Here is a 51,772-nt window from a genome sequence, read left to right as displayed (position 1 = left end):
TGAACTGCACCCGGTCAAGCAGACAGAGGAAATAAGTAAAATTGATTAAGCGGCTTCAGTCCTGTATTCAATGGGACTGAGGCCGTTTAGTCGTTCCTGAAGACGGTCGTGGTTATAAAAACGGATATATGCATCAACGGCGTTCTTAAGCTCATCAAACGATTGATATGTACTCAAATAATACTCTTCGCATTTTAAGGCAGCCCAAAAAGACTCCATCGGCGAATTGTCGATGCATCGGCCAACCCTGGACATGCTTTGCGTGATGCCAGCCTGATCTAGTTTGATCTTGAATTGCCTGCTGGTGTATTGGAATCCACGGTCACTGTGGAGAATCGGCTGGGCACCTGGTTCAGCCCGCAGGGCTTGATCCAATGTCTCGAATACCAATGCATTGTTGTTGGAACGGCCCAGGACATAAGAAACGATGGAACCGTCATGGAGGTCACGGATTGCACTCAGGTATGCCTTGGATTCAACACCGTACTTGAACTCCGTGACGTCCGTGACCCATTTCTGATTGGGCTTGTCCGCAAGAAATTCCCGGTTCAGAATGTTCTCCGCCACGTGTTGCGGAGTGGATAGAAAATAGCGTTTCTTTTTACGGCGGATGACCGATTGGATTCCACCAAGTCTCATCAGGCGGTATACCCGCTTGTGATTGAATTTGCGGCCATGCCTGCGTTCAAGTACCATCTTCATTCGGCGGTATCCGTAGATGCCTTTGCGCTCCTTGTGAATCTCCCGGATGTCTGTAAGGAGTTCCTGGTTCAATTGCTCTTCTTCCGTGGGAACTCGGTTCAGCCATTGATAGTAGGAAGATCGGCCAATGCCAGCGAGTTCACACAATAATTCAATGGGATGTCCTTCCGACTCATGGACCTCGCGGATAGCCAGATAACAGTTTTCCTGCCGGACCCCGCTTAGAAACGCCTCCTTTCGATTTCGTCCAACTTTTTTAGGAGTGCATTCTGAGCCCGAAGGCGCTCATTCTCCTTCTCAATCCGCTTGATCTCCAACTTCAGACGCTCCTCGCTGGTCAGCTCTTCGTCTGCCTTTTTGCGTCCGCGTCCGTCCTTCAGTGCCTCTTCCTGGCCTTCTTCGTATTTCTTCACCCACTGGTAGACCTGATTATAGGAAACCTTGTAGGTTTCGGCTGTTCCCTGATAGTCCTTGCCGGATGCGATACATTGCTGGGCAATCTCAACCCGCTCTTTTAAGGTCGTCTTCCTTCCCTTGGTCATGGGATCCCTCCGTTCCTTAAGTCCCTTGGGGACTTCTCCATGACCATTATACTTTTTCAGCCAATCCCTCAAAACAGAACGGTCGCTGATACTGTATTTGATAACAATTTCACTGGGTGTCAGTCGACCGCTTAAGTAATCCTTAATTGCCGAGAGCTTCAGTTCCTTTGAATAAGAATTCCATCTCGAACGGGGCTTAAGACCGGTTTCTCCAAACGATTTATATAGGATTAGCCACTGTTTTAATGTGCTTTCTGACAATCCAAATTGCCGGCAGAGTCGGGCTTTCGAGATTCCACTCTCATAAGCTCGGATGACCTTCATCTTTTCTTCAAGAGAATATCCTTTGTAAGCCATAGGAAAAGCTCCCTCCAAAGTAAACAGAGTTTTGTTTTTTCCTCTGTCTGCTTTGAAGGGAGCATATCACAGCAAGGTGGGTTTTGTTTTAGTTATTCTGCTGGACTTTGGCTGCAGAACAAAGGTCTGCTGCTGGGCATTGACTGCAATCCCGTAGTGGTTCGTAATGGCCTTTGTCGTGTATGGGCCTTACCAGATGAGAGGAAGGCTGATCACTTTTGGGTTTGTCGGAAGCTCCTTTCAACAAACTCACGTGATGATCTCTTCCTCGAGATTCCTCCACAGATGATGGGCTTCCCGGGCGATGTGTTCCAGCAAATCAGGCGGCGACGTAGTAACGGCGGCGCATTGTTTGACCAGATCGTCCAGTTCTAGCTTAAACTCCTCTAGGCTTTTCGCTTCCTTGATGATCATATTCTTAAATTGAGTCAGGACCGGCAGGGTTTCATTTCTTGGTGTCCGGATCATGGTCTGCAAGGCATTAGCCTGCAACAGCAGACGTTCAAACTTCTGCGTCATCTCCGTGACCTTGAAATTCAGTTCGTAATTCGAGATATCCAGATAATGGCGAATATAACCGAGGTGATCGGCCATCTGCCTCAGCCAAAAGACGCACTCATGGATGATGGCGTCTGACGGGGAGATCTGGGTGCCGCTTTCAATCAATTTATAGACCCTCTGAGATTCCTCGGATTCCCTGACCATATGGTCCAGGAGAGAAACCGGCGTGGAGATGATGACCTCACAATGAAGTGACTTATCCATCGTGTACGCAAGCAGACTATGGAACTCCTTCGTCGCATGCCGGGCCTCATCAATCAACTTGCCGACATCGCCCTGCTTCTTGACCGCCTTCTCATACACCTTCCCCAAACGTTCGATATTGTTCAGGTTCGCACGGGCCAATTCCGTTTCATAATGACTGATCTCACGGTCAAAAAACCGGCCGTGGTCATAATCATTTTGCAGCCAAAACGCGATAATCCCGTACGCATCCCGTTCGTAACGATCCGTATACCCCAACTACCCGACTCCTTCCTTACCGTTATGGCATGGCCTTATGAATTGTATTCGTTTGGTGGATGGACTATGAGGGGAATGAATACTCCGGATTCGTGAGAGTGGCTACGCCCCAGTCCCCACCTAAGGGGGAGTTGAGCTCCTACCTTTACCTATCCGAGTCCCTACCTCCGGGTATGCGAATCCCTACGAAGGGGGACCTGAGTTTTAACCAGTATAGGCAGTGGGCTCAGACTAGCGGGGGTGAGTCTAACGAGGGGGACATGAGACTTTTGCTAATTACAAGACGTTATTGAAAAACTAGACGGTGCCATGGAGAAAACCATGGCACCGTCTAGTTTGAATATCCGTTTCAGTAGAGTTGTCTTACCTCTCAAACACCGATTTAACATACTCCAGAGACTCAGCGAGTTCACGATCCAACTGCTCTTCCGAAGCATTTCCCGAAAGATCCCGCCAGACCTTGATGTCTTGTCCGACCTGTCCGCCGGTTTTGACGAACGGTTCCATGACAACATAGTCCTTGTATCCGATGTCGTGGAGGGCACTTCCGATTTCCTTCCATGGGAGCGAGCCTTTGCCGGGTACTTTCCGGTTGGCTTCGCCGATATGCAGGTGTCCGAGATGTTTGCCGGTGAGGCGAATGGCCTCTGTAATGTTGTCTTCTTCAATATTCATATGGAAGGTATCCAGCATGACTTTGACGTTCGGTTCGTTGACTTCTTTTACATAGTCAATCGCTTCCTGTGCATCGTTCAGAAGGAATTGCTCAAAGCGGTTCAGAGTTTCAATTAACAGCGTGATTTCGTATTGTCTGGCGTATTGGGCCAGTTCTCGGATGCTATTGATGCTGTTCCGACGGGCAGTTTCTTTGTCGATCGGTTCTAAGTAATCCACCGGCCAATAAGAATAGACGGTCCCGCCGATTCGGTCAATGCCGGCTTGATGCATGGCGTCCATCACTCTCTTCATAAAGGCAATCCCTTTGGTACGGACGGATTCGTCGGAAGACGAGACGTCATATTCTTTCGGGAGCCCGATGCCTGCTGTGAGAGTGATGCTATGTTGTTCTGCCACTTCTTTCAATCGAAGAAGCTTGTTGTCGGGTAGATTCACGAGACCGAGGGCAGCCACTTCCAGGACATCGAATCCCAGTTTCTTTACTTTTTCGATGTAGGGTTCAAAGTTCACATCCCATTCGTTCTCCCAGTAGGCAAAATACACACCATACTTCATCATATTCCCCTCCTCTTTTTTCTCTTACGTATCTTTGTTATGATATTGCGATGTAATAACTAAGTGATATAATAATGAAAACGATATCTTTTAGTCAAGTTTGAAAATTATATCATTTAAATTTTGAGTAATGTAGAGGTGCATCATGAACGGCAAATTAGATAAAAGTGTTCCAATTCCACTTTATTTTCAACTGAAAGAACTGATTTTGAACAACATCCAGAATGGGACTTACCAGGTCGAGGATGCGATCCCGACGGAAAAAGAGCTGAGCGAGATCTATGACATCAGCCGGACAACGGTCCGGCAGGCAATCACAGAACTGGTTCAGGAAGGGTGGCTGTACCGGGTGAAAAGTAAGGGCACGTTCGTGCGTACCCCGAAGATTTCACAGAGTTTCATCCAGGCGCTTGGTTCGTTTAACGACCAGATTCGGGCGCTCGGAATGACGCCTTCCACTGAGGTGCTTGATTTCGAGGTGATTTCTGCGCCGGAACAGGTAGCTGAACAGCTGAAGCTTCAGCAGAAAGACAAAGTCATCTATATCCACCGCCGCCGGTTTGCGGACAACGAGCCGATTGTCATGGTCAAGACGTACTTGCCGTACGACCGATGCAGTTTCGTTCTCAACCATGACCTGGTCAAGGAGTCACTCTACCCGGTGCTTGGTATGCACGAGGAAACGTCCATCAACAAAATCCGGCGGTTTATTGAAGCGGTCGAAGCGAGCCAGTATGAACAGGAGTATATGAATGTAGAAAAAGGAAGTGCCATTCAAAAGTTCCTGTCCATCGGATACAACTTAAAGGATGAGCCGATTGAGTACTCCGTTGCCCGGTATCGGGGAGATAAGAACCGTTTTGAAATCGTCATTACTGCAAAATAAACTGCAATGAGGGGGATGCCAGTTGGCACAGTATATTTTGGCACATGATCTCGGAACATCAGGAAACAAAGCTTCCTTATTTACTGCGGAGGGGAAAATGGTCGGAAGCCGGATTGCTGCATATGGAACCCGTTACTTTAACGAGAAGTGGGCGGAGCAAAATCCGGAAGACTGGTGGGAGGCGGTCTGTCGCTCCACGAAAGAATTGATCGACGAACAGGGGATTGATCCTTCGGAGATTAAAGTCGTCAGCTTCAGCGGCCAGATGATGGGGTGCCTATGTGTAGGCAAGGATGGTCAGCCGCTCCGTGATTCGATCATCTGGGCGGACCAGCGCGCGGTGAAGCAAGTGAAGGATCTCGAGAAACATCTTAGCCAGAAGGAGTTCTATCATATCGTCGGCCACCGCAACACGCCGTCCTACGGGATCCAGAAGTTAATGTGGATCCGTGACAACGAACCGGACATCTATGAACAGACCCACAAGGTGCTCAATGCAAAAGACTATATCGTCTATAAGCTGACCGGTGAGTTTGTCACCGATTATTCCGATGCGAACGGCATGGGCTGTTTTGACCTGAGCAACCTGACCTGGTCGGACCGGATTGTTGAAGCAAGCGGCATCAATCCGGAAAAGTTGCCTGCGCTTCAGCCATCCACCTACATAGCGGGCGGCGTGACGGAGCAGGCTTCCGCCGCAACAGGTATGGCGGTAGGCACGTCCGTTGTCATCGGTGCCGGAGACGGGGTGACGGCGAACATTGGTGCGGGATCGGTGGAAGAAGGAAAGACGTATTGTTCACTTGGTACATCCGCCTGGGTGACGACGACAGCAAAAGAGCCGATCTTCGACCCGGAAATGCGGACCGTTACCTGGGCGCATGCCATTCCCGGCTATTACGCCCCAAATGGAACGATGCAGTATGCCGGTGGTGCAGTTAACTGGATGAAAGAAACCGTCTGCACGGGGGAGCAGGCAGCTGCGGATACTGAAGGACGGAAAGTCTATGACCTGATCAATGAGCTGGTAGAACAGGCACCGGCCGGTTCCAACGGGCTCCTTTTCCTCCCTTATCTGCTGGGCGAACGGGCGCCTAGATGGGATGCGGCATCCAAAGGGTCATATATCGGCATTACTTCCGAAACGACTCGGGCAGAGCTCCTCCGTAGTGTAATGGAAGGAGTCACCTATAATCTCGGTATCATTCTCGACATCCTGCAGAGCCATATCGAAATTGATGAACTGATGCTGATTGGCGGCGGGGCGAAAAGTGAACAGTGGCAACAGATTATCGCGGATGTGTTCGGCCTGAAGGTAACGATTCCTACCATCCTGGATGAGGCAGGCTCCATGGGAGCGGCCATTATTGGAGGTGTCGGGGCCGGTCTGTTCGAGGATTTCCACGTGGTGGATCGTTTCCTCGATGTAAGCAAGACCGTCGAACACAACCCGGAACACCGGGAGGTCTATGACCGGGCGAAAAAACGGTTTGATGATATGTATTTCGCCCTGCGTCCGGTCTTTGAACAACATCAGTCAGAAGGGGAGATGATCGGATGACACTCGTGACAACAAATGATATTCTCCGGCATGCGAAGGAAAACGGATACGCTGTCTGTGCCTTTAATATTGAGAACATGGAAATGGTCCAGGCAGTGGTTGCTGCAGCAGAGGAAACCGGTTCTCCGGTCATCATCCAGACATCGGCCAACACGGTGAAGTATGCGGCGATGGACATGTATATGGCGATGGTATCAGCAGCCTTGAAACAAGTGAATGTGCCTGTGGCGCTTCACCTGGACCATGGTGATGGAACCGGCTTGGCGCAGAGGGCGATCCGTGCCGGCTATACGTCCGTAATGATTGATGCCTCCAAGCAGCCGTTTGAAGAAAACATGAAACAGACTGCGGCTGTCGTCCAGTTGGCCAAGCCGGTTGGTGTATCGGTTGAGGCGGAGCTCGGGAATGTCGGAGGGAAGCCGGGCGACCCGGAATATGGTTCGGACGGCTATACAAAAGTGGACGAGGCGGTGGCGTTTGTCGAACAGACCGGCGTGGATTCTTTGGCGGTGGCGATCGGGACAGCGCACGGCGTCTATCATGGCGAGCCGATGCTTGATCTGGAGCGGCTGCGTGCGCTGCGCGATGCACTTGATGTACCGCTTGTCCTGCACGGAGCATCTGGTCTGACTGAACAGGACGTGAAAAACTGCATTAATAACGGAATCAGCAAAATCAACTATGCGACAGAACTCAGGATTGCTTTTACCGAGGCAGTCAAGGAGTATTTTGGCCTGGAACAGGACTTTGTAGATCCGAAGAAGTTCACCGGCTATGCGCGTGACCGGGTGAAAGAGGTCGCAATTGAGAAAATGAGGACATGTGGCAGTCACGGTCAGGCTGCAGCATGGTGGAAGGCAGAGATCGGCAATGAAACCGCTGTTGCTCGGAATTGATATCGGGACATCGTCGTGTAAAGTCGCGATATTCGAGGAGGACGGGCGCGTAGTGGCCCAGTCCTCTTCAAATTACCCACTCTACACACCGGAAGCCGGATGGGTTGAACAGGACCCCGAAGAATGGTGGACAGCGGTATGCCGTTCGGTGAAAACTTGCCTCAGCGAAGGGCCCATCAATCCGGTCCAGATCGCTGGCATCGGTTTGGCCGGACAGGGCTGGTCTGCGATTCCGGTAGACCGGGACGGACAGGTGCTGCACCGGACTCCGATCTGGATGGACACACGGGCTTCGGAAATTGTGGACCGGCTGAAGGATAAGATTTTAGATGAGGAAGTCTTTGCGCTCTCGGGCAATTCGTGGTCACCGTCCTATTCGACGCCAAAAGCAATCTGGTTCAAGGAAGAGCGGCCTGAAGTCTTCGAGCGGACCTACCGGTTTCTGCAGAGCAACGGCTTCATCGGAATGAAGCTGACCGGCCGGATGACTTCCGACCGGAGTCAGAGCTACGGTTGGCACTTTTACAATCCGGAAACGTTCGACTATGACCCTGAAATGGCGGAGCGGCTCGGCATCCCGCTTGAAAAGCTGCCTGACATTGTCGCTTGTCATGACGTGATCGGGACCGTCACGGCTGAAGCGGCTCTCCAAACCGGACTCACGGAAGGCATTCCGGTCGTGGCGGGCGGACTGGACGCCGCCTGCGGAACATTGGGCGCTGGCGTCATCCGTCACTATGAAACCCAGCTCCAAGGAGGCCAGGCAGGCGGCGTCAGCATCTGCCTGGAAGAACCGAAAACCCATCCGAAGCTGATCTTCTCTCCGCATGTCATACCGGATCGGTATCTGCTTCAGGGCGGGACGGTCGGGGGCGGAGGGGCGCTCCGTTGGTTCAGGGATGAGTTTGGCGATGAACTCAGTTTCGATGAATTGACCCGGCTGGCTTCCACCGTACCGGAAGGATCGGACGGGGTCGTATTTTTGCCGTATCTATCGGGTGAGCGGAGCCCAATCTGGAATCCGAAAGCCAAAGGGGTCTTTTACGGCTTGAGCTATAAGGAAACAAAAGCCCATGTCACCCGGGCGGTGCTGGAAGGCGTGGTCTTTTCGGTCTACCACAATCTGCTGGCGGCAGAGGAAGCGGGTGTCCGCATTCAAGAGCTGGACATTCATGCCATGGGCGGAGCGGCGAACAGTGAACTGTGGATTCAGATGTATTCAGATGTGACCGGCTGCCCGATCAAAGTGCCGGGCTCGGATACCGCGACCACACTTGGGGCGGCTCTGCTTGCGGGTGTCGGTGTCGGCGTCTACCGTGATTTTGAGGAAGCAGTAGACCGGACAGTCACCATCCAGCGTGAGCATCATCCGGATGCGGAAAATCGGAAAAACTATGAGCCGTCAATGAAGACTTACATGAGTTTGTCCAAGTTGCTGGATGAACAAGTCTTTCAGTGATCGTCAGAAATAAGAAAGAAAGAAGGCGTGTGTATGAAAGCCGGTGTCCTGCACGGCAAAGAACAGATGGTTTATGAAGAAGTGGAAACTCCGGTTCCGGGTCCCGGTGATGTACTGGTCCGGGTCAAATACACGGGAATCTGCGGTTCCGACATTCCCCGCGTCAATGGCGAAGCGGCCCATTATTATCCGATCATCCTCGGACACGAATTTTCAGGTGAAGTGGTGCAAGTCGGGGAAGCTGTCACTTCATTGCGGGCGGGCGACCGCGTCGCAGGCGCTCCGCTCCTTCCGTGCATGGAGTGCGAATCATGCAAAGACGGGGACTATGCACTTTGCAACGAATACAGCTTTGTCGGATCAAGGCGGAACGGCAGCTTTGCCGAATATGTCGTCATCCCCGAAAAAAATGCGATCCGCTTTGATGAATCGGTCCCTTACTGGAAAGGGGCGTTTTTTGAGCCGATCACCGTGGCGCTCCACGGAATCCGCCGGCTGGCATTTGAGCCCGGTTCGTCTGTTGCAGTCCTTGGCATTGGCAATATCGGATTCTTTACGCTGCAATGGCTGAAGGCACTCGGTGCCGGTTCGGTGACCGTGTTTGACATCAATGAAGAGCGGCTCGAACTCGCCAGGCAGTTCGGAGCGGATCAATGCATCAACACGGGTGATCCGGATTTCCTTGATCGATTAAAGGACGAAAAAGGAGAGCCGCGGCGCTTTGACTTTGTTTATGAAACTGCCGGAAACACTGCAACGATCAAGCTGACATTTGAACTGGTCAAAAAGAAAGGTGCCGTCTGCCTCATCGGGACCCCGACGAAGGAGCTGACCTTCTCGGTACACGAGTGGGAAGCGCTGAACCGGAAAGAGTTCACCCTGACTGGTTCCTGGATGTCTTACAGTGCCAGCTTCCCCGGTGAGGAGTGGAAGGAAACCGCCGATGCGATCCGTTCGGGCGCCATCCGTATCGATGAGTCCCTGCTGTTTAAAGTAATTCCTCTGCAGGAGATTTCCGATGCCTTCCGGATGTTCAAGACACCGAATACGGTCAGGGGCAAAATCCTGATCGACAGCGGAGACGGAGAGGATGGACGATGATTCTCACGGTCACGCTGAATGCGGCCATCGACAAGGTATACCGGCTCAATAAAATGTTATCCGGAGAAGTGAACCGGGTGGTCAGTGTGACACCGAGCGCGGGAGGAAAAGGCCTCAACGTCTCGCGGGTGGCGCGTTTACTCGGAGCAGAGATCCTGGCAACGGGTATGATCGGAGGCCGTAACGGTCAGCGGATCCTGGACCTGATGAAAGAAGAGGGGCTCAAGTCCGACTTCCTTGAGGTGCCGATCGAGTCGAGGATCTGTCTGAACATCATTGATGACGCCGGCGCCTCAACTGAATTGCTCGAGCCGGGGGACTCGGTAGACGAAGAGATTGTAGAGGCGTTCATTACCCACTTTAAAGCTCTGGCGGAAGCGGCCAAGGTCATTACGCTCTCCGGAAGCGGTCTGAAGGGGATGCCGAAAGACATCTATGCCCGTCTGGTAGAGGTTGCCCAAGAGGCAGGAAAGCCGGTAATCCTTGATTCGAGCGGTGAATGGCTTTCTGAAGGGCTCCAAGCCATGCCGACACTGATCAAGCCCAACCGGGATGAAATGATTCAGCTTGCCGGATCGGATTTGGATGATCAGGCGCTTATTGATTTTTGCCGGTCCTACATACAGGCGGGCATCCGATATGTGGTTGTATCGCTTGGAAGCGAAGGAGCTCTGCTTGTCAGCAGGGAAGGCAGTTTCCGCGCCCGGCCGCCGAAGCTCGATGTGGTCAATACAGTCGGCTCAGGAGACGCCATGGTTGCAGGGCTTTCAATCGGACTTTTGCAAGGCTCGGATCCGGATGAGATGCTTCGCCGCTCCGTCGCGGTTTCGGCAGCCAACACATTGACCGAACAAACAGGATTTGTTGAGACAGAAGAGGTCGAACGCTTGTATCAGGCCATCCTAGTTGAACGGATTGGTGAGTAATAGAGCGGTTGGGAAACGAAGAACAAATAGGGGAGAAGACTGACATGGATATTCTGAAAACATTGTTTTCTTTGGAAGGGAAAACGATTTTAGTCACCGGGGGCGCACAAGGAATCGGGCGTGAAGTCGCCAATCATATCGCGGCAGCGGGAGCCAATGTCGTGATTTTCGACCTGCAGGAAGAAAAAGCGGAGCTTGCCGCAAAGGAGATTGCGGCTGAATATGGACGGAAGACATTCTCGCGCCAAGTGGATGTCACTGATTACGACGCGGTCCGTCAGGCATTAGATGAAGCGGTGGCAGAGATGGGACAGATTGAGCTTCTCTTCAATAATGCGGGCATCGTCATCCAGAAGCCGGTCATTGAATCGACACCGGAAGAATGGAACAAGGTGATCGACGTCAACCTGAACGGCGTTTATTATGTCGCACAGCTTTTCGGAAAGTACCTGATTGAAAACGGGATCAAGGGCTCGATCGTCAATACCGCGTCGATGTCGGGCATCATCGTCAACTACCCGCAGCTGCAGGCCTCCTATAATACATCGAAAGCAGGCGTGACCCATCTGACCAAGTCGCTTGCCTATGAGTGGGCAGAACATGGGATCCGGGTCAACTGCATCAGTCCGGGCTATATCTTTACGGAGCTGACATCATTCGTACGGGAAGACTGGCGGGTGAAATGGGCAGAGTGGACACCGATGCAGCGCCTGGGGAAACCGGAAGAACTGGCCGGTGCGGTGATTTATCTGCTGTCGGATTCGGCATCATACACGACGGGCGCTGAACTGGTAGTCGACGGCGGGTTCACAATCGTATGAGCCATGTTTGAACCTTAATCTATTATTAACGGTTTCTTAAAAAGATTTTAATAATTCTCTTGAAAACGCTAACAGTTGATTGTATATTATTAATACATTGTATTGTTACTACATTACAAAGTTACGAATGGGGGAAACAAAAATGAAAAAGCGTTTTGTTTTTGCATCGACAGTCCTGGCGACATCGATGTTCGTGGCTGCATGCGGAGATGCGGAAGGGGAATCTTCCGGAAGCGGTGGGGATGGAGAAGAAAAGTTTGAGGTGGGCTTCGCTCTAAAAACACAGGACTCTCCTTACTTTGTCTCTCTTGCTGAGAAAGTAGAAGAATACGCTGAGGAACATGGTTGGGAAGTGACGGTACTAGATGCCGGCGGAGATGTTCAGCAGGAAGCGGCCAATATGGAAACCTTCATCGCGCAAGGCAAGGACCTGATTTTCCTTGATGCGATCGAGCCGGATGCAGTTGTACCAAGCATCGACAGCGCGGCAGAAGCCGGAATCCCTGTCATCAACCTTGACAGCGGCGTAGCAGAAGAAGCGAATGACGTGACTACAGTTTACTCGGATAACAAGCAAAACGGCCGTTTGGTCGGATTGGCTTATGCAGAAAAAATCGGTGACGAAGAGATTAAAGCGATTATCCTGAGCGGTGCCAAAGGGAACGTTGCCGGGTACGAGCGCCGTACCGGACTCTTCGCAGGAATTATTGAAGGAAAACTAGGCGTTTCAGAAGATGAAGCTTGGAAGCTGGCTGAAGAATTTGAGGCCGAACTGAGCTCGAAAGGTAAAGCGGCCAACGAAGAAGCTAAGTTCTCTGTTGTCGGCCAAGGCTGGGGGAACTGGACTGAAGAGGAAGGCCTGAAGGCTGCGGAAGACCTCGTTACCGCCAACCCTGATCTTACAACGGCACTTGGTGAAAACGATCAGATGCTGTTTGGTGCCATGACCGCACTCCAGAATGCAGGCGTTGAAGGCGTGGATGTCGTGGCTGCGGCTGATGGAGCGATTGAGGCATTCGATCTCATCAAAGATGGCAGCTACTTTGCAACAGGACTGAATAGCCCGACTCTCGTTGCTGAAAAAGGAGTTGAGATCGCAAAGGAAATCCTGGTAGATGGCAAAGATCCGGAAAGTTATGATGAGGTGACGCTGACGGAGCCGGCTGCGATCACTGAAGATAATGTGGAAGAGTATTACGATTTCGGATTCTGATCTCCGGATTCCAAACGTTAGTGAAGTTGAATCCTCCCGGCTCCCGGGAGGGTTTCTTTGCGAAATGGGCGGAACTCCCGTGTTCAGTAGCCGATTCTGAGAAAGGAGAGAGGCGGAATATGGCTCCTGACTATATTGTCCAGATGAATCATATATCCAAGCACTTCGGGGGCGTCAAAGCCCTGCAGGATGTCCACTTAAACGTAGAACGCGGTGAAATTCATGCCCTAATCGGTGAAAACGGCGCCGGTAAGTCGACATTGATGAAAGTTTTGGCGGGTGCTTATCCGAAAGATGAAGGAACGATCGTGATTGATGGGGTGGAAGCGACTACGGCAACACCGCGTGCCATGATCGATATGGGCGTATCTGTCATCTATCAGGAGTTTATGCTGGCTCCGGATTTGACGGTTGCAGAAAATATCTTTATCGATCAGATGCAGCAATCCGGTATGTTCATCAACTGGAAAGACCTGAAGCGTCGTGCGAAACAGCAGCTTCAAAAAATCGGCTTCGGTCATATCGATCCGGGAAAAAGAGTCGGTGAACTCAGCGTTGCCTATCAGCAAATCGTGGAAATCTGTAAATGCCTCGCGAAGGATTCAAAAGTGCTGGTATTTGACGAACCGACAGCTGTTTTGACCCACTCGGAGACTCAAAAACTGCTGGAGCTCATCATGCAACTGAAGGCGGAAGGCGTCACCATTCTTTATATCTCCCACCGGCTGGAAGAACTGTTCGCAATCAGTGACAAAATTACAGTACTGAAAGACGGAAAGTATGTCGACACGGTTGAGACGGCATCCATTACAAAAGAGCAACTCGTTACCATGATGGTTGGACGGGAAATCGAACAGCTTTTTCCTGAAAGAAACGCGGAAATTGGAGAAGAGATTCTTCGTGTTGAAAACCTGAGGACCGGAGATCTCGTGGAGGATGTGTCCTTCTCGCTTCGGAAAGGTGAAGTGCTGGGATTTAGCGGCCTTGTCGGTTCGGGTCGTACCGAGACCATGCGTGCGATCTTTGGAGCGGACAAGAAAACTTCCGGAAAAGTTCTCTACTTTGGTGAGGAAGTCCACTTTAAAAATCCGAAGCAGGCGATCCGGAAAGGAATCGGATTGCTTCCGGAAGACCGGAAATCGCAAGGCCTCTTGCTGAAGCAGCCGATCCGGTACAATGCGACGCTCGTATCCAGGCAGGGGAACGGATTCATCAATCACAAAAAGGAACAAGAAGAAGTCCGGAAACTGCTGGCGCGGATTTCGACAAAATATGGGTCGACTGAAGATAATGCGGACAGTCTGAGCGGCGGGAATCAGCAGAAGGTGGCCCTTGCAAAGTGGCTTGCCGTTGATACGAAGGTCATCATTCTGGATGAGCCTACCCGGGGCGTTGACGTTGGCGCCAAGACGGAAATTTACCAGATCATCAACGAGTTGGCCGAGAATGGTGTCGGTGTGATCATCATCTCGTCCGAGATGGCAGAAATCATTGGAACTTGTGATCGGGCGATTGTCATGAGGGAAGGCAGGGTTACCGGGGAAGTGCCGAAGGAAAATCTGTCTGAAAATCAATTAATCAAACTGGCGATGGGGGTTTAACATCGATGGAAGCGACTGAGAGAAAGATTAAATCGATGGACGCAACTAGAAGGAAATTTGACTGGAAAGAATTCATCATCAACAACAACACTTTCATCATTCTGCTGCTGTTGATTATCGTCAGTGCCTTTTTATCTGATACGTTCCTTACGACTATGAACTTGCGCAACATCCTTCTGCAGCAAGCGGGGCCGATATTGGTGGCGATTGGGCTGCTATTTGTCATTTTGGCAGGGGGCATTGACCTGTCAGTCGGTTCGATCATGGCAGTGGGTGCTACGGTTTCAGCGATCCTCATTACGGATATGGGAATGCATTTCTCCATGTCCATCGGAGTCGCAGTAATCATTGGTCTTGCATTCGGACTGTTCTCGGGAATTCTGGTCGCCTATGCCGGGATTCAAGGCTTTGTGGCGACCCTTGCGACGATGACCATCGCCCGGGGCGTTGCATTTGTCCTGACAGAAGGACGCCCGGTAAAAGTTGAAGCGGGCACGATCAGCACACTTGTCAGCAAAGACTTTATGTATCCGATCATCTGGATCACGATTCTTCTCATCATCGTGTTCACGATCATTCACCGGTACACCGGCTATGGCCGTAAAGTCATCGCCATCGGCAGCAACGAGACTGCACTCAAGCTTGCCGGGGTCCGTACAAAGCAATATGTCATGTCCACATATGCGCTGTCCGGTGCGCTCGCCGCTCTTGCCGGTGTGTTTGTCGCAGCCCGTTCTTCTACGGGAAGCGCGACGGTCGGTATGGGACAGGAACTTGATGCGATTGCTGCGGTGGTCATTGGCGGTGCCAGCCTGATGGGCGGTCGCGGCTTCGTCCTGAATACAGTTGCCGGTGCCCTCATCCTTGGACTGATCGGTAACATCATGAACCTGATGGCCGTTCCGTCCTATCCGCAAGACATCATCAAAGGGGTTATCATCATCGCTGCGGTATTGCTCCAGATTCTAACGAGCAAGCGAGACCGCACGATTTAAGGGGGACCTTCCATGAAAGCATTGGTTGTCAATCCGGAGGGCCGTCTGCAAATCGAGGAGATGGACATGCCGAAAATCAACGAAAAACAGGCACTTGTCAAGATGCTCAGCTGCGGTATTTGCGGAACAGACGCCACCATCATCCGCCAGTCGTTCAAAGGGTTTAACCCGGATGACTATCCCCTTGTCCTAGGACATGAAGGCGTCGGGGAAGTGGTAGAGACAGGTTCGTTGGTCACCCGTTACAAAAAGGGGGACCGGGTCATTCTCCCGTTTGTTTCCGCTCCGGAACAAAATGGCCGGCCGCTTGGGTCAGGATGGAGCGCGTTCAGCGAATATGGCATTGTAGATGATGCCACTGCCTATCCCGAGGGAGAAGCACCGGAAGCTGCATCTGCCCAGAAGGTGCTTCCGGCAGCGATTAATCCACGGGAAGCGCCTGTGCTCGTGACGCTTCGGGAAGTGCTCAGCACCATCCGCTATTTCGATATTGCTCAGGATGAAACGGTGATTGTTTACGGAAGCGGACCAGTAGCTATGGCATTTGTAAAGCTGCTTCGCCTTTCCGGTGTATCTGAGGTGGTGTCCGTCGTACGGAGCCAAGAGAAAGCGGAGCTGATGCACCAATTTGGTGCCGTCCGCTGCATCAACAGCCGTGAAACGGATGTTCCTGAGGCGGTCCGGAATTTCTATCCGGAAGGCGCCAAGTATGTGCTGGATGCCGTCGGTTCAGAGGCGATCATGAATGAGGCGTTAGGTTTGCTGAAAGACCGCGGTGAAGTCTTATGCTACGGCGTTCCGAAAGTGAATGTGATGGAGCTGGACTGGTCCCGCGCACCATATAACTGGAAATTGAACTTCCAGCAGATGCCGTACAAAGAAGAAGAAGCGGAATGCCATGATCAGGTGCTTCAATGGGCGAACGATGGGAAGCTGTCCCTATCGGAATTCATCTCTGAAATTGTAGGCTTTGAACATGCATTGGATGCTTTCTCGCGGTACCTGGAAGGGAAAACGTCGAAGAAAGTCATCATTACTTTTTAACTGATGGGGTGACACCGTTGAATATGAAACAGGCAGTCATGACCGAACCGGGAAAAATCGAGTTTCGGGAAGTCAATGTCCCGGAACCCGGCGAGAACCAGGTTCAGCTGAAGATCAAGAAAATCGGCGTCTGCGGCTCGGATGTCCATGTGAATCATGGCAAGCATCCGTACACATCCTATCCAGTCGTTCAGGGACATGAAGTGTCTGCGGAGGTTACGAAGCTGGGTCCCGGAGTGAAGGAATACCAAGAAGGGGACCGGGTTACCGTCCAGCCACAGGTAGTTTGCGGCAGCTGTTTCCCTTGCCAAAATGGTATGTACCATGTATGCGAAGAACTGAAAGTCATGGGCTTTCAAACGACCGGAATGGCCAGTGATTACTTCGTCGTGGATGCAGACCGACTGACCCGCCTTCCTGAAGGACTCAGCCACGATGAGGGTGCAATGGTTGAGCCGCTTGCCGTTGCAGTGCATGCAGTCCGTCGGGTCCGAGAACTGGGGGGGAAGAACGTACTCGTCATCGGTGGCGGTCCGATCGGGAACCTCGTCGCGCAGACTGCAAAAGCTTTCGGAGCCGGTGAAGTCGCCGTTTCGGAACTGAGCGCAGTACGGCTCAATATGGCAGAAGAAGTAGGATTGAAGACCATCAATAGCAAAGAAGAAGACCTGAAAGATGGCATTACCCGCCATTTCGGAGACCGCAAAGCAGATGTGATTTTCGAATGTGTCGGCTCCAGCTACACCGTAGCACAGGCCATAGAAATGGCGAGGAAAGGCAGTACGGTGGTGGTCGTCGGTGTTGTGTCAGCACTCACGGAAGTCAACATGGGGTTTGTCCAGGATCATGAGCTGACAGTCATGGGCACTGCCATGTATCAATCCGGCGACTTTGACAACGCTGTAGAATTGATCCAAGCAGGTAAGGTACAGCTGACTCCGCTGATTACCGACCATGTGTCATTTGAAGCATACGAAGATGCGTATGCCCTGATCGACAATGAAAAAGACCGGGTTATGAAAGTCATTATTGATATGGAAACAAGCAATTAACATCATGCAGGCATGACTTAGGGGAACCTTCCCGGTTATGTCCTTCCTCCTATTGGAATGTCATGACATTATAATGTACCATTAAAGTGGAATCATCAAAACGAGGTGAACGAATGAATAAAGTGCTCATCACTCCAAAGTCGTTTCACAAGTACAAAGAGGAGCCGCTCCGCATGCTAGAAGCGGAGGGCTACGAAGTCATCCTCAATACATCCGGGAAGACGTTAACGGAAGAGGAAATCATCGAGACAGCCCGTAACGGGGTGAAAGGCATCATTGTTGGTGTCGACCCGATTAGTGCGGAAGTGCTCGATGCATGCACGGATCTGCAGGCCGTATCGAAGTACGGGGTCGGAATGGACAATATTGATCTGGAACACGCCAAGGCGCGCGATATCCGTGTTATGAACGCAGTCGGCACGAACAGCATATCCGTCGCGGAACTGGCGATCGGACTCATGTTTGAAAGTTCTCGTCTGCTGGCACGCCATATCGAGACTGTAAAAGGCTCCGGCTGGGATCGCGTAATGGGAACCGAACTGACAGGAAAGCACCTGGCGGTAATCGGCGGCGGACAAATCGGTAAAGAAGTGGCCAAACGCGCTCGCGGACTGCAGATGAAGGTCACTCTCTACGATCCGTATTTCCGGGATGCTGAGTTCCTGGGCGAATACGGTGTTGAGCGTTCGGAAGATTTCATATCACTCGCCTCCGAGGCGGATGTGATGACGCTGCACCTTCCCGCGACAGACCAAACCCGCCAGATGATGAATGCGGAAGTCTTTTCGAGTATGAAATCCTCAGCGATTCTCATCAATACAGCGCGGGGCGAACTGGTGGATGAAGAAGCCTTATACGAGGCGCTCGTCAAAGGCGAAATTGCCGTAGCTGCTCAGGACGTATACTCGAAAGAACCGCCGGAAGAAGGCGATCCGCTCGTAGCACTTCCGAACTTTATCCTGACACCGCATCTTGGCGCGTTCACACAGGAAGCCGTGGAGCGGATGGCGATCACCTCTACGAGAAACCTCCTGTCCATGCTGAAGGAGAAGGTAAATGCATGACCCAAGAAAAAGTGCTTGAGACGGTCAGGGGAGCCATCAGCCCATCGGAAATCGGGCTGTGCCATAGCCATGAACATCTGTTTATCAAGAAAGGGCAGCCGGAGAAGTTAGATCCGGCGTTACTATTGGATGACTATGAAAAGACCAAGTCTGAAGTAGAGTTGTTTAAGAGACTCGGCGGACGCACAATCGTCGATGCCCAGCCGGTCGGAAGCGGACGTGATGCGAAAAACCTGCTGAAGTTATCGGAGGAGTCCGGGGTCCATGTCCTGGCTTCAACTGGTTTCCATAAGTTCGGGTTTTATCCGGATCGGCATTGGATTCACGAGCGTCCGGTTCGGGATCTGGCAGATCTGTTCATCTCAGAGATCAATGAAGGCCTATTTGCAGACGGGGAGGAAGCGTGGCCTGAACGCAGGCTCCCGGCAAAAGCCGGGCTCATCAAGACTGCGGCTGATTCCGAAGGCCCCGTCGGCCGGTATGCCGAGCTATTCCAGGCGGCTGCCATCGCTTCGGTTGAGACCGGGGCACCGATCATGAGCCACACGGAACTTGGTGAGCATGCAATGGATCAGGTCAGGTGCTATATAAAGCATGGTGTGTCCGAGGACAGGCTGATTCTTTGTCATCTGGACAGGAGAATGGAAAATGCCGAAGACATGCTCAGGGTGGCGGATACCGGTGTTTATCTGGAATTGGATACCATCGGCCGCTTTAAGTACCACTCAGACCAAGAGGAAGCTGAACTCATTCGCTTGCTTCTCGATCATGGTCATGAGGACCGTTTGCTGCTGGGCTTGGACACGACCCGGAAGAGGATGAAGAGCTATGGCGGTGAGATCGGGCTTGACCACCTGATCGGTGCATTTTTGCCGTTGCTTCGTGAAACAGGCATAACCGAGTCGCAAATCGAGAAAATGATGACGCACAACCCTGCACGTGCCTACAGCAAAAGAATACATAGAAAGGAGCTTCACCATGACCCAAATTGAAAAAGCAACGGTCCCGACGATGTACTTTATCGGCGTCACGACCACTCAGTCTTCCATCATGAAACTATTTCCGGAATGGGCAAAGGCACTTGGATTGGACGACGCGGTACTGAAAGGGATTGATCTTGAAATACATGCGGATCCGGAAGAATACCGGCGAGTGGTCAATTTCATCAAAGAAGATGAGTTGTCCCTCGGCGCCCTTGTGACGACCCATAAAATTGATCTCTACGAGGCGGCCAAAGACCTGTTTGACTACCTGGATCCATATGCCGAGATGTTCGGAGAACTGTCTTCGATATCGAAGCAGGACGGGAAACTGTGCGGCCATGCCAAAGACCCGATTTCAAGCGCCTTGGCCCTGGAGCGGTTTGTTCCTGAAACGTATTGGGCCGATCACGGTGGTGAGCTGCTCCTGCTTGGAGCGGGAGGAAGTGCCATTGCCATTTCATCTGCGCTTCTTGATACAAAGTACGGGAACAATATCCCGTCCAAGGTGACGGTCACAGACATCAATGAACATCGGTTGACGGAAATCGAACAGATTATCCAAAAGGTCAATCCGGATGCGAGTGTGGACTATCACCTGATTTCCGGTGCAGACGAAAACGGCCGGCTGCTTGAAGCGCTAAAGCCGTATTCCCTTGTCATCAATGCGACTGGCATGGGGAAAGACCGCCCGGGCTCTCCGCTTCCCGAACAGGCACAATTCCCGGCGGACAGCCTCGTCTGGGAGCTGAATTACAGGGGAGAACGAGAATTCATGTACCATGCCTTGGCACAAAAAGAAGAGAGAAACCTTCACGTCGAGGACGGGTGGATCTATTTCCTGCACGGCTGGACACAGGTCATCTCGGAAGTGTTCCATCTGCCGATCATCGGTGACCGGTTTGACCGGATTGAGAAAATCTCGAGCGAAATGCGCTGACCAATTAATATTTTGGAGGGAACTATTATGACTATGACTAAACTTGCAAATGCCACACTGTTTGACTTGAAAACGGGCCTGTCCGAAGAAGAAACTTCGAAAAAACGATTTTTGACCGATATGGAAAAGCTGTTTAACGATACTGAAACCCTGCAGAAGGAACTGGACGCCGGGAACAACCCGATGATCTATGAATATTACGCACTTGATTTGCCGAAGACCGAAGGCGATATCCAATACGGCACAAGCATCGTTTATCCGGGCACACTTGGCGGAGAATATTACATGACGAAGGGTCATTTCCACGAAATCCTTGAGACCGGAGAAGTTTACTTCTGCATGAGCGGACAAGGTTACATGCTGATGGAAAACCCGGAAGGCGAGTGGGAGATCGAGGAACTGGTACCTGGACGTGCCGTTCAAGTGCCTCCGCGCTACGCTCACCGGAGCATCAATACGGGTAACGAGCCGCTGGTGACGTTCTTTACATTCCGTGCAGATGCCGGCCATGATTATGGATCCATTGAAACAAAGGGTTACCGCAAGCTGGTCGTCGAGAGAAACGGGAAGCCGGAAATCATCGATAATCCAAAGTGGCAGCAGTAAGGGGAGCTAAGCAGATGCGCAAGGGAGAAATCTTAACCCAAATTGAAGACAGCGGGCTCGTCGCGGTTGTCCGTGCCGAAAATGCCGACCAGGCCAAGCGAATCACGGAAGCGGCGATGAAGGGCGGCGCCGCAGCCATGGAAATCACTTATACGGTTCCTGGAGCGACCGAAGTCATCCGTGAACTTAGTGCGGAATTCGGGGAAGACCTGATTGTCGGCGCGGGGACCGTATTGGATCCGGAAACAGCCAGGATCGCCATTCTCGCGGGAGCCAAATACGTCGTCAGTCCCTATCTCGATGAAGAGACTGCACGCCTGTGCAATCGGTATCAGATCCCTTACATGCCGGGGGTCATGACCATCAAGGACGTGGTCAAGGGCATGGAATGCGGAGCTGAAGTACTCAAAGTATTCCCGGGAGAACTGATGGGACCGAAAGTGATCAAGGCGATCAAGGGCCCAATTCCGCAGGCGAACCTGATGCCGACCGGAGGCGTCAGCATTGAAAACGTAGGTGATTGGATCCGGGCCGGCGCAGTCGCTGTCGGAGCAGGCGGAAGCCTGATCGGTAAGCCGGAGATCGAAGGCTACGAGAAAATCACCGAAAGAGCACGGCAGTTCATGGAACAGATTCAGATTGCACGTAATGAATGATGGATACCAACAACCCGGATCATGCAACAATACATGATCCGGGTTGTTCTAATATGGAGGAGGCGGTTGGAATGGACAGTATCATTTTTGACCTGGACGGAACATTGTGGGATTCAAGAAAAACCGTTGCCAAGTCATGGACGCGTGTCGTGAAAGACGCAAACTGTAAGCGCAGAGAAATCACAGAGAATGACCTGAGAGGAACCATGGGCCTTCAGATCCCGGACATCGCAGATATCCTCTTTGATGATCTGAGTAAAGAAGAACGGATGGAATTGATCCTAGCGTGCTGTGAACAGGAACGCGTTGACCTTGAACAAGAAGGCGGCAAACTGTATGAAGGGCTGGAAGAAACTCTGAACGCCCTCTCCAAAAAGTATCGCCTGTTTATCGTCAGCAACTGCCAGGAAGGCTATATCGAATCATTCTACGCCTACCATGGACTCGGCCATTTCTTTGAAGACTTCGAAAATCCCGGCAGAACCGGACTCAGCAAAGGTGAAAATATCCAACTGGTCATGGAGCGGAATGGACTGAGTGAGCCCGTATACGTGGGGGACACTGAAGGAGACCGGGCTGCTGCAGTGTTTGCGGGGATTCCGTTTGTTTTTGCGGCTTATGGGTTTGGGGAGCCGGAAGGTTATGATGAGCGGATTGAGAGTGTGAGGGAGTTGGAGAAGTTATACTTATGATCTTTAAGTAGTCGCTTGGAGAGGGATGCTCTGGGTGGTTTTAATTGAGAAGAGACGGAATAAGAATCTTTAAAGAAGAGTCATCTGGAGTAAAGTCTACGTGTCTATTTATGCGAACCACTTTCGACGACCTTAACGTTATACTAAGCAAGGTAAAAGTAAGACGTTGGAAATTGGATAAGAAAATATTTAACTAAACGGTGCAGGGGAGTTAACAAGGGCACCGTTTAAATATTTCTCTTCATCAAGCATTCTTTTAGTAATCCCTGCTGAGCGCAAAAGCACAAGCTAGCGGCGAGTATCGCCGATGTCTGAGCAGAAAGGAAATGGATTGTCCGGTAATGGGGCAATCCATTTTTGTTGTTGGGATGGAAACCCTTTGGGTCTCCAAGTGATCTTCCGAGTTGCTTCTCACCAGTGTTTTACCGAGTCCTCTGATTATGAAGATAGCTTTATTCCGTTTTATCAAGACACAAAGTCCAAATTTACTATTGTAGAGTTAACAAAATGTAAAAGGAAAAAAATATGCAGAATAATTATAATTATTTTAATAGTGGGGACTTTATTATTAGAACAATTAAGTTAACTTCTTAATTGAGGGGTGTAATCTATGAATCAAACCATGGGGGTATTTCCTAGCTTGAAAGATAAGGTGGCAGTTGTTACTGGGGCAGGAAGCGGAATCGGGCGCGCAACGGCTGAATTATTGGCCAGTAACGGCGCCTCTCTTTTTCTGATGAGTCGTGATGAAGAGAAATTGTCGGAAACGCAGCGGATTTGTGAGGGGTATGGCGTGGATTGTACTTACCGGTCAACAGACGTGACTGATGCTGAGGCCATCCGTCAGTCATTCGCGGAGTGTCTGGAGCATTTCGGACGGGTGGACATTCTTTGTAATGTGGCTGGCGGCAGTACAGGTAGGAAGTCCGTGTTTGAAATGACTGAAAGTGATTTCGATGCCGTCTATGAACTCAACTTGAAAAATGTTTTCTTATGTTGCAAAGAAGTGTTGCCAGGGATGAAGGAACGGGGCGGCGGGAGCATTGTCAATGTCTCATCTCTGATTGGCAGAGCCGCAGGTGACAATACGAATGTCGCATACTCCAGCCTGAAGGCAGGAATTGATCAATTTTCACGATACCTGTCAAGGGAGTTGGGGGACTTCGGAATCCGTGTAAATTCGGTGTCGCCCGGATATATCGAGGCTAGCCAACGCATCACAGATCTTTGGAATCAGACACAAGATATGGATAGAGTGTTCAACCGCCTGTCTATTAAGCGGCCTGGGACGGCTATGGAAGTGGCGAATGCAATCGTATTTCTGGCTGCGGAAGAATCTTCCTACATTACCGGAGAAGTGCTTGATATCAACGGCGGAGCGATCATGGCGTAACGCATCGTGTTGAATTTTTACATATACAGGATAGGCGATAGAGGGGGAATGAAAGTGGCGGAATTCGATTTTGAACAGCAGATTGACATGGAGAAGATGAGGAAATTCCGGCTGGACCGGATCGATCAGCAGATGAAGGAGGATGAGCTCGACTGTATCCTGACGATGCGTGTGGATAACGTGCGCTACTTGACCAGCTTCCGGCCGAATAGCCCAAATCTCTTTTACTATTTCCGGTATGCATCGGTGAAAGCGGTTGGGGAAAGTCCGTGGGCGCTAGTGGCAAGTGGAGATTTTGACCGGGCGATGACGAAGATGCCGTGGCTGCAAGGAAAAGTGAAGCCGCTTCCAATGGATTCGATGCTAAGTGTGCAGAGGTTTAGAGAAATATTTGAAGAACTTTCCCTTCCTAAAGGATCTAGGATTGGGATTGATGAGATGGGGTTCCAACTCTTCCAAGTGTTCACCGAGCAGTTCCCGGATTACATATTCGTGGATGGGCGCAACACATTCGCAAAAGCAAAAGCGATCAAGTCTGCCGAAGAAATCGGGTTAATCAAAAAGGCGTGTGCGATAGCGGAAGCAGGGACACAAGTGGCGATCGACAATATGCGCCCAGGCCTAACCGAAATCGAAGTATCCGCGATGATTCATAATGAGATGCTGCTGAGGGGATCTGAGGGGGGGCATACCCATCCCACACAGGTCAACTCCGGAGAGAATGCGGTCACTTTGACCAGGTTCCCGACCGAACGCATCATCCGTAACGGCGATTTTGTCTTGATGGATGTGGGGTGCTGTTATAACGGCTATCACAGTGATTACTGTCGGACGATATTGGCGGGCAATCCGGTGAACAATGAACAAAAAAAGGTGTACACGGCCGTTTACGATGCGACGATGGCGGCGTTGGAAGCGTGCAGGCCGGGCGCTCCGACCACTGAAATAGACAGGGCATCCAGGGAGGTGCTGAGCAGGGCCGGATACGAGAAGTATTGGTATTTTGGCGTGACGGGCCATGCCACCGGTCTCGCTCTCCAGGAATCCCCGATTATCGGAGAGGTTTCTGCGAAGGGAGAAAAACCATGGATCATTGAGCCTGGAATGGTCTTCTGTATAGAGCCGTCCGTGCATCTTCCCGGTGTCGGCGGTGTCCGAATTGAAGATATGGTCGCGATTACCGAAGACGGCTTTGAGCTGTTGACAAAGACTGAATATGAAGAACGGCTGTTGTTGAAATAGAAAAAGGAAGGGTGAAATCATGACAGAGGCCAAAAGACTTCTCGACTATATGGAGCGTCATACTAATGAATTTTTGCGTATTTTAAGAGAGGTTGTTGAGATTGAAACTCCTACAGAGGGAGATAAAGAAGATCTGACACGCTGTCGCAACTACTTCCAAGATCTCTTTAGCAAAATCGGCTTTTCCTGCAGGATCATTCCGAGTAATGATGCCCGATATGGTGACCATCTGCTTATGGAGCTCGGCACCGGAGACGAGCAAGTCCTGTTTGTGGGTCACTACGACACTGTTTATGAAAAAGGTGCTTTTGGACCACTTTGGCGTCAAGAGGGCAATAAAGTATGGGGACCGGGAGTCCTTGACATGAAAGGAGGAGATGTTCAAGTCTACATGATTGCCAAGGCTTTAAAAGAGTTGGATCTGTTGCCGGAAAACAAGAAAATCGTGTTCTTCCTGAGCTCAGATGAAGAGGCGGGAAGTTATTCTTCCCATAAGCATTACAAAGAACAAGCAAAGAAAAGCAATGCTGCTTTTGTAATGGAAAGCGCGAGGGGCGATGACGTCGGTGGACTGAAAATCGGACGCTTTGGCAGGGGGAACTATACATTTGTCGCAGAAGGAAAGCCAGCCCATTCAGGACAAGAACCTGAAAATGCACAAAGTGGCTTAAAAGAACTCGCACGGCAAGCGGTTTATCTGGAAAGCCTGACAGACATGGACAAAGGAGTCGTTGTCGCTTGCACTTGTCTGAAAAGCGGCAATGCCGGATGGCCGACAGTTCCTGGAGATGGGGAACTGACCATTGATGCGAGGTTCGCATCAGCAGAACTCGCACAAGAATACGACCTTCTCTTTCAAAACCTAAAGCCGTTTAACGATCAAGTAAAGATTAAGACAATTGGTGGCATCGAAAAACCGCCGTTCGATCAAGAGAATCCAATCCACAAAGATCTCTATGAACGTGCAATTGAAGTTGGATCTGAGTTAGGGCTCGAAATGAATGGAATTGTCACCAGGGGCGGAAGTGACGGCAATTTCACAGCCTCCGTAGGTTGTCCGACACTAGATGGAATGGGCATGAGCGGTGACTTTGTCCACCAGCCAGGAAAGGAATATATTAACACCGACCATTTTGCTGTAAGGACTGCTTTTGCAGCACGGATGGTACTTGAAGTGTTAGGGATTAAACCCGATCAAATAGCGGAAGTCCACTCTGGGAAATATAACGAATGACGCGAGAGGGGGAGCATCATTGGGGGACGTTTATTGGATGACAGCCATCCTGATTATTCAGGCCATCGTCTCTGCGATTATTTGCGCAGTGTTGTCGGCAAGAACAGTCAGCGCGTTGGAAGATGAAAGGGAGTAGAAAACGACGTGCTGAATGGTTATTGAACTTGGCAAATCAAATAATTAAGGTTTGAAAACTGTTATCCGCTACAACGAAGGGGGAGAAAAGATGAATATTTTCGTTGTTGTATTTTTACTATATTTATTGTTTCTGATTGTACTTGGTTACTTGGCTTCGAAAAAACGTGAAGAAACTGTTGATGATTATTATGTGGCAGGCAGAAGTATGAACAAATGGGTAGTGGCAGGAACGTATGGAGCAAGTTTTATGAGTGCCGGCACGTTTATCGGGCAGATGGGTGCAAACTATTCTACGGGATGGGCGCAGATCTGGAATTTCAATGCTACGTTATTGCCGATGTTCATTTTAGCGGCATTCTTCGCTAAAAAGTTCTGGAGGATCGGATATTACTATAAAGCCCGTTCTATGCCGGACCTAATCGCGCTGCGCTATCCTTCAAAATTCACTCGTGGATTCTACTCCATCTTAATCCTATTAATTTATACGGTAGGAATGGCCGCTATGTATCTTGGGATTTTCACAGTATTAAGTCTGGTCACCGACTTGTCATATATGACATGCATCATTATCGGAGCTGTGGCGGTATTGCTTTATTCTCTCTGGGGCGGAGCGAGAGCGGTTGCATGGACAGACACAGCCTGCCTTGTCATCATGATATTTGCGATTGTAGTCTCGGTGAGCGTGGCGCTCTACAATAGTGGCGGATTCACCAATCTAGTAACAGCATACAGCCAAGCGACCGTCCCTGAGGGTAAACCGTGGGTTGGAGGATCGGAACTAGTCTCTTCAACAAACAGTTACTTGTCCCTTAGCATGGTAATTTCGTTCTTCCTTGTCTGGTCGATGGGGAATCTTTCACAACCTCATCAGATGACGAGGGTGTATCTTGCTAAAGATGAGAAGGCGGCAATTAGCGGAGTCGCACTCATTCTCATTCCTAACTGCATTATCTTGATCGGTGGCTTGATCATCGCTGCGTATGCTCGGGTAACCTATCCGAACCTTGATAAAATTGACTATGCATTCCCTTCAGTCGTCCTGGGAAGCCTTCCTTCAATTGTCGCTGCGATTGTCCTTGTAGGTATTATCGCTGCAGTTTTATCCACTGCTTCAACGATGTTGATTATCTCGGCGCAATGTACCGGTTATGATATCTACCAGAAATTAATAAACCCTAATGTTTCGGAAAAAACCGTAGTCAAAATTTCAAGGGTTACGATGGTTGTTTGTACCATTATCTCAATCCTGATTGCGTATTTCGCACAGACGGTACAAGGTATCTTCTTCTTGTGGTCTTCGGCATTTGCAATGATGGGAGCGGGCGTCTTGCCTTCCTTGATAGGAGTATTCTATTGGAAACGGGCTAACTCTAAAGCATGCCTGACCAGTATGGTGATCGGTTTCACTTCAACTGCGGCAATGTACATCTTCCCATCCTTGCTGCCAGATTGGGCGGTACACCCAATCCTCCCGGGCTTAATTCTTTCTGTCTCCGCCTTCGTCATCGTGGCCCTTTGTACGCGAAAGCCGGATGACGAAATCATTGAAATGTTCTTCGGTGAAAAAATGAAAGATCCGAAGAAGCGTAAGGAACCCGCAATTGCACAGGTCGGCACGGTAAATGAGTAAGGTTTGACTAACTTCAAAATGAACGGATAAAGAAATATAAACACCCGGGGTTTGCACAATTCCCCGGGTGAACATGTTGGGATGGTGGATTGTGAAGATGGAGGAACAGGTAGCTGTGATCACAGGCAGTACCTCTGGCATCGGGGAAGATATTGCAGTCAAGTTCGGCCAGGGTAATTACAAAGTGGTCGTCGTCGGAAGAAATATAGAACGTGGTAACCGCATCGTAGATTCTATCAAAGCCGGTGGTGGGGAAGCGATTTTCGTGCAATCTGATGTCTCCCAGGCGAGAGAGTGCGAGGCCTTATTCAGGAAAGTGCTCTCAACCTATGGAACCGTTGATATTTTAGTCAACAATGCAGGAACCATGCGCAATAGACCTATTACCGAGATGGAAGAAGAAGACTGGGATGACATCTTAGAAGTCAATCTGAAATCGTATTTTCTGTGTTGCAAGGAAGCAATCAAGATCATGAAGGAGAAAGGATATGGGAGGATTATCAATATCTCCTCAAGAGGTTGGCTAGGCGGTACAGCCCAGAGCAATTATGCCGCATCCAAAGGTGGAATTGTCAGCCTGACACGATCGCTTGCTTTAGAAACCGCAAGAATGGGTATTACTGTGAATTGTGTAGCACCAGGAATGATTGATACTCCGCTGCACCAACAGAGCACTGAAGAAGAAGTCAGCTTTCGGATGAACAGTCAACCTATGGGCAAAGTCGGAACTCCACGGCAGGTCACAAACATCGTCGAATATTTTGCAGATGAAGAGAACTGGTTCACGACAGGACAGGTTATCTATGTTTGTGGTGGGATGAGTGTCTTGGCGTCACTGTCGTCTTAACATGTATTTGTCAAAACAATGAGACGTTGGAATTGGATAAGTGATTAATTAGTATTGAAGCAGCCGGCGCGGCTGCTTTTTTCTTTTGGGGGGAGTGGATGAAATGGATTACATCGCTGGCTATACAACAATTATCGACATGACAGCGGAGGATATCCACCAGTGTAATCTGCTGGCGGCACCTGTTGAGGTGTCGTTTTTTGCTGTATGAAATACAAAATTAACCTGCAATTCTACATTGTAATATTATGCAGTCCGTTGTATAGTTATATTCATTATTGAATAGTACATCAACTATGAATAATTGGTTCTATAACCAGTTCAGACTCAACGCTAATTCAACTAGCAGGAATCATTTTAAATTATCAAATTATTAATTGCATTCGTTCTTGCCACTCTGTATAGTCTTATTCAAATACGAATACTTATCTAACAGGAGGTGCCGCATGTCCATCTTTTCCATCAATCCGGATACCCAATTTGAAATCATTGATTCGACTGATGAAGATCTGATTGTGACGAACCGGGCCGGGGTAATTGTCCAGGCGTCAAGGATCAGCGGGCGGCATTATGGGGTGACACCGGAGTCGCTGCTTGGCCGTTCGGTTTATGACTTGGAGCAGGAGAAGGTGTTTGTGCCGGCGATTACGCCGCTCGTTTTGAAAGAAAAGAAGAAAGTGGTGCTGGTGCAAGATACGCCGAATGGGACCCGTGAACTGATCATCGGGTTTCCGCTGTTTGATGAAGCGGGCGAGGTAGAGCATGTCATCAGCTACTCGTGCGAATGGTCGGAGCTAGTCGTCATCCAAGACTACCTGAACGATATGGAAGCGGAGATGGCGCGGATGAAGGAGGAGCTGAGTCTGCTTCGTCGGGAGGCGGCGGTTCCGGAAGGGCTGGTGCTCGCATCCAGGTCGACTTCAGAAGCGTTTGCGGGAGGGCTGGAAGCGGCGGAACTGGATGTGCCGATCCTCCTGTACGGGGAACACGGGACCGGAAAGGCGACTCTTGCGCGTGAAATCCATGTACACAGCCGCCGCAGCGAAGAGGCGTTCCTGACACTGGATTGCCGGACGGTTCCGGAAGCACTGTTTGAGCGGGAGCTGACGGGTGATTCGGACGGGAAGATCGGAATGCTGTCGATTGCGGAAGGCGGCACATTGTATCTTGAGGGGATCGACCGGCTGTCGCCGTATCTTCAAAACCGGCTGGCCGGCTGGTTGAAAGAGAAGAAGTACCAGACGATGGAAGGGGCAGAAGTTCCGTTTGATGTCCGGATCATGGCATCCGCGGAGGGCGATCTGTCCGGTGCAGTACAGGACGGGGCCTTTAGCCGGGAGCTGTTTTATCTGATCCATCTTGTGCCGATCGAACTGCGCCCGCTTATGGATCGGAAAGAGGACTTGTCCTCGCTCATCCCGCTTTTCCTGGATCGATTCTGCGAAAAGCACGGGGTCAGGAAGGAACTATCCCAAGGGCTGTTTGAATACCTGCTTGAGTGTCCATGGCCGGGCAATATCGATGAACTGGCGAATGTGATGGAGCGGCTGGTCATTGGCGGCAGGAATAAATTGCTGACGGCAGATGACCTGCCGATGGAATACCGCGTACCGGCGGGCGATTCCCTGTCGGAGATTGAGATGGACGGCAGGCCGTTGCCGAGCATCCTGGAGAGTGTGGAAAAGCGGGTACTGATGGCGGCCAAGCAAAAATACGGGACGACGACCGAGATGGCGAAACAACTGGGTATCAGCCAGCCGTCGGTCGTCCGGAAGCTGAAGAAGTATGAGGGAGAGTGAGGGTGAACCGGGACCGACCGGAGCAAACCCGTTTCGCTCTTCTTCCAATAAAGAACGAGGAGGACGTCATCATGACAAAACAGCTTGAGCAAGCTACACAGCCGGAGTGGACCCGGATGGTCGCGAACATCGGCAATTTCCTCGCCCCGAGCATGGCGAAGGACCATCCGAACCTTCCGGTGGTAAAGGCGGAAGGGTGCTATTACTACGGAACAGATGGCAAGAAGTACTTGGACTTTACGTCGGGGATTGCGGTGGAGAACGTGGGGCACCGGCATCCGAAGGTCGTGCAGGCGATCAAGGACAGTGCGGATCATCTCGTGCACGGGCCGTCCGGTGTGATCATCTATGAGTCCATCCTGAAGCTGGCGCATGAACTCCAGCAGGTGCTTCCTCCGAATCTGGACAACTTCTTCTTCGCGAACAGCGGGACGGAGGCGATCGAGGGGGCGCTGAAGCTTGCGAAGCATGTGACGAAGCGACCGTATGCCGTGTCGTTCACGGGCTGTTTCCATGGACGCTCGATTGGTGCATTGAGTGTCACCACGTCAAAAAGCAAATACCGAAAATACCAGCAGCCATCCTGGCTGACGTACCAGCTGCCGTATGCGTTGCCGGAAGATCTGCCGGAAGGGGCGGACCCAGAAGCATTCTTCCCGGAAAAGCTGGAGAAGGATGCCCGCCGGCTGTTCAGCCATCAGGTGGATCCGGAAGAAGTGGCATGCATGATCATTGAGCCGGTGATGGGTGAGGGCGGCTATATCATCCCTCCGAAGGCGTGGCTGCGGAAGATCCGCGAGATCTGTGACCGGCACGGGATTTTGCTGATCTTTGACGAGGTCCAGACTGGGTTCGGCCGCACGGGGAACTGGTTTGCGGCGCAAACCTTTGGTGTAACGCCCGACATCATGGCAATCGCAAAGGGAATCGCGGCGGGTCTGCCACTGAGCGCGACCGTCGCGTCGAAGGAACTGATGGACCAGTGGCCGCTCGGATCGCACGGGACAACGTTCGGCGGAAACCCGATCGCCTGCTCGGCGGCACTTGCATCATTGGAAGTCATGAAAGAAGAGAAATTGCTTGAGAACGCCCGTGAGGCCGGGGCGTATGCAATGGAGCGTCTCTTGGAGATGAAGGACAGTTATCCGGTGATCCGGGATGTCCGTGGGCTCGGGCTCATGATCGGCATCGAGCTCTGCGATCCGGAGACGGGTGAGCCGGACGGAGCGGCGGTCATGGATGTACTGGACCGCTGCCTGGAGAAGGGTGTCCTGTTTTATCTGTGCGGCAACTCCGGCGAAGTCATCCGGATGATTCCGCCGCTCACGGTGACGAAACAACAAATCAACGACGGACTCGGAGTGCTTGAAGAAGTGCTTCAGGAACGCGGAAACTGAAGGGACAGAGGGGGAAAAGCGATGACAGTCATTAAAGGAGAGCAGGCGATTTCTAAAGGAGCCGTCTGGAAGTTTCTGATTCCGTCTTTGATCGGGGTGCTCTTGTTCCTTGTGCCAATCAAGTGGAACGGGGAAATCACAATCGGAATCGGAGTCATGGCGTCCGCGCTGCTTGGATGGGGAAGTGAGTGGATTCCGGCGTTCCTGGTTTGGATGCTTGGATTCACGGCGGCGGTGACGCTGGTTGCGGTGTTGGTGAAGCCTGCGTTTGTGATGGACCGGCCGTTTTTGAAGAACCTGTTCGTCGTCGGGCCGTTCGGCATCATTACACGACTGTTCGGATTTGCCGTAGGGGTCATGGCGTACTTTGAAGTGGGTCCGGCATTTATTTCTTCCCGTGCAACGGGCGGAGTTGTGCTGTTCGACCTGGCACCGGTGTTGCTGACCTGGTTCCTGTTCGCTGGTGTCATGCTGCCACTGTTGGTGGAGTTTGGCCTGATGGAATTCTTCGGCGCACTGCTGACGCGGTTCATGCGCCCGATCTTCACGCTTCCGGGACGCTCCTCGATCGACACGCTCGCTTCGTGGATGGGAGCGGCACCGGTCGGCGTCGTCATCACGATGAAACAATACGATGAAAACAATTACACTGGGCGGGAAGCCGCGGTCATCGCAACGACGTTCTCGATTGCATCTGTCGCGTTTTCCCTCGTCGTCGCCAAAGTCATCGGACTCGGCCATCTGTTTGTCCCGTTCTATCTCACACTCAGCGTCGCGAGCATCGCCGCCGCCATCATCATGCCGAGGATTCCACCGCTCTCGCGCAAACCCGACACGTACTTTGACGGCAGCGCTCGGCAGGAAAATGATGAAGCCATCCCTGAAGGAGAAACCGCTGTAAGCTGGGGTTGGAAACTGGCACTTAAGAAAGCAGAGACGACGAAAAGCGCGAAAGGTCTTGTTAAAGACGGTGTCAGCACGGTCCTGGATATCTGGCTCGGACTGATCCCGCTCGTCATGAGCCTCGGTGCATTGGCATTAATTATCGCCGAGTTCACACCGATCTTTAACTGGATCTCCTACCCGCTCGTACCGATCCTCACATGGATGGGCCTCCCAGAAGCCGCGGCTGCTGCACCGACCATGCTCGTCGGCTTCGCCGACATGTTCCTCCCATCAGTTATCGGAAGCGGCATCGAAAGTGAACTGACAAGGTTCGTCGTCGGTACGCTGTCGCTGACACAGCTGATTTACATGTCGGAAATCGGAATCCTGATCCTGCGTTCCAACATCCCGGTCAGCTTCCTGGATCTCGTCGTGATCTTCATCCAGCGTACGATCATTACGCTGCCAATCATTGTGGTCATTGCGCATTTGTTTGTGTTTTGAATAGTGGTGAATGGAGAAAAGCAGCCGGAGCGGCTGCTTTTTTCGCTTTTGGGGCTGAATCCCTACCTGGGGGTACTTGAGTTCTTACGAAGGGGTGCCTGGGTTCTTACCTTCGGATAGTGAGTCGCTACGGCGGGTTTATGAGTTTTTACCTTTTGGGGGTGAGTGGTTACTTAAAAAATTTACCCACATGAGAAATACCTTACTAGCCGGTTACCCAATTGTCAGACACGCCGCGCAAGCGGGAAAGCCAAGTGGAAGGTTACCGGAAACGCGTGGCTAACCCGATAAATTCAAGGACGAGTGTACCTTGCAAAAGTGAGTGTTAACATAGAGCGATGCAGCAATTATTCGGTTAAAGGATCGGAAGATAGGGTTAGAACAGAATAATTAATAAATATTTCGAAAAATGTGTTGACAGCGCTTTCATGGTCGCTTATGATTTGTGTACAGAAATTGTATACAGAGTTTTCGTATTTTTTTACCTTCAAACTTTGTATACAAATATTGTGTACAGAAAGGAGGCTCTCTGATGGTAAGGTCTACAGCGCAAGAATATGCCTATCGTGAGATTAAGAAACGGATTATTGAAGGGACACTGGAACCATTGCAACCAGTGGTCGAAGAAGAAATTTCAGCAAAGTTGAAGATCAGCCGGACCCCTTTAAGGGCTGCGCTTCAAAGACTAGAAATTGAGAAACTGGTTGAACGACAAGAGAATGGGCGGCTGAGAATCTCGAATATCTCTATAAAAGAAGTCAAAGAGATTTTTAAAGTACGATCCAAGCTCGAAGAAATTGCTGTCTGTGAAGCAACAGAAAATGCAACAGAGCAGGACTTAATCGAACTAGCCCAACTCGCCGATATGATTCATGAAGCTTTGCAGTCAAAGGACCTCGAAGAGATTTTAAAGTACGGGTCTAAGTTTCACACTTACATCTACCAACTAAGTGGGAACCGTACAGTGAACAACTTTATCAGCCAACTGAACGATCACATCCATCGATACCGGAGACTGGTTCCAAATCATAAATTGGAGCGGACAATCGAAGAGGGGAAGGAACATCATCAGATTGTCAGGTGTATGGCGAATAGGGATGCAGAGGGGGCCGGATTGGCCATGAAACAACATATTGAGAACAGCCTAAATTCCGCTGTGGATGCTATTCGAATCTATGAAAGCAGCAAGCAAGCAACCTGGTGAAACGAGACAAATTCAATGAACAGGAGTGGTTTATTCATGACTAGCAATCAACGTTTCAATACAACCGCCATTCACGCGGGACAATGCCCAGATGAGAAATCCGGGGCTGTGTCACAGTCTATCATTCCGGCAGTGGCTTATTGTTTTGATGATGCAGAGTCCGCTGTTGATGTAGTTTCAGGCAAGAAAGAAGGCCGGTACTATGGAAGGTATGGAAACCCGACGACGAGAACACTTGAAAATAAGGTAGCATTTTTGGAAGGTGCTGAAGACGCCCTTGGGGTAAGTAGTGGGATGGCTGCCATCAGTATTGCTTTGTTGGCATTCTTGCGCAGCGGAGATCACGTAGTTGTGACTAAAGATGTGTATGGAGGCACTCATAAATTCCTATCTAATATTGCGACACGCTATGGAATTGAGTATGATTTTGTAGATTGCACAAACTATTCAAACATTGAAGGTGCAATTAAAGAGAATACAAGGGCGGTGTATATCGAGACTCCATCCAACCCAACGCTAACACTGATTGATATTGCAGCGGTGGCAACCATTACAGGACGCCATGGCCTAAAGCTGATTGTCGACAATACGTTTATGACACCATACCTTCAAAGGCCAATCGAATTGGGAGCAGATATCGTGGTTCACAGTGCTACGAAATACTTGAACGGTCATGGAGATGTGATTGCCGGTATCATCTGCGGTTCCAAGGCAGACATCGAGTACATGCGCAAAGACATGATGGGGGACCTTGGCCAGAATTTAAATGCTTGGGAATCTTTCTTAATCCTGAGAGGAATCAAGACCCTGGGAATCCGTATGGAACAGCATTGTAAGAATGCTCAGAAGGTGTCGGAGTATCTGGAACAGCATCCCATGGTCGAGCGGGTATTCTATCCTGGGCTGCCCTCTCACCCGCAGCACAGCCTGGCGAAAAAGCAAATGAAGAATATGGGGGGGATTGTCGCTTTTGAAGTAAAAGGGGATGTGCAGACCGGAAAGGATTTCATCAGCGCATTGAAAGTCGCAATGATTTCATTTAGCCTGGGTGATCCGGAGACGCTTGTACAACACCCTGCATCCATGACACATTCATCCATTCCTGAAAGTCAGCTCCATGAATTCGGCCTTTCAAAAGGACTTATCCGGTTGTCGGTAGGGCTCGAGGACGCAGAAGATATCATTGAGGACATAAATCAGGCACTTTTGTTAGCAAGTGCTATCCCGATTAAAAATTGAACTCGTACCGTCAAGAGAGACTATGTTGATTCAGAATCAAAATTTTTTAGAGAGAATTATCGGAATGTTCTAAATCATAAAACGAAAACTGGAGGGGACCGAATGCTGACACTCAAAAATCTACGGGTTGCTTTCGGAGATCACGAAGTGCTGAAAGGAATTGATATAACCGTCAAAAAAGGGGAAGTCGTCACGTTTATCGGGCCAAGCGGAACCGGTAAAACCACCTTACTGAGATCTATCAATTATCTTGAAAAACCAAGCGATGGGGAGGTGATGTTGTCGGATGTAGGCATTAAGTTTAAGTCTGCAAATAAAAAAGACATTTTAAGACTCCGGAGAAAAACGGCCATGGTCTTTCAGCAATTTAATCTCTTCAAGCACAAGACGGTTGTTGAAAATGTGATGGATGCCCAAATCGCGATCCAAAAGAAATCGAAAAAAGAGGCCTATGAGAAGAGTTGCGAGGAATTGGAAAAGGTAGGCCTTCTGGATAAGAAAGATATGTACCCCTCGCGCTTATCCGGAGGGCAACAGCAGAGAGTGAGCATTGCCAGGGCATTGGCATTGGAACCGGAAGTCATTCTGTTCGACGAACCGACATCCGCACTTGACCCTGAATTGGTCGGAGAAGTTCTTAAGGTCATTGAAAACGTCGCGAGATCCGGCATGACAATCTTGCTCGTCACGCACGAAATGAGATTCGCTAAAAACATTTCATCGAAAGTGGTCTTTATGGATCAGGGTCATATTGTTGAACAGGGTACCCCGGAAGAGATTTTTGAAAAGTCAACCCATATCAGAACAAGGCAGTTCTTGAAAGAGTATTACGAAGCAGAAGAAGATCTGGCAATAGCCAATGTATAAATAATATTAAATAGGAGGTCAAACATGAACAAAAAATGGAGCTTTATTACACTGGCGGGTTTACTTTTCTTGGGTGCTTGCAGCGATGGAGAAGCTTCTACAGATGAAGCTGGAGTCCGAACATTGACCGTAGCAGTTCCACCGACATCCAAGCCATTGAGCTGGGAGGAGAACGGCAAACTGACAGGCTACGAGCCTGATATTCTTCGGCTTGTGGATGAAAAACTTGAAGACTATGAGTTCGATTTAGTGGGAGTGGCCGATAGTGCTGCAGAAATCGGCTTGGATACCGGCAAGTACGACATGATTGCACAGGGTCTCTTCAAAAGTGAGGAGAGGGCTGAGAAGTACCTGATTCCCGATGAAAATAATGGTGCGAGCCTCATGCGGATCTATAAACGGAGTGACTCTGATGACATTGAGAACATGAAAGACTTGGTAGGGAAGAAAATCGTGCCGACCACCCCTACTGGTGGAGTCTTTAACTTCATTATGGGTTGGAATGAAAAGAATCCTGACCATGAGATTGAATTCCAGACTTCAGACGCAGGTCTGTCTTATGCGGACCGGCTCCGTGAAGTGGAATCCGGAAAATATGATGCTCTGATCCTCCCTTCCAACCTGGGACAAAATGAAATTATTGAAAGTCAGGATATGCAGATTGTCACCACCGAGCCGGTAGAAGTATTCCCGACGTATTTTATGATTTATAAAGATGAAGAAAATGCTGCGCTCAAAGACGATATCAGCGAAGCGCTGGCCGAATTGAAAGAGGAAGGGAAGCTATCAGAACTCTCCCTCAAATACTACGGTGAGGATGTCTTCGAATTCAGTGAATAAAAAGTTACACAAAATCAAAGGACATTCATGCACAAATGTATCAAACGATGAAAATGGGCAAGCAGGCCTGCACGCCTGCTTCCCCCATACTCTTCTGCCAGTGACATAGAGAGCTGCATTTAGTATACCCAAAAACTCACTTTGTAATCCAAGGAAAGGAGGAAGCTCCTTGCTCGATATTAAATACATGCTGGAGATCACTCCGTCGCTCCTTAGTGTTCTTCATGTAACCCTGATCATTCTGATCGCATCCTCAGCCCTTGGTTTAGGCTTGAGCATTCTGGTTACCGCAATCCGGATCAAAAAGGTGAAATACCTCAGCCAGGTCATGGATCTGTTCATCTCGTTTACGAGAAGTGTTCCAATTGTCCTGCAACTATTCCTTATGTATTACGGTTTCCCGTTCCTATTGTCCATGATTGGAATCCATGTAAGTGATTTTAGTGCAGCAGCCGCTACCGTTTTGGCGCTGACCCTTTACAATGCAGGTTACTTATCAGAGGTACTTCGTCCGGCATACCTTGCCGTAGAAAAAGGACAACATGAAGCGGCAGATGGACTCGGCTATACCCCTTTTCAGAAATTCACGCGTATTATCGCGCCTCAAGTAATTCCAATTGCACTTCCGGGATGGGGGAATGCCCTAGTCTACCTGATTCATGATACGTCCCTTATCTTTACGATCGGTGTAGCGGATATTATGGGGGTTGCTAATACTCTGATCTCGAGTTCATATGGTGCCCATCAAATTGAAATCTACCTGACAATAGCGCTTCTCTTCTGGGCAATCACCTTCTCCGCGGATACGATGGTAAGAATCTTTGAGAAGAGGGCAGCGAAATATAACTTGAGCAACGGTATTGCTCCGAAGAAAAAGGCGAAACGTAAAATGAGAATCTTGGTTCAGAAGGGGGTTTGACTATGTTCAAGTTTGATGTAATGGCTCAAGATTTTATAGGCATTCTGATGGTTGTTCCCAAAACCCTCCTTTTGGCGATTCTCATCCTCTTCCTATCCACAATACTTGGAGGAGTCATTGCGCTGATTCAGCAATATCGGATTCCCGTCGTTGTACAGGTTGTGAAAGTGTTCAAGTCCTTTTTGAGAGGTACCCCTGCGGTCGTGCTGCTGTACCTGATGTACTATGCATTGCCGCAAATCGCACATCTGTTACTGAAAATAGTGGGGGTTGAATTCAATCCCCATAATTTAAATCCCGTCGTTGTTGTCATCGTGACTTTCTCGCTCACCATGTCTGCGTTTCAGTCGGAGATTATCAGAGGGGCGTTTATGTCTGTAAGTGAAGGTCAGATTGAAGCTGCGCACTCTCTTGGATATAACTTCATGCAAACACTGTCACGTGTCATTATGCCGCAAGCTCTTATGGAAGCACTTCCGGATTTCCTGAACTCCTATATGGTTATCATCAAAGCGCTATCACTCGCTTTCCTGATCACAGTGGTCGATATCTTTGCGCAGGCGAAGATCATGGGGGCGATGAGCTTCAGGTATCTGGAAGCATTTGTTGCGGCAGCGTTGATCTATTGGCTGATTAGCGCCATTCTCACTGCTTTGATTAACCGTTACGAATTGAGACTAAGAAAGGCATATTAAAGATCATATTTTAGAAGGAGTCGATGCAAATGAATAAATTTGAGCGGATCCAAGCAGCGTTGAATCATGAGGAAGTCGACCGAGTGCCCATGAGTCTTTGGATGCACCTTTCTGCAAACGATATTAATCCGCGCGGGCTGGCCGAATCACAAGTCGCCCAAAGCCGAAAGTTCGATTTTGATTTCATCAAGCTCATGCCATTCGGCCTTTACTGTGTAGAAGACTGGGGCGCAACTGTGGAGTACTACAGCACACCGAACCGCCCTCCAGTAGTCGTGAAGCCCGGCATTGAAACTGTTGAAGATTGGGGCAGGCTTGAAGTCCTTCCTGCGATCTATGGAACATACGGGAAACAGCTGCAGTATGCAAAGTACGTGAGCAAAGAGGTGAAAGGTGAAATTCCTTTTGTCCAGACCATTTTCAGTCCGCTGACTGTGGCCAGAAAGTTGGCAGGAGACCGGCTGATTCTCGATATGAAAATGAACCCGCAACTGGTCATGCAGGCACTTGACGTCATCACCGAAACCACCATCAACTTTGTGAAAGCAAATATTGAAGCAGGGGTGGATGGCTTCTTCTTTGCAACACAATGTGCAACCGAAGAACTGATGACGGAAGAAGAGTACCGGACATTCGGCGTCCCTTATGACCTGAAGGTGATCAACAGTTATCAGCAAGAGACATTCTTGAACATTGCACACATGCACGGAGATAAGGTGATGTTTAATCTCATAGCCGATTATCCGGTAAATTGCCTGAATTGGCATGACCGGTGGGTATCCCCTTCCTTGGCGGAAGCCCGCAAGAGAACGGATAAATGCCTGCTAGGCGGCATTCGAGAGGCTCCGTATTATGATGAAAACAATAAATTCGTCAGAAATAGCCTTTTGATTGATGGAACGGTAAAAGAAATCGAAGATCACGTGCGGGAATCCATTGATGCCGTCGATGGAAAGGGACTCATTCTCGGACCGGGTTGTGTGATTGACCAGGAAACCCCTGAGAGGAGCCTTTACGCAGCCCGTAGAGCCGTTTATCCTTCAGTCCAAACGGTCATTGCCTAATTACCTTTTAATGAGCTTCGGTTTGAGACGAAGCTCATTATTTTTGATGTAAAGGGGTCTGCCATGAAAACATGGAGTAATTTCATTGTCCTATTCATGATTGTGCTGTTCCTCGTCAGTCAAATCCTCACCCTCACATTTCTCGATTGGACATTGTCCGGGCTTTCTCTGATTGTGATGTTGATCAGTTTGATCTACAGCAGGCAACTCCCGAAATGGTTCAGTACAGTGATGATTGCCATAGGATCTTTGATTCTCTTGAATCAGCAGGCTGGCTGGGATGTCTGGGAAGAAGCGCTCACTAAAAATATGCCCATCGTTTGTCTGATCATTGTGGCTCCGATCCTTTCGATCCCGATCAGACAGGGAAAGTACGATGAAGCGATCTTTTCACTGGTGGCCACATTCAAGGGAAGTATAACGCTCTTTTTCTCATTTCTTCTGATGCTCTTTAATTTTATTGGGCCGATAACCAACTTGGGTTCCATCCATATCATTCATTCCATGATGAACCAATTAAAACTGTCTAAGGAGTTCTTGGCCAAAGTCTATACACGTGGTTTTTCTTCAATTAATACATGGTCTCCTTATTTCGCTTCTGTTCTGTTGGTCATCTATTATTTAGACATTCCGATAACCCGTTTTTTGCCGTATGGACTGTTATTGAGTTTCTTTCAAATTCTCTTATCCACTGTACTGTTCTCACTAAGAGAGGCGCCATCTATGACGGTGTGTCTTCCTGATGCTTCAACTGCAGTCAGAGGCAGAAAGCTCACAGAATTGAGTTTAGTGTTCGCTGGCCTGATCGGAGTGATTATCACACTAGAGCCTGTTGTTCGTGTAGGTGTCAGTGTCTTGGTCACTATTACGCTGATGGTTTTCTCTGTTCTTTGGAGTGTTCTTCAGAAACGCTTTAAAGGATTCCTTAAAGATATGGACGAATTCCGGTCGAACATCCTTCCGAGACAATCAAATGAAATCTCCTTGTTTTTTTCTGCGGGTTTTTTCAGTGTGGTTCTGTCGGGGACCGCTGTGGCGGATCATCTGAACTTGATCTGGGAGCAGCTAGCCGACGTCTCGGTATTTTTGTTAATCCTCTTTACGATTGTCCTCATTTCGGCTTTTGCGTTTATAGGAATCCACCAGATTGTAGTTGTGAGCTCTATCCTCGCCAGTGTTTCACCAGTGATGATCAGTATCGATGACATAACATTTGCCATGATTTTACTGAGTGCTTGGGCTATCGGAAGTGTGGTTTCACCCGTTGCACCTATGAATGTGATTTCCTCAAATTTATTAAAGGTCAATGTGTATCGGGTGATTCTGAAATGGAACTTGCGTTATGCCATTCTATTGATCGGAATCCATACGATGCTGATTTATGTGGTGCATCTCCTGCTTGCGGTATGAACTTCGATTGCACGGAAAAGAGAGGCGACTTTAGACAATGGCTACTGAAATCTATTCAAATCTGAAAAAGGGAGAACGTGGTGCATGGCTTAGCATAACCATCTATCTAGTGCTCAGCGCAGTCAAATTCCTCACTGGAATAGCGGGGGCATCAGAAGCACTAAAGGCAGATGCACTGAACAATACGACGGATGTCATTGCCTCGATTGCCGTCCTGATTGGTTTGAGGATATCCCAAAAACCACCCGACCGAAATCACCGATACGGCCATCTCCGTGCCGAAACCATCGCCTCGCTCATCGCTTCATTTATTATGGCGGTGGTCGGCCTTCAGATTCTGATCGGAGCGGTCATCTCAATTTATGCTGGTAGCGCAGGTCATCCCTCTCCATTAACTGGGATTGTCGCACTCGCCAGCGGTATGGTGATGTACACGGTTTACTTATACAATGTTCGACTCTCAAAGGAAATAGGAAGCTCGGCTCTCCACGCAGCAGCACAGGACAACCGGGCAGACGCACTGGTCAGCTTCGGAGCAGCGGCTGGGATTGGCGGTGCCATATTTGGATTTCCGATTATTGACACTATCACGGCGCTCATCATCGCAATCATTGTCATACTTGCAGCCGGCACAATCTTTAAAGAAGCCGTCTATGCGCTGACCGACGGATTTGATGAAGAGGAAGGAGAAATGCTCAAACGACTGACGGAATCCGTACAAGGTGTCGATCAAATCCGCGATCTCAAGGGCCGGATGCACGGCAACATGACATTATTGGACATGACCATAACGGTGGATCCCCACCTTAATGTCGTTGAAAGCCATAAAATCACCGAAGAGATTGACAGCAAGATGCGAAAAGCAAAGCCGTATACAAAAGTATTCATCCATATTGAGCCAGGAGGGGAGAGAAGGAGAGTAAACTTAGATGGTGGATGTGGGGAAGGTTAGTGATCGGGATGATTAGTGCGTGCGGGGGAAGAAACGGGAACCTAGTATATCGATACCTAACTCCCCGCCTTATGAATGCTTTCCGAAAACGAGTGATGAACAATCCTAGGTTAGGGGGTACCTTCAGTACTTCTGGAGAAGCTATTAAGAACGTGATCAAACATTAAAAAGACGATCCATCCTCCGGAATACCGGAAGTGTTTTGTCTTCGTTACTCTGTAAGGTGATCATTTTTACGTTTCCGCTCTTTTGTTCGGTTTCCTTCAGGTGCAGAAGAGCAGTGGATTCCGGTAGGGCTTGTAAATACGATCCTGTGGCCGTTTTTGCCGTAGACGTCCCTGACGGAAGGGATGTTCAACTTCTGGATATCATAAAATGGAATCGAGTACATGCTGCCCCACTATGGAATGGGTTGGGCTGAAGGAGCCGGTGGCTGTATGTAGGACAACGAAGGGGATCGGGTATTAGCAGAGCTTGCGAGAATTGTTAAATAGGACTGATGTCTAAAGAAGTTTAACTAATGCCGACTTCCGTTGACCCATCTACTTTAACGTGCTAAACTACAAAATAGTTTGACTAACTAACAACTTAAAACTTTTATACTTCTTATCCAGAGCGGCGGAGGGACTGGCCCGACGATGCCCGGCAACCGGCAGGCGAATGCTTGTATCGGTGCTAATTCCTGTGGGAGTGATCCCAGCAGATGAGAAGAGTCCGCCGATAAATCGCCACGCACTCTTCTACATGGAGTGCGTTTTTTATTTGTCCGGGTTTTGGACAAATGCTTCCGCTGCCCGGGCGAACCGCTCCGCAAGGGGAGAGGCATCCTGCCGGTTCCATGCCAGATACAGGCCGATGGCGTCATCTGCGCCCTTAATCTCCCGGTAGACGATCTCATCCCGCTGGGTCTCAGCAGCTGCTGTCGACACGATGGAGATACCGATGCCTGCGGCAACGAGGGATAGGATGGTCGTGACGCCTTCCGCTTCCTGGCGGATGTCGGGGCTGAGCCCGACGCGGTTGCAGAGGGCGATGATGTTGTCAAAGTAGCCGGCTTCTTCCCCCCGCGGCGGCAGGATAAACGGTTCGCCTTGGAGATCGGACAGCCGGATCGGAAAGGTGTCGGCGGCCAGCGGATGAGAGGACGGCAGGGCAACGACGAACGGATAGTCGTACAGGTGGAAGAATCCGAGTGCGTCCCCGTTGATCGGCGGGCAAAGGAACCCGATGTCGATCCGGCGTTCGGCCAGTGCTTCATTCTGCATCGCGCTCGACATCCGGTGGAGGATGAGCTCGACGTCCGGGTACCGGTCCTTGAACGAGCGGAGGATACGAATGATGCCGCTGCTCAGCATCCCCGTGTAGCCGACGGAGAGCTTGCCAGCTTCACCTTTATGGATCTTCCGTGCCTCAGTGGTCGCCCGCTCGAGGCTGCCCATGATGGCCTTGGCCTCGCGGAAGAGATGTTCGCCTGCAGGAGTTAGCCGGACGGAGCGATTGGTCCGGTAGAAAAGCTGGGCCCCGATTTCCTCTTCGAGCTGGGCGATCTGCTGGGAGAGGGGCGGCTGGCTCATGTTCAGCTCCTTGGCGGCGCGGCCAAAATGCAGGTGTTCTGCGACGGCGATAAAGTATCTCAGATGTCTCAGTTCCATAGCGGGTTCCTCCGGTGGAAGTTAATGGTTGATTGATAGCTGTTACATATCATTTCATCTTCAATACATATTAGCCCGACAGAAGTCTTAATGGTAGTGTAATTCAAAAGATTTAATGTCGGAATATTTATATAGGGAGGAAGAACAATGTTTGCTCCTGCAAATGACTTTAATACATTCCTGAAAAACCGGTTTACCACTCACGGAAAGAGAACAGCACTCCATGCGGCGGGTGAGTCGATTAATTACGAGGATCTGCTTGCGGAATCCAGCCGACTGGCGAATGCGTTTATCCGTGCGGAGGTCGGCCGGAACACACGGATCGGGATGCTCATTCCGAACAGCATTGAATACGTAGTTACCGAACTTGCCATCTATTTTTCGGGTGGAACGAAGGTTGCACTCAACACGATGCTCCGGGAAACAGATATCGAGTACATCCTGAATGACTCGAGTGCGGAAATCATGGTCGTGGACCACCAGTACCTGCCGATCATCGAAAATGTGAAGGACAAGCTCACGACCGTGCGCCAAATCGTCGTCCTGAACGGCCCGGCGGATCAGCCGGAAGAATATGTGGACTGGCACGCATTCAAGGACAGCGAGTCTTCTGCTTTTCCGGAAGTGGGCAACGATCCGGATGACATGACAACCATCCAGTACACGGGCGGGACGACAGGGGAGCCCAAGGGCGTCATCTACACACGCGAACGGACTCTGCTTACGCTGTCGTCGATCATCATCGATGCGGACGTGCATCATGACGAGAAAATCCTGGTCACAACACCGCTCCCGCATGCGGCCTGGCTCTATACGTATTCCGGGCTGATCATGGGGGCGCAGGTCTTCATCGAAGAAAAGTTCGACCTGGAGACGGTCGTGCGCCACATCGAAGAAAACCGGATCACGTTCCTGAGCCTGGTACCGACAATCATCTACCGACTGCTGGATCACCTGGAGGGCAAGGACATCGATGTCAGCTCGATCCGCACGATCCAGTACGGCACCGCTCCGATTACCGCGGAGCGGCTCAAGCAAGGACTGGAGCGGTTCGGTCCGGTCTTTACCCAGATCTACGGGTTGAGCGAAACGCAGAGCGCTGCGACATGGCTGAGAAAAGATGATCACCTGAAGGGCGGCAAACTGCTCCGCAGCTGCGGCAAGCCCGCGTACTTCAGCGCTGTGAAGATCGTCGACGACGAGGGGAACGAACTGCCGGCGGGCGAGCCTGGCGAAATCCTGGTCAAGGCAGTTACGAACATGACCGGCTACCTGAACAAACCGGATAAGACGCGCGAGGCGCTGACGGAAGACGGCTGGCTCCATACGGGCGACGTCGGCTCGAAAGACGAGGACGGCTACATTTATCTGCTTGACCGCAAAAAGGATATGATCATCAGCGGCGGCATGAACGTATACTCGTCGGAAGTCGAAAACGCCCTCCAACTGCACCCGGCCATCCGCCAGGTCGCGGTCATAGGAGTGCCGGACGAAGACTGGGGCGAAGCGGTCCATGCGTTCGTCATCCTGAAGGACACCATCACCGACGAAGAACTCGTCCGCTTCTCGAAAGACAACATGTCCAAATACAAAGTGCCGAAAGCGTTCCATATCGTCGACGAATTCCCGCTCACCAACTACGGCAAAGTGGATAAGAAAGCATTGCGTGAACCGTTCTGGAAAGTGAAAGAAAGACAGATCTGAGTTTTATTTGTGAAGTTGATTGAAACGGAAGGCGGCGACTCCAGCGGGAATAGCATGAGCCGAAGATCCCGCAGGAGCGTAGCGACGAGGAAGCTAAGGCCATGCCCGCGGAAAGCGTCCGCCTGAAGTGGAAATCAACACGCTCCATACATGCAAAGAAAAGGGGGAGACCAAATGTTCAACTACGAAACCATCCAAGTCATAGACGAAAAGCCCGTTCTGCGGGTGAACCTCAACCGGCCCGAAAAAGCCAACGCCATGAACGCGCAGATGAACCAAGAACTCAACGATATCCTCACGCGCGTGCGGCAAAATCACGACTACCGGGTCATCGTCTTCACGGGGAACGGCCGGGTGTTCTCGGCAGGTGCAGACATGAAAGAAATGAGCGGGATCCTGAAAGACAATCCGAACGACACGACCTGGATCCGCGAAGACCAGCTTCAGCGGCATGAGTTCCTGCGCAAGTTCGACACGCTCGACCAGATCACGGTCGCGGCGATCAACGGCCCGATGCGCGGCGCCGGCATGGCACTCGCGATGGTGTGCGACTTCCGCATCATTGCGGAGGAAGCGGACGGCGGCCTGCCGGAAATCGAGCGCGGACTGTTCTTCTCCGGAGGCGGCACGCCGCGACTGGTCAACCTCGTTGGCCCGCTGAAAGCGAAGGAACTCATTATGCTGGGTGAAACGTTTACCGCTGAAGAAGCGGAGAAGATGGGCCTTGTGAACAAGGTCGTCCCACTCGCAGAGCTGGAAGCAGCGACCGATGAACTCGTCGGCAAGCTCACGGCGAAGTCGTTCGCTCCGCTCCGCATCTCGAAGAAAATCGTCAATGCCGCTGTTCCGGCGATCGACCCGCTCCTGTACTACGACGCAGAACTCCAGGAAGCCGTCATGACGGCCGGCGGCACCGCCGACCAGATGGCCGGATTCGAAAAGGCGAAGAAATAAGGGGGAACGAACGATGAAAAAGAGCCTCCTCGGTATTATGCTGCTAGCCGTGCTAGCCGTCCTCTCCGGATGCGCTTCGGCAAGCGGGAGCGGCAAGGCGGAATATGTGTATTCATTTAATATCCAGCCCGCGGCGACGCACAAGTTCCATACCGACGTCGTTGCCCCGTGGGCGGAGTACGTGGAAGAACAGACCGATGGCCGTGTGAAGATCGAAATCTACAACAGCGGCGCGCTCGGCAACCTCGCCAGCGCCTACGAAGACATCGAAGGCGGGCTGTACGACATCGGCTACGTGAGCCCAAGTGCCTCCACCAGCACGCCGGCTTACCCGCTGACGCTCGGCGACCTGCCGTTTGCCATCCTCGACCCGATGGACAGTCCAAAAGTCCTTCAACCATTTATCGATGAATTCATGCAGGACGAGTTTGAAGACAGCATCCCGCTCGCCATCTCCGCGACGGATGCCTACCAGCTGATTACGACGGAGCCGGTCGAGACAGTGGATGATGTGAAAAACAAGAAAGTCATCGTCTCCGGTAAAGAGCGCGTCGAGCTTATTAGCATGTGGGGCGGGGTGCCCGTCACCCTCGGCCTCGAGGAGAACTATCAGGCGCTCGACCGCGGCACCGTCGACCAGACGGCATACACCGCGATCGGCGCGAACGGCTTCCGCCTGTTCGAAGCCGCGCCTTATCTGACGAAAGTCGATATCGGCGCGACGACGCTCCTGTTCCTCATGAACGAGCGCGCATTCGATAAGCTGCCGGCCGACCTCAAAAAGCAGTTCGAGGAAGACTTCGGACCGAAGCTCAGCGAACTGAACTCGAAAATGTACTCGCAAGGCACCGCTGACGCCCTGGTCCAGTTTGAAAAAGAAGTGGCCGACAAGGGCGGACGTGTCATTGTGCCGGAAGGCGAAACACTTGCGGAATTCCGCGCTCCTGCCAAACAGATCTGGGAAGACTGGGTGAAGCATGCCGAGAAGCGGGGTTATGAAAACGCCCAGGAAATGATGGACTTCTTCACCAAGACACTAGAAGAGCAAGGCATCGATAACCCGGTGGATTAATTGATGAAAGACAGATATAGAAAGAGGGGGAAAGCATGGAGCTCCTGCAGAAACCGGTCCGTCTTCTGACGAACATCAACAAATGGATCGGCCTGATCGCACTCGGCTTGATGTTCCCGGCCGTGTTCGTCTTCGCCGTCGCACGGACGACGGGCAATCCGATCATCGGCGATATCGAACTTGTCCAGTTCGTGATGGTCGTCCTGATCATGGGCTCGCTGTCCCTAAGCGAAGCCACCAACACCCATATCTCGATCGGGCTTTTCGTGGACAAGTTTTCGCCCTCGATGCAGCGCGTGATGGACTTTATCGCCCATCTGCTCACGCTGGCGTTCTGCCTGCTCGTCTGCTGGGCGTTTTTGTCCCACCTGAAAACCCAAGATTCCGACCTGCTCGGCATCTCGTACGTCCCGTTCAAACTGTTCATCGTCTTCGGCTTCCTCTCCTGGGGGCTCGAGGCGCTGCTCAAGCTGGTGCAGGACCTGAAAGGGGAGAAGACCGTTGCCGACTGAAATCGTTGGACTCATCGTCATCCTAGCGGTCCTCTTCCTCATGTTCCTCCGGATCCCGATCGCCATCTCCATGGTCGTCCCGGCCGCGCTTGGCATCATTTATCTCCGGGGAATCGATACACTACTGGCCGCCGTCAACAGCATCGTCTGGAGCCAGAGCTTCAGCTATACACTCAGCACAATCCCGCTGTTCGTTTTAATGGGGCAACTGCTGTTTGCCTCCGGCGTCACGAACAGCCTGTTTGAAACATGCAAGCACTGGTTCGGCCACCTGAAAGGCGGTCTCGGCATCTCCACGATCGGTGCCTCCGCGCTGTTCGCCACAGCCGCCGGATCCAGCGTTGCCACGACCGGAACGATGGGTGTCATCGCGACCGACGAAATGCGCAGAGGCGGCTACAGCAAAAGCCTGACGGGCGGTACGATCGTCGCGGGCGGCGCCCTTGGAATCCTGATCCCGCCAAGCACGACATTCATCGTCTACGCGATGATCACCGAACAATCCGTAGGAGCGCTCTTCACCGCCGGCATCATACCGGGAATCCTGCTCACGCTGTTCTTTATGATCACCATCTGGGCGGCTGTGCTGATCAATCCGAAACTCGCCCAGACGGAGCAGATGGAGAAATCCACGTGGAAACAGCGATTCGCCTCGCTGCCAAGTAACCTGTTGGTTGCCTTGCTGTTCGTAGTAGTCATGGGAGGCATCTATCTCGGGTGGTTCACAGCGACGGAAGCCGCCGGTGTCGGCGCACTCGGCGCCATGCTTATTGGTGTAATTAAGCGCACACTGACATTGGCGAAACTCAAAGAAGCCATGGTCAGCACCCTGCAGACCACCGGCTTCATCTTCGCCATCATCATCGGCGCCTTTATCCTGAACTACGTATTGGTACTGACGAGGTTCCCGAACATGCTCGCCGATGCACTGCTGTCCGCGAACCTGTCAGAAGCGATGATCTTTGCCCTGATCGTCCTGCTCTTTATCATCCTGGGCGCACTCATGGACTCCCTCGCCATGATGGTCGTCACCATCCCGATCCTCATGCCCGTACTCGCTGCGCTGGAATTTGATTTGGTCTGGTTCGGCGTCATCATCGTATTGGTTGTCGAGATGGCACTCATTTCACCACCAATCGGCATGAACGTCTTCGTCCTAAAAGGCGTCACGAAAGAACTGGAACTCACCGACATCTTCAAAGGTGCTTTCCTGTTCATGATCCCGATTCTAACGCTGATTATCCTAATCTATATCTTCCCTGAGATTGCCTTGTATCTGCCGCAGCAGATGGCGGGATAGGGGAGTGGAACTGCCTGGAGAGAATGACTCTCTAGGTGGTTTTTTTATTTATATAGGTAGAGAATGCTTACTTATAATTATCAATACATTGACTTTTCTATCTATTAGAATTAGCATTATTTAGGAGCGTATGTTCCGCTTCAATGTGGAAGGAGAAATGTTATATGTCTGAGGCAAGGCTTTGGGTTAGAAATATGTATACCGGACCAAGAGGAGGGGCATATACCGGACCAGGTGGTGGAATGTACACTGGCCCGGGAGGAGGAGCATATACCGGACCAGGAGGAGGTATGTATACTGGCCCAGGCGGAGGAGCATATACCGGGCCAGGCGGTGGAATGTATACTGGTCCAGGCGGAGGAGCGTACACCGGCCCTGGTGGTGGACTATATTCGGGGCCCGGTGGAGGGCTATATACAGGGCCAGGCGGAGGGTTATACACGGGACCAGGCGGTGGAATGTATACTGGCCCTGATTCCAATTCTTATATGGCCATTCATCCACCATGGCCACTATTTGCAATCGAACTCCGTAGAATAGGAATGTCTCGTGAGGCAACTATAATTGAAAATACTTTAAGGAGTATTGGATGGAGAGGTTAAAGGTTGCTCTCTAAATGTTTGATGAGAAAAATAACTTAAGAACGTCGTCCAAACAAAAGGGGGAAACATCATGAATGCAAGCAAGGAGTTTCTGACACCGCCGTCCATCGTCTATCTGCAGGGGGCATTTCAGCAGGTTGGCAAGCAGGCGTTGAACTTGAAGGGGACCAAGGCCCTCATCATCAGTGATGCCATTATGAATAAGCTTGGCTATGTGGACGAGTGCCGAAAGTTACTTCAAATTGATGGAATTGAAAGCGCTATCTATCTGGGAGTGGCATCGGAACCGACCGATGACTATGTGGCTGAGACGTTGCGCATTTTCGGGGAGGAGCACTGCGACCTGGTCATCTCGCTGGGGGGCGGGAGTTGTATCGATACGGCGAAGGCGGTATCGATCTTGGCAACGAACGGAGGCTATATCGGGGACTACATGGGCGGAAAGAAACTGGCTGAACAGCGGCCAGTGCCGCATATCGCCATTCCGACCACAGCCGGAACAGGAGCAGAAGCGACGGACGCGACTGTCATTACCAACATCACGACCCAGGTGAAGATGATGATCAAGCAGCCGGCGCTCATGCCGGAGGCCGCGATAGTCGATCCGCTGCTGACGCTCTCCACGCCGCCAAACGTGACCGCTGCGACAGGTGTCGATGCACTAAGCCATGCCATTGAGGCGTACATCTCCAGGAAAGCACACCCGATGACGGACATGCTGGCCCTTTCTGCCATCCGACTGATCGCGGCCAATCTCCAGCGGTCTTACAATAATGCGGAAGACCTCGAAGCGAAAGAAGCGATGACGCTCGGAGCGTTGCAGGCGGGAATGGCCTTTTCGAACGCATCCGTCTGTCTGGTCCACGGCATGTCCCGACCAATCGGTGCACTGTTCCACGTCCCGCACGGCTTCTCCAATGCGATGCTGCTGCCGGCAGTACTGGAATACAGCAAGGATGCCTGCGTGGAGCGGCTGGCGGACATCGGCCGGATCTTCTCGCCGGACGAAGAAATGACCGATGAAGAAGCAGCAGAAAGAACGGTTCAATCGGTGAAGGAACTCTGCCATTCATTGAACATCCCGAACCTGAAAGAATGGGGTATCGATGAAGTGGAATTCATGAACGCCAGAGAAAAAATGGCCAAAGACGCCCTGGACAGCGGCAGCCCGTCAAACAATCCGAAGGTGCCGACAGCGGAAGAAATCATTGAGCTTTATCAAATCGTCTACAATTACCAGGCAATAGAGCGTGTGAATCAGTAAGTATAGAATAGGAAAACCCGACAGGCTACTGCCTGTCGGGTCAGACTGTAGACAAAACGTACCCAGATGAAATCTTTCTGGGTACGTTTTGTCATTCATGTGG

45 protein-coding genes and 1 riboswitch are annotated in these 51,772 nt (G+C 50.7%); of the genes, 41 read left to right on the top strand and 4 right to left on the bottom strand.

All coding sequences use genetic code 11. The annotated features are described in order from the left end of the window. Window positions 1-45: 45 nt before the first annotated feature. The 3 genes from DZC51_RS11845 to DZC51_RS11835 all read right to left on the bottom strand — a co-directional run bounded on the left by DZC51_RS11845 (window position 46) and on the right by DZC51_RS11835 (window position 3,857). A protein-coding gene (locus tag DZC51_RS11845; RefSeq protein ID WP_157294948.1) for an IS3 family transposase occupies window positions 46-1,601 on the bottom strand; the annotation gives its coding sequence in 2 pieces (ribosomal slippage) (window positions 46-950 and window positions 950-1,601; 1,557 coding nt in all). A 249-nt stretch (window positions 1,602-1,850) separates the two neighbouring features. Beyond that, complete coding sequence (locus DZC51_RS11840; RefSeq protein WP_157296189.1) at window positions 1,851-2,624, bottom strand: DUF2935 domain-containing protein; 774 nt, start codon at window positions 2,622-2,624, stop codon at window positions 1,851-1,853. Window positions 2,625-2,987: 363 nt separating this feature from the next. Further along, window positions 2,988-3,857 carry a D-psicose 3-epimerase gene (locus tag DZC51_RS11835; protein ID WP_157296187.1) on the bottom strand — a complete coding sequence of 290 codons (870 nt, stop codon included), beginning with the start codon at window positions 3,855-3,857 and terminating at the stop codon, window positions 2,988-2,990. 145 nt (window positions 3,858-4,002) lie between these two features. Between DZC51_RS11835 and DZC51_RS11830 the strand changes: the two genes are divergently transcribed. The 35 genes from DZC51_RS11830 to DZC51_RS11660 all read left to right on the top strand — a co-directional run bounded on the left by DZC51_RS11830 (window position 4,003) and on the right by DZC51_RS11660 (window position 42,609). Continuing rightward, window positions 4,003-4,743, top strand: coding sequence for a GntR family transcriptional regulator (locus tag DZC51_RS11830; protein WP_157296185.1), 741 nt, complete (start codon window positions 4,003-4,005; stop codon window positions 4,741-4,743). A gap of 22 nt (window positions 4,744-4,765) precedes the next feature. Then, entirely contained in the window at window positions 4,766-6,304 is a 1,539-nt protein-coding gene (gene xylB, locus DZC51_RS11825; protein ID WP_157296183.1) for a xylulokinase, read from the top strand. Continuing rightward, window positions 6,301-7,200: a class II fructose-bisphosphate aldolase gene (locus tag DZC51_RS11820; protein ID WP_157296181.1), complete on the top strand. Its 900-nt coding sequence runs from the start codon at window positions 6,301-6,303 to the stop codon at window positions 7,198-7,200. The genes xylB and DZC51_RS11820 overlap by 4 nt, the downstream gene beginning before the upstream one ends. Continuing rightward, entirely contained in the window at window positions 7,175-8,659 is a 1,485-nt protein-coding gene (locus tag DZC51_RS11815; protein WP_157296179.1) for a xylulokinase, read from the top strand. The genes DZC51_RS11820 and DZC51_RS11815 overlap by 26 nt, the downstream gene beginning before the upstream one ends. A 33-nt stretch (window positions 8,660-8,692) precedes the next feature. Beyond that, a complete protein-coding gene (locus DZC51_RS11810) occupies window positions 8,693-9,760 on the top strand; it encodes a galactitol-1-phosphate 5-dehydrogenase (RefSeq protein WP_157296178.1) in 1,068 nt (355 codons plus the stop codon). Beyond that, window positions 9,757-10,686: a 1-phosphofructokinase gene (gene pfkB, locus DZC51_RS11805; protein WP_157296176.1), complete on the top strand. Its 930-nt coding sequence runs from the start codon at window positions 9,757-9,759 to the stop codon at window positions 10,684-10,686. Before DZC51_RS11810 ends, pfkB begins: the two co-directional genes overlap by 4 nt. 44 nt (window positions 10,687-10,730) lie before the next feature. After that, complete coding sequence (locus tag DZC51_RS11800; RefSeq protein WP_157296175.1) at window positions 10,731-11,507, top strand: glucose 1-dehydrogenase; 777 nt, start codon at window positions 10,731-10,733, stop codon at window positions 11,505-11,507. Window positions 11,508-11,649: 142 nt separating this feature from the next. Next, window positions 11,650-12,720, top strand: a complete 1,071-nt coding sequence (locus tag DZC51_RS11795) for a substrate-binding domain-containing protein (RefSeq protein WP_157296173.1) — start codon at window positions 11,650-11,652, stop codon at window positions 12,718-12,720. Between the two features lie 119 nt (window positions 12,721-12,839). Then, window positions 12,840-14,321, top strand: a complete 1,482-nt coding sequence (locus tag DZC51_RS11790; RefSeq protein WP_157296171.1) for a sugar ABC transporter ATP-binding protein — start codon at window positions 12,840-12,842, stop codon at window positions 14,319-14,321. 5 nt (window positions 14,322-14,326) lie between these two features. Beyond that, window positions 14,327-15,316, top strand: coding sequence for an ABC transporter permease (locus tag DZC51_RS11785; RefSeq protein ID WP_232524131.1), 990 nt, complete (start codon window positions 14,327-14,329; stop codon window positions 15,314-15,316). A 12-nt stretch (window positions 15,317-15,328) separates the two neighbouring features. Continuing rightward, a complete protein-coding gene (locus tag DZC51_RS11780; RefSeq protein WP_157296169.1) occupies window positions 15,329-16,360 on the top strand; it encodes a zinc-dependent alcohol dehydrogenase in 1,032 nt (343 codons plus the stop codon). Between the two features lie 23 nt (window positions 16,361-16,383). Next, complete coding sequence (locus DZC51_RS11775) at window positions 16,384-17,412, top strand: zinc-dependent alcohol dehydrogenase (protein WP_157296195.1); 1,029 nt, start codon at window positions 16,384-16,386, stop codon at window positions 17,410-17,412. Between the two features lie 113 nt (window positions 17,413-17,525). Beyond that, complete coding sequence (locus DZC51_RS11770) at window positions 17,526-18,476, top strand: phosphoglycerate dehydrogenase (RefSeq protein ID WP_157296167.1); 951 nt, start codon at window positions 17,526-17,528, stop codon at window positions 18,474-18,476. After that, on the top strand, window positions 18,473-19,468 hold the full coding sequence (locus DZC51_RS11765; RefSeq protein ID WP_157296165.1) for a phosphotriesterase family protein: 996 nt from the start codon (window positions 18,473-18,475) through the stop codon (window positions 19,466-19,468). The genes DZC51_RS11770 and DZC51_RS11765 overlap by 4 nt, the downstream gene beginning before the upstream one ends. Then, window positions 19,455-20,396, top strand: coding sequence for a shikimate dehydrogenase family protein (locus DZC51_RS11760; protein ID WP_157296163.1), 942 nt, complete (start codon window positions 19,455-19,457; stop codon window positions 20,394-20,396). The genes DZC51_RS11765 and DZC51_RS11760 overlap by 14 nt, the downstream gene beginning before the upstream one ends. A gap of 27 nt (window positions 20,397-20,423) precedes the next feature. After that, complete coding sequence (locus DZC51_RS11755; protein ID WP_157296161.1) at window positions 20,424-21,002, top strand: glucose-6-phosphate isomerase family protein; 579 nt, start codon at window positions 20,424-20,426, stop codon at window positions 21,000-21,002. Window positions 21,003-21,016: 14 nt separating this feature from the next. Then, the gene (locus DZC51_RS11750) at window positions 21,017-21,658 is read left to right on the top strand and encodes a bifunctional 2-keto-4-hydroxyglutarate aldolase/2-keto-3-deoxy-6-phosphogluconate aldolase (protein ID WP_157296159.1); all 642 of its coding nucleotides are present in this window, start codon (window positions 21,017-21,019) and stop codon (window positions 21,656-21,658) included. A 71-nt stretch (window positions 21,659-21,729) separates the two neighbouring features. After that, entirely contained in the window at window positions 21,730-22,350 is a 621-nt protein-coding gene (locus DZC51_RS11745; protein WP_157296157.1) for an HAD family hydrolase, read from the top strand. Between the two features lie 610 nt (window positions 22,351-22,960). Continuing rightward, complete coding sequence (locus tag DZC51_RS11740; protein WP_157296155.1) at window positions 22,961-23,743, top strand: SDR family NAD(P)-dependent oxidoreductase; 783 nt, start codon at window positions 22,961-22,963, stop codon at window positions 23,741-23,743. A 54-nt stretch (window positions 23,744-23,797) separates the two neighbouring features. Continuing rightward, the gene (locus DZC51_RS11735) at window positions 23,798-24,985 is read left to right on the top strand and encodes a M24 family metallopeptidase (RefSeq protein WP_198304116.1); all 1,188 of its coding nucleotides are present in this window, start codon (window positions 23,798-23,800) and stop codon (window positions 24,983-24,985) included. Window positions 24,986-25,004: 19 nt separating this feature from the next. Next, on the top strand, window positions 25,005-26,219 hold the full coding sequence (locus DZC51_RS11730; protein WP_157296151.1) for a M20/M25/M40 family metallo-hydrolase: 1,215 nt from the start codon (window positions 25,005-25,007) through the stop codon (window positions 26,217-26,219). A 226-nt stretch (window positions 26,220-26,445) separates the two neighbouring features. Continuing rightward, window positions 26,446-27,987 (top strand): sodium:solute symporter family protein, encoded by a 1,542-nt coding sequence (locus tag DZC51_RS11725; protein WP_157296149.1) that lies wholly within the window; start codon window positions 26,446-26,448, stop codon window positions 27,985-27,987. Window positions 27,988-28,084: 97 nt separating this feature from the next. Continuing rightward, a complete protein-coding gene (locus tag DZC51_RS11720) occupies window positions 28,085-28,834 on the top strand; it encodes an SDR family NAD(P)-dependent oxidoreductase (RefSeq protein WP_232524132.1) in 750 nt (249 codons plus the stop codon). Window positions 28,835-29,280: 446 nt separating this feature from the next. Continuing rightward, window positions 29,281-30,633 (top strand): sigma 54-interacting transcriptional regulator, encoded by a 1,353-nt coding sequence (locus DZC51_RS11715; protein ID WP_157296145.1) that lies wholly within the window; start codon window positions 29,281-29,283, stop codon window positions 30,631-30,633. Window positions 30,634-30,704: 71 nt separating this feature from the next. Beyond that, the gene (locus DZC51_RS11710; protein ID WP_198304115.1) at window positions 30,705-32,030 is read left to right on the top strand and encodes an aspartate aminotransferase family protein; all 1,326 of its coding nucleotides are present in this window, start codon (window positions 30,705-30,707) and stop codon (window positions 32,028-32,030) included. 21 nt (window positions 32,031-32,051) lie between these two features. Next, window positions 32,052-33,419 (top strand): YjiH family protein, encoded by a 1,368-nt coding sequence (locus DZC51_RS11705; RefSeq protein ID WP_157296143.1) that lies wholly within the window; start codon window positions 32,052-32,054, stop codon window positions 33,417-33,419. A gap of 532 nt (window positions 33,420-33,951) precedes the next feature. Then, window positions 33,952-34,623 carry a GntR family transcriptional regulator gene (locus tag DZC51_RS11700; RefSeq protein WP_157296141.1) on the top strand — a complete coding sequence of 224 codons (672 nt, stop codon included), beginning with the start codon at window positions 33,952-33,954 and terminating at the stop codon, window positions 34,621-34,623. Between the two features lie 36 nt (window positions 34,624-34,659). After that, window positions 34,660-35,862, top strand: coding sequence for a trans-sulfuration enzyme family protein (locus tag DZC51_RS11695; protein WP_157296140.1), 1,203 nt, complete (start codon window positions 34,660-34,662; stop codon window positions 35,860-35,862). Between the two features lie 102 nt (window positions 35,863-35,964). Further along, entirely contained in the window at window positions 35,965-36,729 is a 765-nt protein-coding gene (locus DZC51_RS11690; RefSeq protein ID WP_157296138.1) for an amino acid ABC transporter ATP-binding protein, read from the top strand. A 24-nt stretch (window positions 36,730-36,753) separates the two neighbouring features. Next, complete coding sequence (locus tag DZC51_RS11685; RefSeq protein ID WP_157296136.1) at window positions 36,754-37,569, top strand: transporter substrate-binding domain-containing protein; 816 nt, start codon at window positions 36,754-36,756, stop codon at window positions 37,567-37,569. A 169-nt stretch (window positions 37,570-37,738) separates the two neighbouring features. Next, on the top strand, window positions 37,739-38,488 hold the full coding sequence (locus DZC51_RS11680; RefSeq protein ID WP_232524130.1) for an amino acid ABC transporter permease: 750 nt from the start codon (window positions 37,739-37,741) through the stop codon (window positions 38,486-38,488). Between the two features lie 2 nt (window positions 38,489-38,490). Further along, window positions 38,491-39,183: an amino acid ABC transporter permease gene (locus tag DZC51_RS11675; protein WP_157296134.1), complete on the top strand. Its 693-nt coding sequence runs from the start codon at window positions 38,491-38,493 to the stop codon at window positions 39,181-39,183. Window positions 39,184-39,212: 29 nt separating this feature from the next. Next, on the top strand, window positions 39,213-40,247 hold the full coding sequence (locus tag DZC51_RS11670) for a uroporphyrinogen decarboxylase family protein (RefSeq protein ID WP_157296132.1): 1,035 nt from the start codon (window positions 39,213-39,215) through the stop codon (window positions 40,245-40,247). Between the two features lie 63 nt (window positions 40,248-40,310). Continuing rightward, window positions 40,311-41,657, top strand: a complete 1,347-nt coding sequence (locus DZC51_RS11665; protein ID WP_157296130.1) for a hypothetical protein — start codon at window positions 40,311-40,313, stop codon at window positions 41,655-41,657. A gap of 37 nt (window positions 41,658-41,694) precedes the next feature. Then, on the top strand, window positions 41,695-42,609 hold the full coding sequence (locus tag DZC51_RS11660; RefSeq protein WP_157296128.1) for a cation diffusion facilitator family transporter: 915 nt from the start codon (window positions 41,695-41,697) through the stop codon (window positions 42,607-42,609). A gap of 603 nt (window positions 42,610-43,212) precedes the next feature. Then, window positions 43,213-43,319: riboswitch (SAM riboswitch) on the top strand. 48 nt (window positions 43,320-43,367) lie between these two features. On the opposite strand, the gene DZC51_RS11655 is transcribed toward DZC51_RS11660, so the two are convergent. Further along, the gene (locus tag DZC51_RS11655; RefSeq protein ID WP_157296126.1) at window positions 43,368-44,261 is read right to left on the bottom strand and encodes a LysR family transcriptional regulator; all 894 of its coding nucleotides are present in this window, start codon (window positions 44,259-44,261) and stop codon (window positions 43,368-43,370) included. Window positions 44,262-44,408: 147 nt separating this feature from the next. Here DZC51_RS11655 and DZC51_RS11650 point away from each other — a divergent pair, with 147 nt between their 5' ends. From DZC51_RS11650 to DZC51_RS11625, 6 genes are all read left to right on the top strand, one after another. Then, window positions 44,409-45,965 carry a long-chain-fatty-acid--CoA ligase gene (locus DZC51_RS11650; protein WP_157296124.1) on the top strand — a complete coding sequence of 519 codons (1,557 nt, stop codon included), beginning with the start codon at window positions 44,409-44,411 and terminating at the stop codon, window positions 45,963-45,965. A gap of 174 nt (window positions 45,966-46,139) precedes the next feature. Continuing rightward, the gene (locus DZC51_RS11645; RefSeq protein ID WP_157296122.1) at window positions 46,140-46,919 is read left to right on the top strand and encodes an enoyl-CoA hydratase/isomerase family protein; all 780 of its coding nucleotides are present in this window, start codon (window positions 46,140-46,142) and stop codon (window positions 46,917-46,919) included. Window positions 46,920-46,932: 13 nt separating this feature from the next. Further along, the gene (gene dctP / locus DZC51_RS11640; RefSeq protein ID WP_157296120.1) at window positions 46,933-47,991 is read left to right on the top strand and encodes a TRAP transporter substrate-binding protein DctP; all 1,059 of its coding nucleotides are present in this window, start codon (window positions 46,933-46,935) and stop codon (window positions 47,989-47,991) included. Window positions 47,992-48,026: 35 nt separating this feature from the next. After that, window positions 48,027-48,503 carry a TRAP transporter small permease gene (locus DZC51_RS11635; RefSeq protein ID WP_157296119.1) on the top strand — a complete coding sequence of 159 codons (477 nt, stop codon included), beginning with the start codon at window positions 48,027-48,029 and terminating at the stop codon, window positions 48,501-48,503. After that, a complete protein-coding gene (locus DZC51_RS11630; protein ID WP_157296117.1) occupies window positions 48,493-49,803 on the top strand; it encodes a TRAP transporter large permease in 1,311 nt (436 codons plus the stop codon). The genes DZC51_RS11635 and DZC51_RS11630 overlap by 11 nt, the downstream gene beginning before the upstream one ends. A 672-nt stretch (window positions 49,804-50,475) precedes the next feature. Beyond that, window positions 50,476-51,669 carry an iron-containing alcohol dehydrogenase gene (locus DZC51_RS11625; RefSeq protein WP_157296115.1) on the top strand — a complete coding sequence of 398 codons (1,194 nt, stop codon included), beginning with the start codon at window positions 50,476-50,478 and terminating at the stop codon, window positions 51,667-51,669. Window positions 51,670-51,772: the final 103 nt, after the last annotated feature.

Origin of the sequence: Bhargavaea sp. CC-171006, from assembly GCF_009761675.1 — a bacterium.
Lineage (GTDB): Bacteria > Bacillota > Bacilli > Bacillales_A > Planococcaceae > Bhargavaea > Bhargavaea changchunensis.
Note: the sequence above shows the minus strand (reverse complement) of the source record. Positions and strands in the feature narration are given on the sequence as shown.

Bases quoted from the DNA above. Each gene is read 5' to 3' on its own strand.
- DZC51_RS11835 (WP_157296187.1), bottom strand. From the start codon at position 3,857: ATGAAGTATGGTGTGTATTTTGCCTACTGGGAGAACGAATGGGATGTG.
- DZC51_RS11830 (WP_157296185.1), top strand. From the start codon at position 4,003: ATGAACGGCAAATTAGATAAAAGTGTTCCAATTCCACTTTATTTTCAA.
- DZC51_RS11820 (WP_157296181.1), top strand. From the start codon at position 6,301: ATGACACTCGTGACAACAAATGATATTCTCCGGCATGCGAAGGAAAAC.
- DZC51_RS11815 (WP_157296179.1), top strand. From the start codon at position 7,175: ATGAAACCGCTGTTGCTCGGAATTGATATCGGGACATCGTCGTGTAAA.
- DZC51_RS11810 (WP_157296178.1), top strand. From the start codon at position 8,693: ATGAAAGCCGGTGTCCTGCACGGCAAAGAACAGATGGTTTATGAAGAA.
- pfkB (WP_157296176.1), top strand. From the start codon at position 9,757: ATGATTCTCACGGTCACGCTGAATGCGGCCATCGACAAGGTATACCGG.
- DZC51_RS11800 (WP_157296175.1), top strand. From the start codon at position 10,731: ATGGATATTCTGAAAACATTGTTTTCTTTGGAAGGGAAAACGATTTTA.
- DZC51_RS11795 (WP_157296173.1), top strand. From the start codon at position 11,650: ATGAAAAAGCGTTTTGTTTTTGCATCGACAGTCCTGGCGACATCGATG.
- DZC51_RS11790 (WP_157296171.1), top strand. From the start codon at position 12,840: ATGGCTCCTGACTATATTGTCCAGATGAATCATATATCCAAGCACTTC.
- DZC51_RS11785 (WP_232524131.1), top strand. From the start codon at position 14,327: ATGGAAGCGACTGAGAGAAAGATTAAATCGATGGACGCAACTAGAAGG.
- DZC51_RS11780 (WP_157296169.1), top strand. From the start codon at position 15,329: ATGAAAGCATTGGTTGTCAATCCGGAGGGCCGTCTGCAAATCGAGGAG.
- DZC51_RS11775 (WP_157296195.1), top strand. From the start codon at position 16,384: ATGAAACAGGCAGTCATGACCGAACCGGGAAAAATCGAGTTTCGGGAA.
- DZC51_RS11770 (WP_157296167.1), top strand. From the start codon at position 17,526: ATGAATAAAGTGCTCATCACTCCAAAGTCGTTTCACAAGTACAAAGAG.
- DZC51_RS11765 (WP_157296165.1), top strand. From the start codon at position 18,473: ATGACCCAAGAAAAAGTGCTTGAGACGGTCAGGGGAGCCATCAGCCCA.
- DZC51_RS11760 (WP_157296163.1), top strand. From the start codon at position 19,455: ATGACCCAAATTGAAAAAGCAACGGTCCCGACGATGTACTTTATCGGC.
- DZC51_RS11755 (WP_157296161.1), top strand. From the start codon at position 20,424: ATGACTATGACTAAACTTGCAAATGCCACACTGTTTGACTTGAAAACG.
- DZC51_RS11750 (WP_157296159.1), top strand. From the start codon at position 21,017: ATGCGCAAGGGAGAAATCTTAACCCAAATTGAAGACAGCGGGCTCGTC.
- DZC51_RS11745 (WP_157296157.1), top strand. From the start codon at position 21,730: ATGGACAGTATCATTTTTGACCTGGACGGAACATTGTGGGATTCAAGA.
- DZC51_RS11740 (WP_157296155.1), top strand. From the start codon at position 22,961: ATGAATCAAACCATGGGGGTATTTCCTAGCTTGAAAGATAAGGTGGCA.
- DZC51_RS11730 (WP_157296151.1), top strand. From the start codon at position 25,005: ATGACAGAGGCCAAAAGACTTCTCGACTATATGGAGCGTCATACTAAT.
- DZC51_RS11725 (WP_157296149.1), top strand. From the start codon at position 26,446: ATGAATATTTTCGTTGTTGTATTTTTACTATATTTATTGTTTCTGATT.
- DZC51_RS11720 (WP_232524132.1), top strand. From the start codon at position 28,085: ATGGAGGAACAGGTAGCTGTGATCACAGGCAGTACCTCTGGCATCGGG.
- DZC51_RS11715 (WP_157296145.1), top strand. From the start codon at position 29,281: ATGTCCATCTTTTCCATCAATCCGGATACCCAATTTGAAATCATTGAT.
- DZC51_RS11710 (WP_198304115.1), top strand. From the start codon at position 30,705: ATGACAAAACAGCTTGAGCAAGCTACACAGCCGGAGTGGACCCGGATG.
- DZC51_RS11705 (WP_157296143.1), top strand. From the start codon at position 32,052: ATGACAGTCATTAAAGGAGAGCAGGCGATTTCTAAAGGAGCCGTCTGG.
- DZC51_RS11700 (WP_157296141.1), top strand. From the start codon at position 33,952: ATGGTAAGGTCTACAGCGCAAGAATATGCCTATCGTGAGATTAAGAAA.
- DZC51_RS11695 (WP_157296140.1), top strand. From the start codon at position 34,660: ATGACTAGCAATCAACGTTTCAATACAACCGCCATTCACGCGGGACAA.
- DZC51_RS11690 (WP_157296138.1), top strand. From the start codon at position 35,965: ATGCTGACACTCAAAAATCTACGGGTTGCTTTCGGAGATCACGAAGTG.
- DZC51_RS11685 (WP_157296136.1), top strand. From the start codon at position 36,754: ATGAACAAAAAATGGAGCTTTATTACACTGGCGGGTTTACTTTTCTTG.
- DZC51_RS11675 (WP_157296134.1), top strand. From the start codon at position 38,491: ATGTTCAAGTTTGATGTAATGGCTCAAGATTTTATAGGCATTCTGATG.
- DZC51_RS11670 (WP_157296132.1), top strand. From the start codon at position 39,213: ATGAATAAATTTGAGCGGATCCAAGCAGCGTTGAATCATGAGGAAGTC.
- DZC51_RS11665 (WP_157296130.1), top strand. From the start codon at position 40,311: ATGAAAACATGGAGTAATTTCATTGTCCTATTCATGATTGTGCTGTTC.
- DZC51_RS11660 (WP_157296128.1), top strand. From the start codon at position 41,695: ATGGCTACTGAAATCTATTCAAATCTGAAAAAGGGAGAACGTGGTGCA.
- DZC51_RS11655 (WP_157296126.1), bottom strand. From the start codon at position 44,261: ATGGAACTGAGACATCTGAGATACTTTATCGCCGTCGCAGAACACCTG.
- DZC51_RS11650 (WP_157296124.1), top strand. From the start codon at position 44,409: ATGTTTGCTCCTGCAAATGACTTTAATACATTCCTGAAAAACCGGTTT.
- DZC51_RS11645 (WP_157296122.1), top strand. From the start codon at position 46,140: ATGTTCAACTACGAAACCATCCAAGTCATAGACGAAAAGCCCGTTCTG.
- dctP (WP_157296120.1), top strand. From the start codon at position 46,933: ATGAAAAAGAGCCTCCTCGGTATTATGCTGCTAGCCGTGCTAGCCGTC.
- DZC51_RS11635 (WP_157296119.1), top strand. From the start codon at position 48,027: ATGGAGCTCCTGCAGAAACCGGTCCGTCTTCTGACGAACATCAACAAA.
- DZC51_RS11625 (WP_157296115.1), top strand. From the start codon at position 50,476: ATGAATGCAAGCAAGGAGTTTCTGACACCGCCGTCCATCGTCTATCTG.